55 protein-coding genes are annotated in these 57671 nt (G+C 47.3%); 29 read left to right on the top strand and 26 right to left on the bottom strand.

The features are described from left to right. Positions 1–24: 24 nt before the first annotated feature. The 3 genes from K2Q26_03110 (at position 25) to K2Q26_03100 (ending at position 3198) form a co-directional block, all read left to right on the top strand. Complete coding sequence (locus K2Q26_03110; GenBank protein ID MBY0314481.1) at positions 25–585, top strand: peptidylprolyl isomerase; 561 nt, start codon at positions 25–27, stop codon at positions 583–585. Positions 586–603: 18 nt separating this feature from the next. Next, complete coding sequence (locus K2Q26_03105; protein ID MBY0314480.1) at positions 604–1347, top strand: DedA family protein; 744 nt, start codon at positions 604–606, stop codon at positions 1345–1347. A gap of 96 nt (positions 1348–1443) precedes the next feature. Then, a complete protein-coding gene (locus tag K2Q26_03100; GenBank protein MBY0314479.1) occupies positions 1444–3198 on the top strand; it encodes a hypothetical protein in 1755 nt (584 codons plus the stop codon). A gap of 66 nt (positions 3199–3264) precedes the next feature. On the opposite strand, the gene K2Q26_03095 is transcribed toward K2Q26_03100, so the two are convergent. The 3 genes from K2Q26_03095 to K2Q26_03085 are packed head-to-tail and all read right to left on the bottom strand — an operon-like array spanning position 3265 to position 10557. After that, positions 3265–4392, bottom strand: a complete 1128-nt coding sequence (locus tag K2Q26_03095) for an N-6 DNA methylase (protein MBY0314478.1) — start codon at positions 4390–4392, stop codon at positions 3265–3267. 17 nt (positions 4393–4409) lie between these two features. Further along, positions 4410–9383: a hypothetical protein gene (locus K2Q26_03090; GenBank protein ID MBY0314477.1), complete on the bottom strand. Its 4974-nt coding sequence runs from the start codon at positions 9381–9383 to the stop codon at positions 4410–4412. Continuing rightward, on the bottom strand, positions 9370–10557 hold the full coding sequence (locus K2Q26_03085; GenBank protein ID MBY0314476.1) for a hypothetical protein: 1188 nt from the start codon (positions 10555–10557) through the stop codon (positions 9370–9372). The genes K2Q26_03090 and K2Q26_03085 overlap by 14 nt, the downstream gene beginning before the upstream one ends. Positions 10558–10945: 388 nt before the next feature. On the opposite strand from K2Q26_03085, the gene K2Q26_03080 reads away from it, so the two are divergent. Continuing rightward, positions 10946–11521 carry a NifU family protein gene (locus K2Q26_03080; GenBank protein ID MBY0314475.1) on the top strand — a complete coding sequence of 192 codons (576 nt, stop codon included), beginning with the start codon at positions 10946–10948 and terminating at the stop codon, positions 11519–11521. 22 nt (positions 11522–11543) lie between these two features. Here K2Q26_03080 and K2Q26_03075 read toward each other — a convergent pair whose 3' ends face one another. After that, on the bottom strand, positions 11544–12215 hold the full coding sequence (locus K2Q26_03075; protein ID MBY0314474.1) for an outer membrane beta-barrel protein: 672 nt from the start codon (positions 12213–12215) through the stop codon (positions 11544–11546). A gap of 25 nt (positions 12216–12240) precedes the next feature. Then, positions 12241–12669 (bottom strand): YdbL family protein, encoded by a 429-nt coding sequence (locus K2Q26_03070; protein ID MBY0314473.1) that lies wholly within the window; start codon positions 12667–12669, stop codon positions 12241–12243. A 246-nt stretch (positions 12670–12915) separates the two neighbouring features. Between K2Q26_03070 and K2Q26_03065 the strand changes: the two genes are divergently transcribed. Beyond that, positions 12916–14544 (top strand): hypothetical protein, encoded by a 1629-nt coding sequence (locus K2Q26_03065; protein ID MBY0314472.1) that lies wholly within the window; start codon positions 12916–12918, stop codon positions 14542–14544. Positions 14545–14546: 2 nt separating this feature from the next. On the opposite strand, the gene K2Q26_03060 is transcribed toward K2Q26_03065, so the two are convergent. Next, positions 14547–15191 carry a L,D-transpeptidase gene (locus K2Q26_03060; GenBank protein ID MBY0314471.1) on the bottom strand — a complete coding sequence of 215 codons (645 nt, stop codon included), beginning with the start codon at positions 15189–15191 and terminating at the stop codon, positions 14547–14549. Between the two features lie 177 nt (positions 15192–15368). Here K2Q26_03060 and K2Q26_03055 point away from each other — a divergent pair, with 177 nt between their 5' ends. Then, positions 15369–15839, top strand: a complete 471-nt coding sequence (locus K2Q26_03055; GenBank protein MBY0314470.1) for a hypothetical protein — start codon at positions 15369–15371, stop codon at positions 15837–15839. Here K2Q26_03055 and K2Q26_03050 read toward each other — a convergent pair. Further along, positions 15836–16537 carry a HEAT repeat domain-containing protein gene (locus tag K2Q26_03050; GenBank protein ID MBY0314469.1) on the bottom strand — a complete coding sequence of 234 codons (702 nt, stop codon included), beginning with the start codon at positions 16535–16537 and terminating at the stop codon, positions 15836–15838. The two genes, K2Q26_03055 and K2Q26_03050, sit on opposite strands and share 4 nt — an antisense overlap. Positions 16538–16558: 21 nt before the next feature. Continuing rightward, entirely contained in the window at positions 16559–17278 is a 720-nt protein-coding gene (locus K2Q26_03045) for a hypothetical protein (GenBank protein MBY0314468.1), read from the bottom strand. A 49-nt stretch (positions 17279–17327) separates the two neighbouring features. Here K2Q26_03045 and K2Q26_03040 point away from each other — a divergent pair, with 49 nt between their 5' ends. After that, positions 17328–18680, top strand: a complete 1353-nt coding sequence (locus tag K2Q26_03040) for a dihydroorotase (GenBank protein MBY0314467.1) — start codon at positions 17328–17330, stop codon at positions 18678–18680. A gap of 55 nt (positions 18681–18735) precedes the next feature. On the opposite strand, the gene K2Q26_03035 is transcribed toward K2Q26_03040, so the two are convergent. After that, positions 18736–19638, bottom strand: coding sequence for a serine protease (locus tag K2Q26_03035; GenBank protein ID MBY0314466.1), 903 nt, complete (start codon positions 19636–19638; stop codon positions 18736–18738). Positions 19639–19966: 328 nt separating this feature from the next. Here K2Q26_03035 and K2Q26_03030 point away from each other — a divergent pair, with 328 nt between their 5' ends. Further along, the gene (locus K2Q26_03030) at positions 19967–20410 is read left to right on the top strand and encodes a hypothetical protein (protein MBY0314465.1); all 444 of its coding nucleotides are present in this window, start codon (positions 19967–19969) and stop codon (positions 20408–20410) included. Positions 20411–20485: 75 nt separating this feature from the next. Here the strand turns inward: K2Q26_03030 and K2Q26_03025 are convergent, their stop codons facing one another. Then, positions 20486–20788 carry a (2Fe-2S) ferredoxin domain-containing protein gene (locus K2Q26_03025; protein ID MBY0314464.1) on the bottom strand — a complete coding sequence of 101 codons (303 nt, stop codon included), beginning with the start codon at positions 20786–20788 and terminating at the stop codon, positions 20486–20488. A gap of 93 nt (positions 20789–20881) precedes the next feature. After that, entirely contained in the window at positions 20882–21961 is a 1080-nt protein-coding gene (locus tag K2Q26_03020) for an agmatine deiminase family protein (protein ID MBY0314463.1), read from the bottom strand. Positions 21962–22187: 226 nt separating this feature from the next. On the opposite strand from K2Q26_03020, the gene K2Q26_03015 reads away from it, so the two are divergent. The 4 genes from K2Q26_03015 to K2Q26_03000 all read left to right on the top strand — a co-directional run bounded on the left by K2Q26_03015 (position 22188) and on the right by K2Q26_03000 (position 26772). Then, the gene (locus K2Q26_03015; GenBank protein ID MBY0314462.1) at positions 22188–23435 is read left to right on the top strand and encodes an argininosuccinate synthase; all 1248 of its coding nucleotides are present in this window, start codon (positions 22188–22190) and stop codon (positions 23433–23435) included. Beyond that, positions 23432–24766: an argininosuccinate lyase gene (gene argH, locus K2Q26_03010; protein ID MBY0314461.1), complete on the top strand. Its 1335-nt coding sequence runs from the start codon at positions 23432–23434 to the stop codon at positions 24764–24766. Before K2Q26_03015 ends, argH begins: the two co-directional genes overlap by 4 nt. 26 nt (positions 24767–24792) lie before the next feature. Beyond that, positions 24793–25722, top strand: coding sequence for a hypothetical protein (locus tag K2Q26_03005; protein ID MBY0314460.1), 930 nt, complete (start codon positions 24793–24795; stop codon positions 25720–25722). Positions 25723–25806: 84 nt separating this feature from the next. Continuing rightward, positions 25807–26772 (top strand): deoxyhypusine synthase family protein, encoded by a 966-nt coding sequence (locus tag K2Q26_03000; protein MBY0314459.1) that lies wholly within the window; start codon positions 25807–25809, stop codon positions 26770–26772. 55 nt (positions 26773–26827) lie between these two features. Here K2Q26_03000 and K2Q26_02995 read toward each other — a convergent pair whose 3' ends face one another. From K2Q26_02995 to K2Q26_02975, 5 genes are all read right to left on the bottom strand, one after another. Further along, positions 26828–27193, bottom strand: a complete 366-nt coding sequence (locus tag K2Q26_02995) for a hypothetical protein (GenBank protein ID MBY0314458.1) — start codon at positions 27191–27193, stop codon at positions 26828–26830. Between the two features lie 130 nt (positions 27194–27323). After that, positions 27324–28475, bottom strand: a complete 1152-nt coding sequence (locus K2Q26_02990) for a hypothetical protein (protein MBY0314457.1) — start codon at positions 28473–28475, stop codon at positions 27324–27326. 43 nt (positions 28476–28518) lie between these two features. Next, positions 28519–30627: a polyphosphate kinase 1 gene (gene ppk1, locus K2Q26_02985; protein MBY0314456.1), complete on the bottom strand. Its 2109-nt coding sequence runs from the start codon at positions 30625–30627 to the stop codon at positions 28519–28521. A gap of 10 nt (positions 30628–30637) precedes the next feature. Then, on the bottom strand, positions 30638–30868 hold the full coding sequence (locus K2Q26_02980; protein MBY0314455.1) for a ferredoxin: 231 nt from the start codon (positions 30866–30868) through the stop codon (positions 30638–30640). After that, positions 30849–31379: a hypothetical protein gene (locus tag K2Q26_02975; GenBank protein ID MBY0314454.1), complete on the bottom strand. Its 531-nt coding sequence runs from the start codon at positions 31377–31379 to the stop codon at positions 30849–30851. Before K2Q26_02975 ends, K2Q26_02980 begins: the two co-directional genes overlap by 20 nt. Before the next feature lie 72 nt (positions 31380–31451). Here K2Q26_02975 and K2Q26_02970 point away from each other — a divergent pair, with 72 nt between their 5' ends. Beyond that, a complete protein-coding gene (locus K2Q26_02970; GenBank protein MBY0314453.1) occupies positions 31452–32609 on the top strand; it encodes a glycosyltransferase family 4 protein in 1158 nt (385 codons plus the stop codon). Then, on the top strand, positions 32606–33355 hold the full coding sequence (locus K2Q26_02965; protein MBY0314452.1) for an SDR family oxidoreductase: 750 nt from the start codon (positions 32606–32608) through the stop codon (positions 33353–33355). The genes K2Q26_02970 and K2Q26_02965 overlap by 4 nt, the downstream gene beginning before the upstream one ends. 17 nt (positions 33356–33372) lie before the next feature. Here the strand turns inward: K2Q26_02965 and K2Q26_02960 are convergent, their stop codons facing one another. Beyond that, positions 33373–34179, bottom strand: coding sequence for an rRNA pseudouridine synthase (locus K2Q26_02960; protein ID MBY0314451.1), 807 nt, complete (start codon positions 34177–34179; stop codon positions 33373–33375). Positions 34180–34276: 97 nt separating this feature from the next. On the opposite strand from K2Q26_02960, the gene K2Q26_02955 reads away from it, so the two are divergent. From K2Q26_02955 to K2Q26_02930, 6 genes are all read left to right on the top strand, one after another. Further along, on the top strand, positions 34277–35038 hold the full coding sequence (locus K2Q26_02955) for a hypothetical protein (GenBank protein MBY0314450.1): 762 nt from the start codon (positions 34277–34279) through the stop codon (positions 35036–35038). A gap of 133 nt (positions 35039–35171) precedes the next feature. Further along, positions 35172–35879: a YebC/PmpR family DNA-binding transcriptional regulator gene (locus tag K2Q26_02950; GenBank protein MBY0314449.1), complete on the top strand. Its 708-nt coding sequence runs from the start codon at positions 35172–35174 to the stop codon at positions 35877–35879. Positions 35880–35881: 2 nt separating this feature from the next. Next, positions 35882–37138, top strand: a complete 1257-nt coding sequence (gene hisS, locus K2Q26_02945; protein MBY0314448.1) for a histidine--tRNA ligase — start codon at positions 35882–35884, stop codon at positions 37136–37138. Next, entirely contained in the window at positions 37135–37713 is a 579-nt protein-coding gene (locus K2Q26_02940; protein ID MBY0314447.1) for a Maf family nucleotide pyrophosphatase, read from the top strand. Before hisS ends, K2Q26_02940 begins: the two co-directional genes overlap by 4 nt. A gap of 69 nt (positions 37714–37782) precedes the next feature. After that, complete coding sequence (locus K2Q26_02935; protein MBY0314446.1) at positions 37783–39207, top strand: aldo/keto reductase; 1425 nt, start codon at positions 37783–37785, stop codon at positions 39205–39207. Between the two features lies 1 nt (position 39208). After that, on the top strand, positions 39209–39421 hold the full coding sequence (locus K2Q26_02930) for a DUF4926 domain-containing protein (GenBank protein ID MBY0314445.1): 213 nt from the start codon (positions 39209–39211) through the stop codon (positions 39419–39421). 12 nt (positions 39422–39433) lie between these two features. Here K2Q26_02930 and K2Q26_02925 read toward each other — a convergent pair whose 3' ends face one another. Beyond that, the gene (locus K2Q26_02925) at positions 39434–40039 is read right to left on the bottom strand and encodes an HD domain-containing protein (protein MBY0314444.1); all 606 of its coding nucleotides are present in this window, start codon (positions 40037–40039) and stop codon (positions 39434–39436) included. Positions 40040–40167: 128 nt separating this feature from the next. After that, entirely contained in the window at positions 40168–41355 is a 1188-nt protein-coding gene (locus K2Q26_02920) for a glycosyltransferase (GenBank protein ID MBY0314443.1), read from the bottom strand. A gap of 138 nt (positions 41356–41493) precedes the next feature. On the opposite strand from K2Q26_02920, the gene K2Q26_02915 reads away from it, so the two are divergent. Next, the gene (locus tag K2Q26_02915; protein ID MBY0314442.1) at positions 41494–42894 is read left to right on the top strand and encodes a hypothetical protein; all 1401 of its coding nucleotides are present in this window, start codon (positions 41494–41496) and stop codon (positions 42892–42894) included. Here the strand turns inward: K2Q26_02915 and K2Q26_02910 are convergent. After that, positions 42888–43652: a 1-acyl-sn-glycerol-3-phosphate acyltransferase gene (locus K2Q26_02910; GenBank protein ID MBY0314441.1), complete on the bottom strand. Its 765-nt coding sequence runs from the start codon at positions 43650–43652 to the stop codon at positions 42888–42890. The genes K2Q26_02915 and K2Q26_02910 overlap by 7 nt on opposite strands. A gap of 132 nt (positions 43653–43784) precedes the next feature. On the opposite strand from K2Q26_02910, the gene K2Q26_02905 reads away from it, so the two are divergent. From K2Q26_02905 to K2Q26_02895, 3 genes are read left to right on the top strand one after another with little or no spacing between them, the layout of a single operon-like run. Further along, positions 43785–44663, top strand: coding sequence for a mechanosensitive ion channel (locus K2Q26_02905; protein ID MBY0314440.1), 879 nt, complete (start codon positions 43785–43787; stop codon positions 44661–44663). Beyond that, positions 44660–44980, top strand: coding sequence for a hypothetical protein (locus K2Q26_02900; GenBank protein ID MBY0314439.1), 321 nt, complete (start codon positions 44660–44662; stop codon positions 44978–44980). Before K2Q26_02905 ends, K2Q26_02900 begins: the two co-directional genes overlap by 4 nt. Further along, positions 44973–45800, top strand: a complete 828-nt coding sequence (locus K2Q26_02895) for a MipA/OmpV family protein (protein MBY0314438.1) — start codon at positions 44973–44975, stop codon at positions 45798–45800. Before K2Q26_02900 ends, K2Q26_02895 begins: the two co-directional genes overlap by 8 nt. Positions 45801–45809: 9 nt before the next feature. Here K2Q26_02895 and K2Q26_02890 read toward each other — a convergent pair whose 3' ends face one another. Beyond that, positions 45810–46877, bottom strand: coding sequence for a hypothetical protein (locus K2Q26_02890; protein ID MBY0314437.1), 1068 nt, complete (start codon positions 46875–46877; stop codon positions 45810–45812). Between the two features lie 200 nt (positions 46878–47077). Between K2Q26_02890 and K2Q26_02885 the strand changes: the two genes are divergently transcribed. The 5 genes from K2Q26_02885 to K2Q26_02865 all read left to right on the top strand — a co-directional run bounded on the left by K2Q26_02885 (position 47078) and on the right by K2Q26_02865 (position 52028). Next, a complete protein-coding gene (locus tag K2Q26_02885; GenBank protein ID MBY0314436.1) occupies positions 47078–47995 on the top strand; it encodes a LysR family transcriptional regulator in 918 nt (305 codons plus the stop codon). Between the two features lie 13 nt (positions 47996–48008). Further along, positions 48009–49367 (top strand): alkaline phosphatase family protein, encoded by a 1359-nt coding sequence (locus tag K2Q26_02880; protein ID MBY0314435.1) that lies wholly within the window; start codon positions 48009–48011, stop codon positions 49365–49367. Further along, a complete protein-coding gene (locus K2Q26_02875; GenBank protein ID MBY0314434.1) occupies positions 49367–50563 on the top strand; it encodes an aldehyde dehydrogenase family protein in 1197 nt (398 codons plus the stop codon). The genes K2Q26_02880 and K2Q26_02875 overlap by 1 nt, the downstream gene beginning before the upstream one ends. Before the next feature lie 231 nt (positions 50564–50794). Beyond that, positions 50795–51181 carry a PA2779 family protein gene (locus K2Q26_02870; GenBank protein ID MBY0314433.1) on the top strand — a complete coding sequence of 129 codons (387 nt, stop codon included), beginning with the start codon at positions 50795–50797 and terminating at the stop codon, positions 51179–51181. A 7-nt stretch (positions 51182–51188) separates the two neighbouring features. Beyond that, positions 51189–52028, top strand: a complete 840-nt coding sequence (locus tag K2Q26_02865; GenBank protein MBY0314432.1) for a PA2778 family cysteine peptidase — start codon at positions 51189–51191, stop codon at positions 52026–52028. A gap of 1 nt (position 52029) precedes the next feature. On the opposite strand, the gene K2Q26_02860 is transcribed toward K2Q26_02865, so the two are convergent. The 5 genes from K2Q26_02860 to K2Q26_02840 form a co-directional block, all read right to left on the bottom strand. Then, positions 52030–53823, bottom strand: coding sequence for a DUF4105 domain-containing protein (locus K2Q26_02860; protein ID MBY0314431.1), 1794 nt, complete (start codon positions 53821–53823; stop codon positions 52030–52032). Positions 53824–53855: 32 nt separating this feature from the next. After that, positions 53856–54347, bottom strand: a complete 492-nt coding sequence (locus K2Q26_02855; protein MBY0314430.1) for a DUF3015 domain-containing protein — start codon at positions 54345–54347, stop codon at positions 53856–53858. A 111-nt stretch (positions 54348–54458) separates the two neighbouring features. Next, the gene (locus K2Q26_02850) at positions 54459–56741 is read right to left on the bottom strand and encodes an aconitate hydratase (protein MBY0314429.1); all 2283 of its coding nucleotides are present in this window, start codon (positions 56739–56741) and stop codon (positions 54459–54461) included. An 89-nt stretch (positions 56742–56830) separates the two neighbouring features. After that, positions 56831–57403 (bottom strand): FG-GAP repeat protein, encoded by a 573-nt coding sequence (locus K2Q26_02845; GenBank protein ID MBY0314428.1) that lies wholly within the window; start codon positions 57401–57403, stop codon positions 56831–56833. Further along, the coding region (locus tag K2Q26_02840) for a hypothetical protein (GenBank protein MBY0314427.1) at positions 57400–57671 on the bottom strand (272 nt) is incomplete at its 5' end. The genes K2Q26_02845 and K2Q26_02840, both read right to left, overlap by 4 nt.

The raw sequence follows: 57671 nt of genomic DNA, 5'->3' as shown, positions 1-57671 counted from the left end.
AAAGCTGTAGCTCAAAAAGTAAGCGTGTCAAAACTTCAAAATTCTAAAGAACAACCAGCTGTCGGCAAAGGAGCGAGTGTGAGCAACCCTACTGTTGTTATCGAGACAAATAAAGGAACATTGGAAGCAGAACTTTGGTTAGATAAAGCCCCGATGACCGTTCAAAACTTTCTTAAATATACCGCGGAAAAGTATTACGACAATACGGTGTTTCACCGCGTGATTCCTAATTTTATGATTCAAGGCGGAGGCTTTACGCCTGATATGAAAGAAAAAGATTCAAAACATGCGCCCATTAAGAACGAGGCTAAGCCCGACCTTAAGAATGTGAAGGGCACTTTAGCCATGGCCAGAACCATGGAAGTAAACAGTGCCACCAGCCAGTTTTTTATTAACCATGTCGATAACGATTTCCTTGATCAACGAGGAACTTCACCGCAGAATTTTGGATATGCCGTTTTTGGTAAAGTGACCAAAGGAATGGAAGTGGTCGATGCGATCGCGAAAGTTCCTACAGGAAATCATGGTTTCCATCAAGACGTGCCCAAAGAACCAGTGATTATTAAATCGATCACTCAAAAATAGGAATGACCTATTGTGAATATGCGGAAAACTTCCAATAAGTTCATCGCCATTGGACTGCTCCTATTTGTTTTAGGATTGGTTTACGTTGGAAGAAAAGTGGTGGGAATGGATCTCGAAGACATTCGAGATTGGTTTGCAGGTTATACCTATCAGCCCCTCATCGTGTACGCGGCGATCTTTGGTTTTATGTTTATCTGTAGCTTAGGTGTACCCATTCCCGAAGAAGTGATCATCATCAGCGCGGGTCTTGCGGGTCACATCTCATTAAATCCCGAAGAATACCCGCCGCCTTATCCTGGCGCCCCGATGGTCAACCCGCACACTCTGGCGGCCGTGTGTTTTCTTGCGGTGATTATCACCGATTATTTTATCTTTTCGATGGGTAAAGTTTTTGGAAAACAGATCATGCGCAGCGATCGCTTTCAAACTCATTTTACAGACGAAAAAATGGACCGTATTCGCGGTTGGGTTAAAAAGTATGGGTTTTGGGCCCCCTCGGTGTTTCGATTTATTCCCGGAGTGCGCTTCCCAGGTCACTTAATGTGTGGAGCCCTAGGGGTTTCCCAGTGGACCTTTCTTCTCACCGATGGTTTGGCCGCACTGTTTTCGGTTCCCACTCAAGTCTATCTTGTCTCTTACTATGGCGAGGATATCCTCACCTACGTGAAGAAGTTCAAAATTTTTGTTTTCGCCGCTTTAGCTTTACTCCTGGTCTTTTATCTCGTTCGACGTTTTGTGCTCTCTCGTCGCGCGACTATATAATAGCCAGAGTTTCGATCTCCTCGTCCAAGGGTCAGTTCTCCAGCTATGGCTCAACTTAAGAATTAAATTTGCCGAAATAGTTTACGAGGTAAATTTATGAAAAATGTAAATTCTCTGATGAAATTGGTCGTGTCTCTTGCAGTGATGGTTTCTGTCGCTGGTGCCTGCTCTCTTTATCGAAAAAAAGAGATGCCGACACAACAAGCTCAAAACAATGGCGCGGATCAAAATTCAGTGATCGCTGAGGACGAATTTGATCGCTCACCGGCATCTCTTCAGATGACGGAAATTCCATTTTTGACCTATGAACAGATCCAAAAATTGGATGCAAAAACAGTTTATAATTTTTATCGCAAAGTGCATGAGTTTATGGCCAATGTGGAAGAGTTCCAAAGCCAAAACGCCAATGGTGAATTTGAATCTAAGAAAAAGAAGTCCGCAGGATTTTTTCAGTTGATCGAAGAGAGCTTCGCCCAAGGAACTGAGACCCCTCCCCCTTACCGCGTTGGAGCGAACTGTCTTATCGGTGGATACTGGGGAACTTGGCAACGTCGACCGACGGGTAACGGGTCATTCCGAGTGACTTGTGATTCCCCCAACCGTTGCGCCCTCCCGACCGATACCGGTGGTCAACGCTCGGGTCACCAATGTAATCCGCGCTACTTCACTTATGCCAACGCAGCAACAGCCGAACCTTATTGCGCCAATTTGAGAAAAGATCTTACTCAATCAAATTGTATTACTGTCGTCGAAAGATTCTATCGTGAGATGGGCCAACAGTCTTTTGCAGATCATTTCCGCAGAAGTCTTTTAAAGGCCATCCAAGCCGACGCTCGATACGCCGGAACCTCCGAAGCGGAAGCCCTCCAAAAATATAAAGCAGAGGTCTTTACCGAATACCGTCGTATTCAAAACTACTGCGGAACAACTCAAGCGGAATGGAACCGCCACACTGCAGGTCAAAACCATTCCTGCTTTAAACTCATGCGCCATTACAATGAAATCGAAAGATCCGTGGCCCAGATTGAACGCGAAAATCCTCGTTTAGCTCGTCGCCCATCTCACCCTCCTCGCAGAGGACATGGACCCGCGTCGCCCGCTCGAGGACTGGGACCTTACGCATGTATCAAACAAGGTATGGCGCGCGCCGGATACCCCAATGCCTCTAACAAATATATCGCCGCGATCGCAATGGCTGCTCGCTACGATAATGACGGCTTCGGGGCCACTCTCCCTGCAGAACGCCGGCGTCTCGCGCTGCAAACCACGATTATGTCGATTGCTTCTCTCGGACCTTGCGATGCTTCTCAATATGAGTTTACACCCGAAGAAGAAGCCGCCTCCGAACGTTATTTATCAATGGATCGAGTCACTGATCGCAGTCAATTCGAACAGATCTTTCAAACTCGGCACGGATACGTTTCCTTTAACCAGTGGAGCTATCCAGCAACGAAACGCCGAAACTTTAACTATTGGAATCGTGGCCGGCCCATTCAAAAATGCGTCACCGCACCCACTCGCGAAAATGATATTCGCCATCTTTGCGTAGAAATGGCGAAAGCTTGCAATACAGAAACAACAGGCTGTGATCTCGCATTGAACGGAACTCCTGAGGAGGAAGCCCGTTTCCTTCGCGATGGAAATGGCAGCGATGGACCGGGCGGAACCGACGGCGGTGGTAACGGACCCGGCGGTAGCGATGGACCCGGTGGCAGCAATGGACCTGGAGGCGATGGTCCCGGTGGAAACAGCGGTGGCTCCTCTGGCGGAGAAACCGGTGCCGGATCTAACGGCGACGCGGGCTCCGGCGCCAGTGGCGGCGGCGGCCAAGGTGGCGGACCCGGCGGCTAACACCGACAAGGTTCCAGGTTCCTAAAAAACAAAAAAGCACGGTCTTCACACCGTGCTTTTTGTTTTTTAGGAACCTGGAACCTTGTCGGCAACCTTTTCGCGTTTGAGGAAGAGGTAGAAGAAAATTTCGATTCCGCTATTAAGCATATCGAGACTTCTCACCATCTCGTAGTCGGGATGACTTAACATCACTCCCCGCGGGACGATGATTCCAAGGCGATCCGCTTGCGTCCAGGAGATGACGGACTCGAGCAATTCCGGGAAGTAATTCCGTTCTTTGATTTTAATACGCTTCCCGTAAGGTGGATTCATGATCACCAGTTTTTTATGATCTTCCTTGAGAATACCCTTCTTATCGAAGGCGTCTCGTTGAGCAATGGTGGCCTTTTGGAGGTGTGCCGAACGCATATTTTTTTCGGCCATCCTCACCACTTTCTCATCCAGATCAAACCCGTAGAGATGATGAAAATCCATCATTGAACTCTGAACAATCTCGGGCACTACCACCTCTTTCACCAAAGGAATCTTCCAAGTCTGAAATCCGTAGGTCCGCGGGGAGGCGAGATGCATATTATTCGCTTCTAAAAGAAAAGTTCCCGAGCCAACGACGGGATCCACCAAGACCCAATCTTGAAAGTTAGAAATTCCTTGGACGGAAAACTGCAAAATGCCGGCGGCGATGTTGTCTCGCAAAGGAGCTTCCCCCACCCACTTGTCGCCGCCGCGCACGTAAAGATCTTCGCCCGACGTATCAATACTAAAAGTGCACTCATCTCTAAAGAAGCGAATGTAGATGTCACTGCCCGCCTTGTCCTGCTTCAGATTCGCTTTTCTCTTAAAAATATTCTCGAGGTTTTCCTTAAATCGGAGCTCTGAGGTTCGGCTACTCACATAAATTTTACGGTAAGTTCCGAAGAGTCCCCACTCCTGCTCTTTAATGAAAGCAATAAAATCGTCCTCGCTACTGATCTCCCGGGACGCTAAACGTAACAGGACACGAACGGGAATTTTAAGAAAATTGAGTTGAAGCCCCTGAACCAGCGGGAGCGCGACTTCGATTCCGCCGGGGAATTGCTCAAATTCAGAAAGCGTCGTTTGGAAAACATCACTGTAGAAGCGATGAAGCTCATAAAGAGCCGCTCGCTCTAACCCGGGCGGCACCACAATAAAGAATCGACTCTTTTCTGTATCCACGGAAATCAAAGCCGCTCTTAACGAGCGACTTCTAACCAATCTGTGACAAGATCATCCGGACTGTCGGAGAACTGATAGAGTCCTGGGAATGTTGGTAATGACTGAACGTAAGCCTCTTTCATCATCTGAAGAGCTTTCGCTTCATCTTCGTAATTCACAATCTCCATGGATGAGCGATCGTTATGTCGCTGATCGGCTCCTAACTGAGCCATAGAGACCAAGTCATTACGGGCATAACCATACATTGACCACCAATTTAACTCTCGCTCTGGCTTTTTCAGAGCCGCCTGGAAGATTGCAAAATCTCGAACTCCACGAATCTGGAGCATCCAAGGATGGTTCGCCAGAGACTGAGGATCCTGCATATCCCCCTCATTAAAGATCTGAGTGAGATAGTAATATCTTTCACGAACGCGAAGTTGTTTTCCTTCGTTAAGATCGTCCATCTTGTCGTGGTCTCCAGAGCACATCATATAGCCAATTCCAGAGATAAACTTCGTGTCGTACCCGACGGCCGCACCATCGTTTCTCACGAGGCTTTCGATCGCTTCTCTATAATATTTTGCATCGAAACGGACGGTGACGCACTTTTCCCACTCCGACAATTCAATATCGAGAGTCGAAATCTGCGCCGATAACGTCGTACCGTCCGAAACCGATGTTCCGTTGGAACGAGAAACGTTTTCGTTCTGAGCCCAGGCGAAATTCACCATACCGCCTGCGACACCAATAAATTTGTTGGCGGCATCTCCAGCTCGTCCACCCACCGCACCTGAGAGCTTTTCTAAAGACTCGAGCGGATCGAACTTCATACCACGATTCACGCCAAAGCTATTTGATAAGCTAAAGCTTGTACCTACGGAATAGTTGAGCGTCTTACCATCGCGGTAGATGTATCTGTTAGACGTATCAAGAACGCGAGCGTTACGAACGACCTGCATCGGTAGTAATCGAGCTAAAGTGGCGATCTTGAAATTCTGATCCTTAACATTATTCATGCCCTGAATCGCTCGTTTCGCATCGCTATAAAACGTACGGACCAGAGACTGACAGTTCTCTTCAATCGCACGCACTTTACCTAAGATAAACTGACGATTGTGAGGGACTGCCGTCGCACGAAGCGCAAAACGATGGAGGCCCTTTTCGATATGACGATCGAGCTCTTCGGTATTTCGCGGCACCATTTGCGCGGTCAATTCTGTGCAAAGCCCCATCAGAACATCTCGCTTCTTTTCCAAGCTGAGCTTTTCTGACATCAGTCCGTTCTTAGAGAATTCTTTTAAATCTTGCATCGCAAGAGAGACCGACTTCTTCTCATTTATGCTGTTCACGAATTCTTGCTTCGTCACTTGGCGTTCGGAATCTCTCAAACAACTCTCAGGCAGATTTGGAATCACGTACTCACGATCCTCTTCTGTGGCGGCATTCTGCCAGCGACGATAAGTCGCATCAACCTGTGACTTCCATTGCTTGTAACAATCTTGATCCAAATAGCGCACCTTCTCTTGGGAATCACCAAAAGAGACGTATTGCATGTTCATCTTTTCGACGAGGTTCCCAACTTCGGAGAGCTTTTCCATCTCTTGAATATATTGAGAACGAACCCCGCGAAACAACGGAATCAAATCTTCCACCTGCTTGTTGTAGAAGTGGCCCACGTAACCAAAATAAGGGCTACGCTCGTAGGCATCGTTGACCGCATTTCCAAAGGCTCTCACCATTTTTTCACGGAGATCCTTCATGAAGTTTGAATTGTTCGTAATGCTCTTCTCGGACTCATCAAGCACCGCACAAGTTCCCTGACATCGGCTCTCATCAAGAACATCGGTCGGACGCATCGCCGAACCGTTCCCGTTCAATACGAAAGTGACTGGACCAATAAAAGTACGGCGAGGAAGTCCGGAAACTCGCTCTCCCCACTCTTGTCCATTTTCGTCTTTTTCCTTCTCGTCTCCCTGGTTAGAGAGCAAATCAAAGTCATAGTTCGGCATGTACGGTTTTGTGAAGTCATCCCGTAACGAGCTACTCTGGAACTGAGCATACTCTTCCGCAGTAAGGATGGAACGCAACCAACGATCAGAACCAATATCTAAAGTTGATGTTAAATAGTAGAAACGGTTTTCTTTATCCAAGTCGATACGACAAAGAGCTCCGTCCGCCCTGTTTGACGATGTGATATCGTACAACTGAGCTTCTTCATGACGACCCGCTGCCTTTAGATCTTTGACGATCTGAGCACACTCTTGCTCGCGCTTCTGCACGTAATCTTCGGCGGATCGAGCGGTTTCCGCCTCAATCTTGTTTTTAATTTTATTTTGAATGGCCTGAATCGTGGTTCTCAATGCCGAATTCACAGCTTGGTACTGACGATTACGATCATTGGATACACCCGTCTCTCCTAGGCTACGTATCCGCGCCATTTCGGAAAGAACTCTGGACATAGTCGTGCGATCAATTCCTTTTAAAAGGTTTTTCACTTTTTCTTCACTCAGGCGTAAACGCTCTGCCAATGCAGCTATCTGAGTTTGATCGGCCGCTTGACGAGCCACTTCCAATTCTTTTTGAATTTTTTCTTGGTCGGCCAGCTCATTAAGAACCTGAGGAGTGAGCTCCGTCCCGTTCTGACCCATCATCGAAGTCAATCGCTCATCAAGAAGAACTGCGAGACGAAGTAATTTTTCGTCAATGGTCTCCACTTGTATAAATAACTGAGCGCGAATTCGAAGAGTTCTAAGATCAGTGACGTCAAATTCGATCGGTGTTACGATTTTTCCACCAAGAACCCGCACGAGAGCCTCTTTAACGGTGAGGAATTGTTTCGTCTCACTATCATTGGCGTTTTCGGTGCGTAGACGACGCTGTCCCGTCCTTTTATTTACGGAGATCGCGCGTCCGGGAGCCGTAGGATCTAAGTAATCCTTCTGCATCGCCACTTTTAAAAGATAAATACCATCGCGAAGTTCGGAGAGACCACTTCGTCCCCAAATAATACTGTTGTACTTTAGAATCTTCGCTTCGACCGCCATCAAAACAGATTTCTTAACAGTTAAATTCATAAACTTATCGATCACATATCTAAAACCGATGGCATCATAATTAAAGTTAGTGATCAAAATGCGAGTCGGGGGTGCAATTTTTTGAGCCGCATCAATCTGCATCAGATATTCTTCAGGGAGAGCGCGAGCATCTCGACCAAAGGTAAACTTTTCGTCCCAAGGGTTGATGTAGTAATCGAGATCAAATTCCTGGCGCCCGAGGTCCGTCCCTAAATATTTAAGGTGGGAAACCTTTCGCACCAAGTTTTCACGATGATAGGGTTTATGAGAGATCATTCCAAACCAGCGCAAGCAGCCTTGATGGTCCGTTTCGCGAACAAGCTTAAAAGGAATTCCACGGTCTTCTGTAGTGATTTCGAATTTAAGCCCTCGACCAGGACTCTGTTGAGTGACGTTGTTCACGAGGCATGTATCAACGGTATATTGAATTGTACGATCTGTCGCCGTGTCTCCAGGCATAATCCGACTGAAGAGAACGTTGAGGAGATTAAATCGGAATCGCGGGAATCCTCTCTCGAGAGTTCCATACATTGGGACACAGTTTTTTTCGGAACCGTTCTTTTGTACGCACTGACGTCGAAGCTCTTCCTCTGTCGGGATAAGACCCTCCGTCAGACCTTTTTGCCACTGTTCATAGTTTGTCGCCGAAGCTAGATATTTCGCATAATCGAAATCTAGATTTTGCGGGGAATTGGAGCGTGTGTAAGAGCTCAAATCAAAAGATAGAGATTGAGACCGACCGATATCACTAAACTGCCCCAAAGTGTAAAGAGCTTGAAAGGGTTCAGCCTCAGGAACGTCGAAAGACTCGACTCTTAAAGCGAGTTGTAAATTCCCCCAGTTGGGACGAATCATCACGGAGAGAGGAATGAGCGCACTCACACCCATTGTGTTTGTTGACCAAATCTTATCGGCGGCATTGAATTTACGATCCGTAATGATGTGATAACCTCGAGTATCCAGATCGGTGGCGATGATTTGCGCCTGGATGCGATAGCGACCCATTCTTTGACTATCGTCATAGGGGGTGCCTGAAGAATTCTTGAGCCGAATTTTTAAACCCGAAAGCTGTAAGTTTAAAAAGAGATCCAGCGGCTGCAGACGATTCATGCTGCGGCGGATTTCAATATCAGCCTCATTGATTAAATCTTGGTTTGCTTCGGCGCCTAAATTGTTTTTAGAAACGTAGTTTTCACGGTTTTTCTGTAACGGCGTCACCGCTACGGAGCTGATCTCTAAACGCTTCGGCGTTGAAACGAGATCCCCTTTAAGGGCTTTATAAATATCATCTTCACCACGAGCCCAAGGCTGACGACGAAGAGAATCGCTCACTACTGTGCGCGTGATGTCTAAAAATTCGGGGTTGTCGCCACCACGAGATCTGTTCCAAGGATTAAAGAGAACCTTCTTATGGATGTAAGATTTTGGCGCGGCCATCGAGAGAATAACGAAGTTCACTTCGAGATTGACCGAATCGGCATAGTGGTTAAACGGAACAACTACAGCCCAATAGATACAGTCGTTGTTTTCCACATGCACGATCGTAGGATCTACGGCGGCATTTGCATTTTTTCGAGGCACTAACGCAAGGTCACTGTGGATTTTGAGTTTAGCGCCTAATATGCTGTTGTTCCTTGCGCGCACATCGGAGATTCCGCAAAGTCTTAAATTGTACTGACGATTGGTGACGGTTCCTGTGTTCACATCGCTCGTTGTATCAATACCTTCGATCGTGACATCTCCGGACGTTAATAAGTTCTCGGCGTAGCCCGTCACGTCGACTTGTCCACCACTAGATCGGCTAAAGCGAAATCGCTTCTGAGGATCTGGATTCCCCGTATCGATATCCTGACGCTTCTCTGCTTTAACGCAGGCATTTAACACCGTTGCAGTTAATGCAACTACGACCCACTTGAACATATTAGATTTTGTCATAGGCTGTCTCCACCCCAAAATAGAAGTAATCTTGATTCTGTTGTAAGCCATCAGGATTAAGAACATCAGCTTTGTAATACTGAGCTCTCAATCTAAAATTGTATTTTTTAAATTCTAAAGAAGTATCTACGCCGTTCCCTTTTTTGTTGGTGTTTCCATAACCCCAACTGTTGTAGAACGCCGGAACCACGTCCGACTCGGCGAAGAAATTTTCGTAGGTCACAAACCAGTTGTAGTTCTGGAACATGATGACCGTACCGACAGCGACCACTTGACCATCATTATAGGTCGCGGGCGCTTCTTCGTTTTTTATCACCTGATAAGAGATATAGGGCTGAACTCGATGATTGATTCTATAATCCGCAAAGGCTTTGGCAAACCAGCCTCTAAATGGGAAGGCGAAGGACGAGTTGTTGGGACCATTCACCTGAGAATAGAAATTTCCGCGCTTTTGACTTTCGAAAGCGACAAAGCTCGGAAGGTTTTTAAACTCATAAAGAGATCCAGAAATTCCCAAACCAAATAAATGAACTCCAGTTTGCGTCTTTTGATCATAGTCTAAGGATAAGGTGTGAGTATTAAATTGCGGAGTCGCTTCTTTTTCCACCGTACGAGTTGATAACGTTGAGGAGGTAGGAATTAAGGCTTGGGACATGACGGAGGTCGAAAACTCTTCGGTCCACTGCCCGCGAACTTTTGCAGAGACTCCCGGGAATGCGCGGCGATACATAAGAAGAGGCATCCCTAAAACATCTTGATCGATGATTCCAGCCTTGCCCGAAAGGACGTCGCTATAAAATGGTTTGTAGTTAATTGTAGCTTCTCTCACAAGAATTCCCGAGAGAGGCTCGAGATCTCCAAAGAAAGATTGAGTACGGCCGTTTTCAAATTTTCCACGAACGTCGGCACGGGCTTCTAGATTTTCTAAGAGTTTGTATTTACTTTCGAAGCTGACTTCGAAGCCACCGATTTGTGCGGTCTGAGATTCGAGGTCGGCCCCTTCTCCATAGATGCGAGCTTTCCACATCGCACCCAGTTGGCCCGGCTGAACTTCAGTAAGTACGCTATTTTCGTAATCGGAAATAAATTTAGAGTCGACGGCATAAGCGTCTAAAGTGAGTACACTCCCACAACTTATGAACACCAACAATCGCAGCAAAGCATTTAAACGCATTCTAGCCCCTAAATTAAGATTCCTACCTGAGTAATGTTCAAGAACTGTACCCAGATATGGAAAAGCTAAATACTCGGAATACCTATAAATTTTATTGTATTGACCCCCTAGCTTTACTGTTCCCGTCTACAATTTGTGAACAAAAATTGTCGTTTTTATAGGATTTACATGATTTTTTACAAGTGATTGATATTACTCAGGTTTAACCTACCAATTGTGTTATAACCCCTGTAAAACTTATCGGGTAAATGTTTGGAGTTTACGCCGCAGCCGCGTTAGAGGTCCATTTCGTAAGATCAGGCCGAAGGCTTCCCCCTCTATTTCCGTAAACCTCTAAAAACACGGATGAACCTTGCGCCAACACCCAATACCATTTAAGTTGGCGGCCATGAATGTAAAACCCATCAACGAACAGACCTATCGTTTCGAATTTCCGCAGGACATCGCCGACCACACGGCTGAGTACTCTGCCGAACAAAAAACGTTCACCTCTCCACTCGCAAAAAAACTTTTTGGCTTTCCTTGGACCCAAGCGCTAAAGATTGGACCCAATTATGTGGAACTCACCAAACAAGATTGGGTCGATTGGGATGTATTGTTGGAGCCGCTTCAAGGTTTACTCGAAGAGCATGTCGCTACTGCACCTTTAGAAATTACGGTGGAACAAAAAGTTCCGAACACATTGCCCGACACGCCTGAAGTGAAACAAATTCTCCAGTTTATGCAGGAAACGATCAACCCGTCTCTGGCGATGCACGGAGGCTGGGCCGAATTGAAAAATTTTAAAGACAACACCGCCTACATTTTTATGGGCGGCGGCTGCCAAGGCTGCGGAATGTCGGCAATGACTCTCAAGCAGGGAATCTCCGAGCATCTTAAGGCCAATTTTCCCTTCGTCAAAAACGTCGAAGACGTGACTGACCACTCTTCCGGAACAAACCCCTACTTCTCGGCACAACCCTAAGAGAAAAGGCTCGGCGTACCTTTTAGAATTTTTTGAGGAAGGCGATTTGGAAGATCGTCGATTCGAATTTTAACTTTTGATTGGCTAAAGTTTCGAAAGGCCGAGTGGTGGTCTCTTGATACCGAAGTCCCACTTTTATTCCCGCCGTCTCTGCAAAGTCGACTTCGATTCCGCCCTCTCCGTAATACCCTAGACCAGTGAGACCATCTTTTCTTTTATAACCGCTCCCGCCAGTGATCGTCTCCAGATTTTTAGTATAGGTGAGCTCATGATATCCGAAGAGTCCTCCTCCTTCGAGGTAGGGGCGGGCCCAGCTGTCGGCGAAGAGCTTCATCTTAAGACCCATACCGATCTGATAATTGGAGGCACTGTAGCCAATGTCCTGTCCCGTGTACTGGGTCCCTCCGAGAGTCGTATAATCGTAGAAAGACTCTCCGTTTGTTTTGAGATAATTAAATGCAGCGGTGATAAAAAACGGACTTGTTCCAAACCGTCGCTCGACTCCCGCGTAGACGAAGATTCCTTGATCCATACGAAAACGATCACTGGGAGTCGTCACTTCGTAGCTCGCGAAACCAAAGCCGGCGTAGCCGGTGATCCCACGTAAACCTATGGCGGAGAAGGCACTTTCAAAATTCTGGGCCTGAGCCAGAGTCGGTAAAAGGGCGACACAGAACAAAATCCTTTTTAACATTTCTCAATCCTTGAGTGTTTTTAGATTAGTATTTCTTCTGCCAAGTGGCTTTTTCAAAATAGTAAGTCCCTTTCGGGTCGACGTTCTTCCATGTTGAATAGTACACATTGACGAACTGTTGTTTTTTCTTTTCATCAAACTTGTTGACCTTACTGATTTCATCGATGATTACAGCACGGTCGCGATTTTCCTCGTCGACAAGCTTTTGAATCACAGCGAGTTCCTCTTTTTTAATCGTTTTTGGCTCGCGAATGGCCAGCATTCCGTTGTCCGCCTCACCGATTTGGCCCTTGGCTTTGTAAAGTTTAATGGTACGCATGCGACCAACTTGCTGCTGCTTTTGTTTGGCGATCGATGGAGGATCCATATTGAAGTTTAAATTCTCGTCCGCGGCATCTTGTGCAAAAGTAAACACCGAAATAAAAATCATGGAAAAGAACAAAGTTAGACGCATAATCACCCCACCTTAAGACTAGTAACACTCTACCATTTTTCCAAACTTTTTCCTCTTTCGCAATTCAAGACCCGCCCAAAGTCGCTATTTTGCTTAAAAAGTCCATTTTGCCTCATAATGGATCTGGCCATTACCGATAGTAATTTTGACATGTTACACGTAAAACGATTCTTGCAACTACTGAGACTCATCACAAGTGTTTTTATAATAAACACGTATTGTGTATATTCGTATGCCGAAGGTGGCGTGCATTTCGGGTCCATTTTTGTTGAAGATTCTCATCTGAGCAAAGAGGAATCTAAGAAATCGTTAAATTTTCTTACGGATCAAGACCAAAAGCAAAAATCTTTAGAAGAGATTCATCCCGAACTTCAAAAACAAAATCACGAAATGCGCCAGCTGTCCTCAGAGCCCACACGCCAAGCACCGCCAGCACCCGCGTCCACGTCGGCTCCACCTGCGGCTTACGCCACACCAGAGGCGAAGCTTGGAGTTATTCGCAATGATGAAATCAAACAGCGTGTGATTTACTTTATCGAACTTCGCCCGATCCCAGGAAATCAGCCCAAAGACGCTTATGCAAATCCAAACACGATGGGACGCCCTCACGTTAAAATTCAACCGGGCGAACTCGTTAAAGTGATCGACTCGCCCGACGAATATATCCAAAAAATGCGCATGGATCGCGACAGCCAAGGCGTTTGGAAACGCATCGCTCGCCGCTCGGATTACGATCCGATGGATCTTTACACCTATTATGACTGGCGAAATTACGAGTCAATCTCTCCCATGGAAACTGCGGTAGAAATGGACATTTTAGTTCCACGCGACATGAGCTCTATCCCCGTCTTTTCTCAACCTGGATATTGGACTCATAAAGATTGTTACTTGAGCCAAGGACTTTGCCTCGATCGCATCGATCAACATACAAAAGCATTCCTCTTCGATACGGCATTTGCTGTCGTCAACGAAATCCGCACCTCTCAAAGCAATCTCCAACTCTACTATAAGATTGGCTATAAAGTTGTGGACAAAGAAGGTCGAGTCCAACACAAGATCGGTTGGATTCCGTCGGTGTATGCGCGACGAAAGATTACTCTCCTTCCTAAAAACATGATCACCAATAACGAATTTGGTTTGGGTTTTGAGTCCGATGAAGAGCGCCTACTTCGACTGCAAAAACATTATGTATTTAAAGAAAACATGTATTCAGAGAATAAAGTCAATAACCGTTGGCTCAAAGAACAGCCCGGGCAAAAAGGCGAAGTCTTCGATCAAACGTTTGCGTTTGATGCGGTTTTCGGAATGAGTCAGTTCACGCTCGATCAAACTTTCCTCAACGATACATTCAGTCAAATGAGCGCCATGGTGGGCTTCGGAATTTACGTTCCCGTTTACGTTGATCTCGAAGTTCAGGGAACTTTTTCGCTGTCGATTCCTTTAGCGAGCAAACCGCAATTGGCCCCGTTTGAATCGACGCCGCTCTTCCGCGGTGATCAGTGGTTGGTCTACACGACTCCATTGGGCATCGATAAGCTTCCCCTGAAGTTTGCCGTGGGCGGATATTACTTATCCATGTTCCAAGATGGTCTCAATTTTGGCTTTAAATCATTTATTGGATTTCAGGGTAAATTTATTCTTGAGAACGATCACTTCTGGGTGGATGCCCGTTTTGGTCCGACAGGACAGGATTTTAATTTTAACTTAGAAAATCGTGAGCTCGGTGCGAGCTTTGGAATTCGCCTGGATCCATCTGCCGCTTTCGACAGTTGGACCATCTTTGGGGATTACGGTCGGACGACCTACAAGAGCCCCGTTTCGGGTCAGACGACCGAGTTCGATATTCTCCAACTCGGTCTTCGAAAAACGTTCTAGTATTAATTGATGGTGTAAGTTGCAGGTCCATGACGTCGAATGAGCTCGACGATCATTTTCGCTTTAGCATAAGGAGTTCGAATACATCCACCTGATGCTCTTGTGCCCAACAAGCCTTCAGTTCCTGCCGGAGCTGCATGAATATAGAACCCGCCCCAAAGGTGAGTCGCCCAAGGGAGTGGAACGCGGAAAAGATTAGAGAATTTAGAGTTACCGGTGTACGTTTGACCCGTGATTCCGCTGCGAGCAGGGGTTCCTGCATTGTAACAGGCTCTTCCGTTTTTAGGGCACTTACGTCCTCCACCCGTCGACACAGGAAACGTGTCCTGTCCACCAGGCCATGATACAGTCATTCTTTGCGAAGCTCTGTTCACGACAATAGATACACCGGCTGTCGGAAGAATTTGCGCGTCGAGAATAATCTCATCGCTCGCGATTTGTGCCGCTTCACTGGAAAGCATTTCTTCAACGAGTTTCTCAACTTCGTCGTCGCTCAAGTTGCGACCTAAACGCTGTTCCATCATCTCCACTGCACCGTCAACAAGTTGAGAATCTAGCATTTCTGATTCTACATAATTGTTGGCCGAAGCTTGGACGCCGATGGCCCCTACAAACAAAGCGCATACTATTTTTGAAAACATCTTCACGTGTAACTCCTTTTATTAAAATTCATTGGGAATGCGGCGATAATGATGGAACGCGTGGGAAAACACAAATTTTGTCACTGGGTTTGAAAATAAGTTAAAGACTGTCACCATTCTAAGCATTGTGGACACCGAGGATGACCGTTGGACATTGGCTTTTTTTTATGTAGAATCAAAAGTATGAGAGCTTTTTTATTTTCGCTTTTAATTCTGGCACTTACGGCGTGTTCGTCGGCGCCGGATCACGACGAAAATGTCGATAAAATCCCCGAGCGGGAATACAAAGCGAGTTTTGAGGAAACCTGGCGCGCCGTACAGCAGGCGATCATTAGCTACCCTCTCCGCATCAATAATATGGATTTAGGACAGATCCAAACCACCCCTATCCGGGGCTCCGCGGCCTTTAAGCCCCCCCACGAGACCAAAACCATGACCGGCGGAAATCGCTATGTTCTTAATATCAACGTGATTAAAGTGGGCCCTGGCCGCACTAAAGTTTCGATCGCTAAGGATAAGGAAGTGGTGCGAGATTTTATTTCCAGCCCCGAAAAGAAAGCCAGTGATGGCCTCGAGGAACAGGTGATCTTCTACCGAATCACCCGTGAAATTTCGATTGAACGTACGCTGTTACGAAATACCAAAAAACGTTAGAAGTTCGCCTTTTCGTACCAACCTTGCCAGTAAGACACCACCGAGTCTGGGAGAGGGCTTGCTGGAGACTTCCTTTTAGATAAAGACTCCAGGGTATGGATCGCAATCGTGCGCACCTCAGGATCCTTGTCGCGAATCAAAGCGATGAATTTAGGAGCTTCCTTTTTACTTGGAGCCTTGGACAAAACTTTAATAATACTTTTTCGAATGGATAAACTATAACCGTTGTCAAAATTTAAGGGATTGTAGAGCTCCGTCCAAAGATACTTACTCTCCACTGTCGACTGCTGAGCCACCACTTGGAGAGCCGAGGCGCGCACTAACAAAGCAGGATCGTTTTTAAGTAATTGCTTCGCACGCGCCAAACCACGGTCTTTTTCCACCAAACTGAGAGCGTTCAATGCCCCGCTGCGCATATACCACAAAGAATGAGTCAGGTTCTTTTCCAGATCCGGAATACTGTGAACGCCACCAATGCGGGCCATCGCCATCATGGCATTCCAGCGAACCTCGATGGATTCTTGAGGAGAGTTTGCGATAGATAACAGCTGAAGGTAACCGTCAGGGCCGTACTGCTTAATGTTTTCGAGCTGTTTATTCTCGGTGAGAATTTGACGCACGTCTTTGATCATTTCGTCTGGAGATTTTTTAATAGGCGCGGCGTGGACCAGTTGAAAAACTAAAAGAAGTAAGATCATGATGCGTCCTTTAAAGAGGATTTATTCTTTATTATCTGAGTTAAGCACTATTGTCGGTATGTCCTGAGGGGTTGTATCCACAGGAATTGGCGGAGTCTCAGCATCCGCAGCCTGGATTGTTGTATCGATATTATCTTTGTCTTTCACCGACTTCACTTTTTTGTCTTTCACCGCTTTTTCGAATTCATCCCAAGGCATAACGACGGCATCGTTAGCGGGAACCCCGGAGACATGGCTAATTTTTTGTCTTAAATCCTCGTTCTCTTGGCGATATTTTGAGAGGTCGGCGATATCTTCTTCAATGACCGCGTACTCGCTGAGTTTTTCCTCAAGATCCTTCACCTTCTGTTTTAAAGTCAAGAGTTCCGAATTGTCGCCCACCGTGGCTCCACCCTTTTCCAGAGTTTCGATGATGGATTGCTTCTCCTGAATTTCTTTTTCGAGGGCCTCTACCTGAATTCGGTAAAGAGCCGCCTGATCATCATTCATCGCCGTTCCAGCGGCCACGCCAACGCCCTCCGGAGTCATGCTGCCCCCGGCCGGTACAAACTGTTGCTCAGAAAGTATACGGCGCAACACGCCTTCGATGCGATCCACTGCTCCCAGCTCCCCCATCACCAACTCTTTGGGGCTGTGAAAGCCAATAAGAAGGAGTCCAAAAACGCAAAGAATGATCGACCCGAGAAGCATAGTGATCACCGTTGTCCCATGGGCCATGACAAAAAGAACAATTGATTCCATAATCATATTCTCGAGCTTTTTGTAACCTATTGCAAGTTGAGGGGTTCGTATGTCTAGTTATGATTTAGTCATTACCGACGGTCGTTGTGCTGTCACCGATAAATCTCAATCCCTTCGTTGGGAAATCACCGATATCGCCGTTAAAAACGGAATCATTCAAGACATCGGTCCAGGCCTGGCTAAAAAGGCCAAAACTGTGATCGATGCGAAGAATCTCACGGTCCTTCCAGGGGCGATCGATAGCCAAGTGCACTTTCGCGAGCCCGGACTGACTCACAAAGAAGATCTATACACCGGCTCGATGAGCGCCATTGCGGGTGGGATCACCAGTTTTTTCGAAATGCCGAACACCAAACCCAACACCTCAACGGCTGAAAAACTTCAGGAGAAACTCAATCTCGCCGCCAGCAAAGCCAAATGTGATTTCGCGTTTTTCATGGGAGCCACGGCAGAAAACACTCCGCACATCGCCGAGTTAGAAAAACTGCCTGGCTGCTCAGGGATTAAGATCTTCATGGGAAGTTCCACGGGAGATCTTCTCGTCTCTGACGACGAAACTTTAGAAAAGATTTTTAAAAATGGAAGTCGTCGCATCGCCGTTCATTGTGAAGATGAATTTATCCTTCGCGATCGTAAATCCATTGCAGATCAAAGTGGTCGAGTTCAAGATCATCCGGTTTGGAGAAACGAAGACTCGGCCCTTTCGGCCACTCGACGCATCCTCAATATTGCCGAAAAAACTCAGCGTCCGGTGCATGTTCTCCACGTGAGCACCGCCGAAGAGATGGCCTTTCTCAAACACAAAAAACAGTGGGCCACCGTCGAATGTCTCCCTCAGTTTTTAACTTTGCACGCGCCCGATTGCTACGATCGTTTGGGAACATTAGCTCAGATGAATCCGCCGGTTCGAGAGAAGCATCATCAAGAGGCGTTGTGGAAAGCCATTGCCGACGGAACCGTAGATGTGATCGGCTCCGACCACGCTCCGCACACGCGCGAAGAAAAAGCACTTCCTTACCCACAATCCCCTTCGGGAATGACGGGAGTCCAAACTCTCCTCCCTCTCATGCTCAACCACGTCAACAACAACAAACTCAGTTTAGAGCGCTTGATCGAGCTCATTTGCATCAATCCTGCTCGCATCTATGGAGCTCATCAAAAAGGTCAGATAGCTGTAGGTAAAGACGCGGATTTGACTATCGTTGATATGAAGGCCTCTCGCATGATCTCAAACAGTTGGATTCAGAGTAAAGTGGGATGGACCCCATTTGATGGAATGACCGTTAAGGGCTGGCCTAAAAAAACCATTGTGCGAGGTCAGCTCGCCATGGAAGATGACGTGATCTTTACAAATGTCGTTGGAAAAGCGGTTGAGTTCGGTCCATCGACCTTTAGAAAATAAAAAAGCCGACGGAATCATCGGCTTTTTAACATCAGAGAATTAGGGATCTCAGAGCTTAAGGTGCAGATGCGGAAACATCAGGAACTAATTCTGCCGCATCCACGTAATTAAGAACTTCCGAGACGCGGGTGACGTCCTCACCACGACATCCTGAATTTGTGCAGACATTAGAAACATAACAGCCATTCTTATAAACGAAGTCTCGCTCGCCACGAACAAGAATTCCTTCCACCAGGCCGGCTTCGTTAAACACCGCACTCCCTGAATTACCACCATAGGTGTCGAGATTTGCGATGAAGTAAGCGTCCAATGAGTTGTCGCGGACCGAAGCGCCACCAGCGACCTTTGTCGGAAGCCCTGAGGGGTGACCAATGACCACGAGATTTTCGTTATCCGCAACCCCCCCGCTCTGACGAATCGCGATGGGATCGTGACCCACAACTTTACGATCTAATCGAATCAATGCAAAGTCTGACATGTTGCTGCTGTTGAGTTCGCTATGAATCAACTGTTTGCAGGAATAAACATCGTCTCCACCAACGTTGTTGGGCGTGGCGCCTTTGGCGCTGTAAGCGAAATTAAATACAAACTTAGTGGACTCGCACGAGCTTTGCGAACGAATACAGTGCCCTGCAGTCATGATGATGTCCGGCGCGATCAGAGAGCCCGAGCAAAACGCCGCTGTCACTTGCTCATAGAATGGTTCATTCTTACAAAGGCTCTGGGAAGTTCCGTAGTTTGTTGTAGAGATTCGGAATCCGCCGAGACCATTACTCGAAACTTTAGAGCTCGACATCAATGCCACGGTAGAGTTGGCTTTTGTCTTCCAAAGATCTTGCTCAACTTGATATAAATCTAAGCGATCGTCCGTTCCATAGATGACACGTTGACCGACATTTTGATCTTGTGCTGGTGCAAGTGACGCGGCATCCGCTCTGTTGTTTTGCGAACAGCCCATAACAAAGAGACCTGCTGCACATAATGCTGCAAATGAATACTTCATGTATAACCCCCGAACAGAAGTCCGTTTCTGTTGTTTTCTTTTTTTCGATATTGCGGTTTCCCCCGAGAAACCAACCCCAAGAGAAGAGGATGACAGCGCACCGCAAGTGTTTCAAATTGAGTCACGCGAGATATAAACAAATTTTGACGTAGGTCTTGGCTAAACCAAGAATTACTTATGGTTCGTATTTGTCTCAAGCTGATGCAATAGACTAAAATTGAGGAGGAAATGTTAGAAAACTAGACGCAAGTACGCTACACTGATTGTAGTCCTTGGGGGGATTATGAAGCGACGTCAATACAAAGTCTTAGGCATATTTGCCATACTCTCGGTACTTATTTTGAACTACCAGAACTGCGGCGCAAAGGGCGCTGGTGGTGCTTCGACCGAGGCGAGCTCTGATGGCGGAACTATGGGCGTGATTAATCCCGTCAACACTGGTGGAATCCAATTTACCGAATCCAAAGCCACTGTGTCTTCGCTCGATGAAGAGTTAAATATCGTGGGCCTGTGCTCGGTCGAGCAAAGCGGAGCCTTTATCAAATGGTCCCTCCAAGATAATGATGGGAACGAACTTTTCGAGGGCCGCTCTCTTTGCGATCGAGGATCATTCGAAGTGGCCTTCGAGAACGTCAAGCAATTGGCCTGCAATTCCAAGTTGCAGCTCAAGGCGGTTTTCGGCGCCAAAGCCAAAACCCAAATCGAAATCCAAAAGAATTGCAATTAAACAGGAACAATAGGTAACAGTTCCCTTTTAGTATTGCGTGGCAATACTAAAAGGGAACTGTTACCTAAAGGTTACCTAAAGAGCGGCGGCGAGCTCGATAATCTGCTGTTGGATTTGCTCCACGTCTTTCTGGGCGTCGATTTTAAGAAACCAACGATTCTCAGGCTGCACACACATCGTGATCCCGTTTTCACAATGCCCTAAACATAACGAGGCAATCACTTTCACTTTAGGGCTCAACCCCGCGGTCTTCACCCAACCTTTAAGATGATCGCGAAGCTCTGCTGAACCTTTCGGGCCACAGCTCTCGCCTTTATCTTTAGAGCGCGTACAAATAAATACAGTGATGGGTGGATTTCCCGAGAGTTTTTCTTCCATAAAATCCAGTGTATTCCAGAAAAATCGCTCTTGGAAATAAAAAAGGAGCTCTCGCTCCTTAATTATTTTCCTCCTTAACAAATCTCGTTCCCCTTAGAGGACTTCTACGGCGTTCAGCATTTCCGCCACTTCTTTCAGCGGAACTGGTGGATAGGTCATGGTGATGCAGTGAACAGACCCTAATCCCTGATTCGATAAGGTCGAAGAGTCCAAGGCTACAGTTTTAAGACCAAAGCTTTGATAAATCTGAAGCGCCTTTTGATCACCGGCCTGACCAAACACGGGCACATAAACTGTTCCGTTGATGATGAGTGAGTTGACGTAAGTCTCGTACTCTCTGGCCGGACGTGGAATCATGACCACGGTATAATGATCATCTAAAATATCACGGTACTGTTCGCTATCCGTAATGACAGTGGTGTCATTCATGAATTTGACGCTTTCGTCAATATGGCCAATGCCTTTGATATGGGGCAAACGAATCAGCGAAGCGCAACCGTATTTTGTGGTAAACACACTGTCGGGCATGATCGAAGTTTGATCTTTGTTGACGATAATGCACTCGCCTCGAGAATTGGCAAGAAAGTTACCACCCTCATAATAATAGTTGTGTTTGGTCAGCGTCGCTCCGAAGAGATTCGCAAAGTAACTATCACCTTCGAAATTGTGATAGTAGCGAGCATCCACAACCGAGAGGCCCTCGGCCTGGAAAACCGGAACCGGAACCGCATCCCGAGCCCAGAACCCACCCTCCCCACCCGGGGCAAATAGAATTTTGATTCGCGAACTCTCAACAAATTGAGAGAATTTACTCTTCAACTGCTGGTGGTGGGATTTTGCGGAATTCCCGGTGAACACGACAAGAGTCACGCCCTCGGGAAGATTCTTCGCCATCCCCGATTTGGCCTCCCAGGAATTATAGTCGGTTCTATCGTTAAAGATGAGATATCCAGCTTGATTGTATTCAGCGTAAGGAACACGAAGGGCTCCTGCCTGCATTTTAAGCGATTCAATATCTGTCAGTTGGTTGAGTATGTCATTGGCCGCAATCTTTTGATTGTGCTTTACCATTTCCTCCACTTGAGCCTTTGAGTATCCCTGGCGAGGCACCTCGGCGTGGACAGAAGCAGATGTAAATGCAGCAACAGCAATAAGAATGATATGTTTTATCATGGATTTCCCCCCTATGGTGCTCAACGGATTAGTGGGTTCAACGGAAAGTCGCAAAAGGATTATTCTTCCCACCGTACTTTGTAAGTATTTCGCAAAGATTGTGACCGCGAGTTATACCTTTTTGCCTGCAAGAAAACTGACCAGGGAAGTCCTTGAAACTATTGTTGCATTTTAGAATTTCCTCAAATACTTTCATCCCCTACTAAATTGGGAGGGTGAGAACGCAATGAAAAGAATCGTTTTATCATTTTCAGGTGGCTTGGATACAACCGCCATCGTTTTATGGCTCAAGAAAACTTACAATGCTGATGTCATCGCTTATTGCTGCGACGTGGGCAACCTTCCGTCGGAAAAAACTCTGCGCGATCGTGCCATGAGTTTAGGAGCCTCGGACTTCATCTTTGAGGATCTTAAAGATGAATTCGCAAAAGATTTTGTGTTTCCACTCTTGCGCTCTGGCGCTCTTTATCAAGGTGAGTATCTTCTCGGAACAGCGATCGCCCGTCCCCTTATTGCTGAACGAGTGGCTCACTTTGCCAAAAAATCGGGAGCCTCGGCCGTCGCTCACGGAGCCACCGGTAAAGGAAACGATCAAATCCGCTTCGAGCGCGCGTGGGCTTACCTCGCTCCCGAATTAGAAGTGATCGCCCCTTGGAAAGAATGGGAATATAAAGGTCGTCAAGATCTGATCAATTATCTCAAAGAGCATAAAATTGACTACGCCGGCGAAGTGAACCCTCGCTATAGCGTTGATGCTAATCTTTTTCACAACTCTTCCGAGGGTGGAATTCTTGAGGACATCTCTAAGCCCTATGACGATCAAGAGATCTTCCAGTTTTTAAAACCAAACGGTAAAACATCGACCGACACCCTGTCGATTTCAATCGATTTCGATAAGGGATACCCGGTGGGACTCAACGGTAAAAAAATGGCGCCAGCGGAACTCCTTCAAAAGCTGAACGAAATTGGTGGCGCTTACGGCATCGGACTTGTTGACCTCGTCGAAGAGCGTGTCACGGGAGTCAAAAGTCGCGGGATTTACGAAACTCCGGGCGGCACTCTGATCCAAAAGGGTTTGAATTCAATGAAACAAATCTGCTGGACTCGCGATGTCCACAATACGTCTCTCACGTTAGCTCACACCTACGCGAATCTCGTCTATGATGGCCTTTGGCATTCGGATGCGCGCACGAACCTCGAAGGCTACTTTACCGAAGCTGCGAAAAAACTCACAGGAACTGTGGGGATGCGATTAGCTCCCGGACAAGTCTTGATCACTCACCGCTCGAGCCCTTTCTCGCTTTATAGCGAAAAGATCGTCAGCTTCGAGGAAGATACTTATGGACTGAATCGCGCCGCTAAAGATTGGTCTCGAGTTCTCACCTTTGCCCAATGGCAATCGGGTCTTGTGAATAAAGAAAATCGCGGCTCTGCCGGCGAGACTCACCGCGAATTGGGTGGTCGTCCGCAATGAAAGTCTTAAGTACAGACATTTCGACATCGTCCAACATGGAGCTCTTTGAGTTCACTCAAGGGATCGATGTCGATCGCTATCTGTACGACCAAGAGATTCGTGTCCAAAAAGCCTGGGCGAAGGCTCTGGCCCATTCGAAATACCTCACTCTCACAGAGGCCAACCAGCTGGTAGACACTTTGGAAAAAGCGCGCATGAAAATGGAAGAAGAGTCTTTCCCGTGGCGCTTTGAAGATGAAGACATTCATATGAATCTCGAGCGCTATATGACCAGCGAACTGGGAGAGCTCGGAAAAAAAATCCACCTGGGTCGCTCACGCAATGACCTGATCGCCTCGACACTTCGGCTGTTTGTTCACGACGAAGTGGCGAAAATAAAAAACGTCACCCAGGAATTGATCCTTTCCATCTACCAACGCTGCAAAGGCTGGGAAAAAGTCATTACTCCGGGAATGACCCACATGCAGTTCGGCCAACCCATTCGATTTAGTCACCTGTTTTCGGCACATGGACATGCGCTCAAGCGCGACCTCCAGCGATTCCAATCCAGCATGACCGAAGCTATGGAGTACTTGCCTTTGGGATCGGCCGCCTTCGCCGGAACACATATCCGTTTGGATCTTGCCGCTTTGGCTCAGGAGCTCGGCTTTAAAGGCCCAGTCATCAATTCTTATGATGCCGTGAGCGACCGCGACTATATGCTCAGCGCACTGAATGCCTTCGCGATCCAAGCCATGCACTTAAGCCGTCTCTGCGAAGACGTCATGTTCTGGTCGTCGTCTGGAATTAAACTATTAAAGCTTCCTTACGACTGGTCCACAGGCAGTTCGATCATGCCCAACAAACGAAATCCCGACGTGCCGGAACTTGTCCGCGCAAAGATGGCGCGGGTCATGAACAAGGCGCAAGAAGGACTGACTCTCATGCGTTCGGTCACTCCCAGCTACGGCAGCGATATTCACGAGCTGAAACGGACCTTTATATCGGCTCATACCGAGCTCTGGCACTGTCTCGAAATTTTAAAACCATTTATTGCGGGCCTTGAAATTCAAGAGCCTCGCGCTCAAGAGCTTTTGAATAGTGGACATGTTCTGGCCACAGATCTCGCCAATCGCATGGCAGAGACCACCACTTTCCGAGATGCTTATAAAACGATTGCCGATTCGATTCGAAAAGCTGACGAAGTCGGCTGCCAGATCCATCACTTCCTGCAAGAAACAGAAAATTTTCCTGGTCTCAGCTTCGAGGACTCCGTGGAAAGCCGCAATCAGACGGGCGGAACGGCTCTCGCTTCGGCTCAAAAATCATTGGAAAATCTGAAAAATTTCTAAGATTTGATTTGTCAAAGACTTGAGAATTGGCTCTAATATTTTTCGTGTCCAAAATCACCGTTATCGACGCAGGATCAAACGCTATTCGCTTAGCCATCGCCCGACGTTCTCGCCGCGGGTCGCGTTTTGAATTGATCTACAAGTTGCGCGAGCCGATTCGCCTCGGAGGTGACGTTTTCGGTTTAGGAAAAGTGTCCCCGACCCTCCTTAAAGAAACCATTACTGCATTTAAAAAATTCAAACGCATTGCCAAAGATTTTGGCTGCCAAAATATCAAAGCCATCGGGACCAGCGCCCTTCGCGAGGCCAAAAATCAGAAGACGGTGATCAAACGCATTTACGAAGAAACTGGGATTGAGCTCGAGGTGATTTCGGGAAACAAAGAATCCCAGCTGGTCTTTAAGGCCATTTGCGCGGAAATGGATCTTAAAAAATCCCGCGCCCTTCTTATTGATATCGGAGGCGGAAGCGTAGAACTGGTCGGTGTGGATCGAGGCAAGATCGTGAAAGGAAAAAGTTTTCCAATTGGTACGGTTCGTCTCTTAAGTGATTTACGCCGCAGTAAAAAAGACTACTACGATCAAATCAAAGCCATTGAGCCTCGCCTCAAAGAGGCTATGCGCTACATTCGCAGCCTCAATATGAAATTTGACTACTGCGTAGGTATCGGTGGGAATATGGAGCGGATGGGGAAAGTGAATTGCATCATCGCCAATAAGCACAACCCTAAAAATGTGACCTATAATGATATCCTTCGCATGTACGACATCGTCAGCCCCTACTCGCTGGGCAAACGAATGAAAATCTTCGACCTGAAGTCAGATCAAGCGGATGTTCTCATCCCAGCCATTGTTCTCTCCACTTACTTTATGCAGGCCACAGGCTGCGATCAAATGAAGGTCCCGGGCGTAGGGATTAAAGACGGCCTTATTCTTCAAGAGCTCGATCTCTGCTAATAAATTAGGCTTGCAGATTCCTTGATTATCCCGAGAGGAGAGAGTACATCTCTCCTACTGAGACCATTTTTTTGAGGAGAGCCTATGGGGACTATTTCTGAATTTATCGATAAATACTATTTGCACTTCAACTCTGCAGCTTTAAAAGAAGCCGCCGTCGCTTACAAAGAGCACCTCAATAAGGGCAACAAAATGTTCATGACTCTCGCCGGAGCGATGAGCACTGCGGAGCTTGGAAAAATTCTCGCCGAAATGATTCGCCAAGATAAGGTTCACGCCATCTGCTGCACGGGTGCGAATTTGGAAGAAGACGTATTTAACCTCGTCGCCCACGAACACTATGTTCGCCTACCTCAATGGCGCTACCTCACGCAAGAGGACGACCGCAAACTTTTAGATAAACACTTAAACCGCGTCACTGACACATGCATCCCCGAAGGCGAGGCTATTCGTCGGATCGAAAAGAGTATTATTAAATTGTGGGACGAAGCTTCGAAGCAAGACAAAGGCTACCTCCCGCACGAATACTTTTACAAAATGCTTCTCAATGGAGATCTTAAAGAATTTTATCAAATTGATCCTAAGAACTCTTGGCTTTTAGCTGCTGCCGAAAAAAATCTTCCCATTTTTGTTCCTGGTTGGGAAGACTCCACCCTTGGAAATATTTTTGCCGGTCGCTGTATCGAAGGTAAAATCAAAGTGAGCGCCATGAAAACTGGGATTCACTACATGATGAGTTTGGCCGAATGGTACCGCAAAGGTGCTGGGAATAACGGCGTCGGCTTTTTCCAAATTGGTGGCGGTATTGCCGGTGACTTCCCGATTTGCGTGGTGCCGATGTTAGAGCAGGATTTGGAGCAAGATATCCCTAAGTGGAATTATTTTTGCCAAATTTCAGACTCAACGACAAGCTACGGTTCTTACTCTGGAGCAGAGCCGACGGAGAAAATCTCTTGGGGTAAATTAGATATCGAGTCACCAAAGTTTGTGATCGAGTCGGATGCCACCATTGTCGCACCCCTTGTCTTTGCTTACGTCCTCGGAATGTAGACTTCAGCCCATGAATGAAAGGGATCGCTCTTAAAGAGAGCGCTCCCCTTCCTGTTTACTCCACGTAAGTTGTAAACTCTGCGGCCACACCGCAGCTGTCTTTTTCAACAACCAGGAGATTTTGGTAACCACCAGAGTAATCGCCCGTGCCGGTCATCAGATAAAACTCGAGAGAGTCCGACTTTTGACTGAACTGCTGAATCTGTACGATCTGATTCTCATCGAGCTCGTTGGACCAGCTGGGAATATCAAGAAGCATCGCCTTGAGAGCCTCCGCCGAAATCAGTTCTATGCCGTGATAACTCCAACCTTGGGCCACAGTTTCTTGCTCCATCTGTTTGTCGACCTTGTCAAAACAAACACCTTGGGCGAAGCTTGAAAGGGAAAAACTTAAACTTATAAGGAAAACTAGAATTTTCATAAAACCTCCGTTGAGGTCTTAAATAACAAATTCTAGAGAGAATTCTACAGCGGACACCTTTTCCATCGTTGACTGCAAAAAAGACAAGGGCTTTGAGATCCCCATTATAATTTCGTCCAAAAGCAGTGCACTAAAACTGAAAACCACCGCGGAGTTCCGGCTCGAAATCATAATCAGGATGAAATTTGGCAGCGATCGCAAAAACCAAGGATCTATATTTGATATCGAGACGGGGCCCAAAATAAATCTCAACCGCCTCGTAACCCACACCCTTCGTCCGCAAGTTTGTTTTGTTGGGAGCTGTTCCAAAATCAATACTTTGAGCGTTGATCAACACATCGGCGACGACCTGAACTCCCGGCTGCCAACGCAAGCCTAGGGTATCCCAGCCTCTAAACTTGGGGTTCCACGTGACGTATCCAAAATGAAAGTCCATATCCACAGCTTCCCGTTGCAGTTGATCGAAAGTCACCGAGCCGCCCGACGGAGGATTGGGGCGAGAGATGTACTCGATCACGCGATACTTATAACCCACAGAGATTTGATGACGTAAAATCCAAAACAACGGTGTCTCTAAATTTCCGCCAATAAAAAATCCAAAACGATCATTCACTTCCTGAATAAATGGGCTATCAAATGTATCGTTATTGACCGGCGTTCCACCGGCAGGAATGGGAGTCAGAGCATCGATCATGGCATCGGACCGATTCATGGGATAGTACCCCGCTTCGACTCCAAACTTCCAACCTTCGTGACGTGCGGAGGGAATTTTTTTGACTTCGACTTCTAAAAGATCTTCAATCTCATCGGCCTCACCCGTGCACGAAACTTTAAGTCTCTTCAGTTGAGTGCTCTTAATCCAGCCAAATCCGTAGTCGGATTTAAAGCGATACCAGTTTTTATAGCGAGAGACGATTTTAAAGATTCCACTCATTCCTGACATGGCTTGGCTCGAATTCGGCGCTATGTTGTAAGTGTTCGCTGCGCTCAGCATAATACAGAGATCCGGCTCGCAGGCCGGGCGCTCCACCAATTTCACGTCTCGGGAGCGAACCATGAATTCGCCTTCACCCACTTGAATTTTAACTCGACGACGAGCTCGATCATCATCGAGCACCGTAAACGCTTCACCTGGGTAAACATCATATTTATTTTTGACAGCTTCTGTGGAAACAATTTGTGCTTTTTTTTGTGGAACAGCACAAAATTCAGCAAAAACAAATTGAGGAAGACAGCAAAAGAAAAAGATCGCGACGACAAGTGTGTGTTTCAGGGATTTCATACCTAAATGGTTTCAAGAAATTCAAAGGGGGTCAAGCCTGGACTTAGTCGTCAGACACGAGTTCGGTGCGCATGCTGGTGAGGTGCATAAAGCGCTCTTGGGAGCTGGAATCCGCCGACCCGTCTTCATCCATTCTCTGTACATACTTTCCGTTGGCGTCCATGTCCCAGGCCTGCCGATAATCCGATAGGGCCAAAGTAAGAACTTCCCAACATCGGCGCTTGTGCTTCCGATCAAAAATCGGGCATGCCACTTCCAACCGATTATTCAAATTGCGATACATCAGATCGGCAGAACTGATAAAGAAATCTCCATCGATGGGCTTCTCTGCACCATTTTGAAAAAAGTAGATACGAGAGTGCTCCAGAAAACGACCAATCACCGAAATCACGCGAATGTGTTCGCTAATGGTCTCCGTCATCGGTCGGAGTGTGCAAAATCCTCGAACGATAAGATCGATAAAGACGCCCTTTTGAGAGGCTTCGTAAAAAAGTTCAATCAACTCTTTATCTTCGAGACTGTTACACTTGATAATGATTCTTGCGGGTCGACCATTCTCTGCATGCTCAATCTCCCGGCGTGTGAGCTCGATTAACCGCTCCTTCATGTTGATCGGTGCGACCAGTAAATTATTAAACTGACGCTTGAAGGATCGACCCGTGAGCAAATGAAACAACTGGACTAATTCATCGGTAATCAATCGATTCGACGTGAACAAACTGAGATCCGTATAAACTTTTGCGGTGACACTGTTGTAGTTTCCTGTGCCAATGTTGGCATAGGCTGCAATTCCGCTCCCCTCTTTGCGCAAGATCAATGTTGTCTTGCAATGGGTCTTAAAGCCGACCACTCCGTAAACGACGTGAATGCCCGCCTTTTCCATTTTCTGCGCCCAATAGATATTTCTCTGTTCATCAAAGCGCGCTTTCAGTTCCACGATACAGACCACTTGTTTTCCCTGGTCGGCCGCACGGATAAGGGCACTGATGATATTACTGCTGTCACCCATCCGGTAGAGCGTCATCTTGATGGCCAATGTATTGGGATCGCTGGCCGCTTCGTTGATGAATTTTTCAACCGATGCGGTAAAGCTCTCGTACGGAAAGTGAACCAAAATATCTTGGCGCCGAATGGTATCGAATATAGTTCCTGACGTCTCTTGGATGATCTGTGGAACTTGAGGTTCCCAAAACTTAAATTTCAAATGCGGAAGATTCAACGCCACGATCGGCTTAAGGCTGGTGTAATCCAACAGCCCACTCACCTGATAAATATCACTGTCGGCCAGTTCAAGTTCATCTTTAAGAAACTGAACCATCCAAGGATTGGAATTCTTACCGTGCTCGAGGCGCACCGCCTCCGCAAAACGACGCTGTTTGATCTCTTCGGAAATCAGCTCCAAAAGATCTTCGGCATCCTCTTCATCGCGCTCGAGATCGGCGTTGCGAGTGATTCGAAACGGCATCACGTCGAGGACTTGAGTGTCTGGGAATAAATCATGCAAATTATACTGGATGATTTGCACCAAACTGATAAACACATATTTATTCTTGTTCTCCGGCACCGCAATCTGAATCCACTGTGGAAAAACTTCCGGGACTTTCACTCGCGCAAAGAGCGTGTCCTCCGAGTCTGGAGTTTTTAGACTCACAGCTAAAGACAAAGTGAGATTCGATATAAACGGAAACGGCAGCGCCGGATCGACCACCAGAGGCGTTAAGACCGGAAAGACATTGTTGGTGTAGTAATCACGTACGAATGCTTTTTCCGTGGCGTTGAGATCTCGCCATTTTTTAAGCTGAATTCCGTGCTTCACCATCTCCGGCAGAAGTGACTTATAAATTTTCGACTGCTCTTCCACTTGCGACTGAATTTCTTTTTGCAGTCGCTTCAGCTGCTCTTCGGGACTGAGTCCATCAATGGAAGTCCCCGGTAGTCCGAAATCCATTTGGCGCTTGAGGCCTCCCACGCGCTTCATCACAAATTCGTCGAGATTCGAAGTGAAGATACTGAGGAAGTTGAGACGCTCTAAGAGAGGCGTCCTGGGATCACGAGCTTCGTTCAGCACTCTTTGATTGAATTGAAGCCATTGAATTTCGCGGTTCAAAAATAAGGGATCGGTGGATTTAATTTTTTTGATCTTATCGGACATCGGTAGCACCTTAGCCATTATTGCCGATAGCCTCTACAGGACACCCTTCCATAGCTTCTTTACAGATCTCTTCCTCTTCCGGCGTCACCGGCTGCTTGGACACAAAGGCGTGCCCGTCATCGGGATCAATCCCAAAATGATTTTCGGCCGTGATACGACAAGCATCACAAGCGATACAGGTGCGATCGACAAAGTATCGACCTTCGATATTGTCTGGGTATTTATCGTTTTTGTCGGCCATAGGCTGGTGCTGGTTTCCCTTGAACTTGAGTTACTAAATAATGAATACCAAAAAATAAGGCCGAAAAAATCCACGCGCTGATGAGCGTGTTTTTGAAAAACGGAAGACCCATCATGTAACAATCGATAAGCCCCGCTGCTGTTTTCGGATAGAGCGCCACGGGGTAAAGATCAGAGGTCCACCAAACACCAAAGTTCGAAATCACAAAAAATCCGAGAGCCGCAAGTGTGGATCTGACACCGAGCCGAACCACCGAAGGACGAAGGCCAGGCTGTAAAATCACGGCCAAAGCGATGGCGCTGTAAGTCCACTCGATCCCAGGGTAGAAACCAAAATAAGCATCGGCAATAAGCATTCCTGCGAGGGGAACTAAAAATCGAACCGACCCTCGCAAGAAATAACTTCCGGAGAACAAGGCGATAGCGAGTATGGGAGTAAAGTTGATCGTGGTCTCCAGGAAACGAGACATTACCGTAAGGACGATCAGTGCTACAGCCATCACAATATTCATTACAAACTCCTTAAGCTCTTTTGGACTTTATAGACTTGAAGGGTTATAACATAGGAATTCATGCGTGTCCCTATGAGTCAGCCGTCTGACACAGTTCATAAACCTTCCTTTTCAGGCCAATCTCCTGGGGTCCTCAACCTATGTTTTTCCAGAGGCTGGGGCGGCCTGGAGATGGCGAATCTGCAGTGGGCCAAACGCTTCCACAGCCAGGGCTACCGCAGCTATTCCATTTGCTATGAAAATAGCCCCCTTCATCAAAAAACCTTGAGCGAAGGTCTTCCTGTGGAAACCCGCACGCCCCATGAGTACTTTTCCCCGCGGACGGTTCGATATGTCCGTCAATTTGTGATCGAAAATAAAATCGACATGATTTTGCTCCAACGACTGAGAGATCTCTGGATCGTGTCACCGGCCTTGGTAGGACTGAACACCACACTGGTGGGTTTTGCGCAGATGTGGCTCGATTCGGTGAATAAAAAAGATTTTCTCCATCGATGGCTGTATGGACGGATGGATCTGTTAATTACGCTGACACCCTCGCAAGGGACTGCGTTTTTAAAATGTGTTCCCTATCCTGCAGAAAAAACCATCAACATCCCCAATTCCGTCGATAGCCAAAAATTTAATCCGAGTTTGCGCAATTCCCAGTTTCGTAAAGAATTTGGAATTGGCGAGGACGAAGTGATTATCGGATGCGTGGGCAGACTAGATCCCTTTAAGGGTCAAAAAGAATTGATCGAGGCGTTTGCGAATGTGCACACGGAAAGTAAAAGACTTATCCTCGTTGGCGACTCTACGGTTCATAACGGCGATGAGTACTTGAATGAACTTCATAAAACCGTCAAAGACTTAAAGTTAAAAGGTCGGGTGATCTTCACGGGCTTTAGAGAGGACATTCCCAATATTCTCGCCAACTTTGATATTTTTGTTCTTAATTCGTACAAGGAAGCTTTCGGCTTCGTCGTCATCGAAGCTATGGCGAGCGGAACTTCTGTCGTCGCCACCCAATCCGGCGGGGTGCCCGATATTTTAGAAAATGGAACCTATGGTTGGCTCGTCCCTCCCCAAGGGACTTTCGAGCTGGCCAATACACTGAATTACTTAATCACCCACCCCGAAGAGCGACGGCATAAAGCAAAATTAGCTCGGGAGCACGTTATTAAAAATTATGAAGAGTCCGCGATATTTCATCGCCTCATCAGTGAAACGCAAACGCGAGGTCTATTGTGAAAGAAGTATTCATTACCGGTGCGGGCTCAGGCATCGGTGCGGCGACCGCCGAAATTTTTTATAGAAAAGGTTGGAAAGTCTATCTTGCCGGCCGCAATCGCGACAAATTAGAAGCGGTTCGGAAACGCTTAGGACCTCACGCGGTCGTAGTGGTTTTTGATCAAAGCCAAAGCGCCCACATCCCGGCACTCAAACTCAAGCTTGAAGAGCTCAAGGTCAACATCAGCGCTCTGGTCAACAACGCGGGATTTTTTTCTCCGGCCCTTTTTGCCGAAGAGAACGACGGAAACTGGGCCACTCATTTCGAAACCAATTTGATGGGACCGGTACGGCTCACTCGCCTGTTATGGCCCCAACTTCAATCGAATAAAGGTTGCGTGACCAACGTCTCTTCGACTCTTGGCCTGCGCCCCATTCCCAACACCGGAGCCTACTCTGCATTGAAGGCCGCGCTGAACAATTGGACTCAGACTTTGGCCCTCGAGGGCGCCGTTGACGGAGTTCGTGTCAACGCCATTTGCCCAGGCCTGGTCGATACTCCCATTCATTCTTATCACCAAAGTTCGAAGCCCGAGCATGTCGCACTTTTTCAACAGCTTCAAAAGTTACAGCCCCTTGGACGAATTGGGCAACCCGACGATATCGCGCAGGCCATTTATTTCACCTGCAGCGAGGAGGCTTCGTGGATGACCGGCGCCCTGGTTCCCGTGGACGGCGGAGTGATCCTCACCACCCGCGACCCGTAAAAGGTACGCCGATCCTTTTAGCGGCGATAGAATTTTTTGACAGATTTCGGGCGCGGTTTTTTTTCTTCGAAAGCTCGGGCCTCGTATTTTTGCAGACTGAGAGCTTCGTGGGATGACAAATGTCTCCACTCGCCCGGCTTCAGCGTACCCAGCTTTAACGGACCCACGCGAGTTCTTAAAAGAGTCACCACATGTAGATCTACCATTTCGCACATTTTGCGGATCTGGCGTTTTTTTCCTTCTTGGAGAATAAACCGAAGTTCCTGCTGTTTCGTTTTCTCGATGATCGCCGGCTTTAATTTTTGTCCATCGATCGACAGTCCGTAACGGAGGCGTTCCAGCTTCTCCTCGGTGATCTCGCCTTCCACACCCACGATGTATTCCTTGTCCACTGTGGATTCGGCAGAAATGATCGCTCGAGCTAACTTTCCATCCTGAGTAAGAATTAACAATCCCCGCGAATCAATATCGAGTCGGCCTGCGGGCGCTAATGTGAGAAGTTGACGACGAGTGAGTTCTGGAGGATCCCCAGGGTTGTGGATGAAGCGATCCGGAGTTAATAAAACTGTGGCCGGCTGGTAGCCGTCTTCCGCTTGTCCTGACACGTACCCGACCGGTTTATAAATCATCACGGTGATTTTTTCTTGCAACCACTCTTGGCCTTGCCGAGTGAGGGTAATGTTCTCATCCCCGTTGATCTTATAACCCAGCTCATCAATGACGTTTCCGTCCACCATCACCCAGCCTCGGGAGATGCACTCATCCGCCTCTCGACGGGAACAAATGCCTCGGTCTGCCATAATTTTAGAAAGTCTCACGGACATATGAAGCTATGTATATATGCAGAAACGCTGTGTCTCAAGAAACTTAATGCCAAATTCGGCAAACCTTTGTAGCTTTTACTCATAACGGAGGTGTTTTATGACTCAACGATTTACGACTTGCCTATTGATCGCTCTCTTGCCGCTCACTTCAGCCTTCGCCGCCGAAGTTTTTTCTGCAGAGCTCTTCACCCTGGATGGCAAAGAAAAGAAAATGTCTTACGAAGGAAAACGCGAACTCACCGTCAATTCGATGAATTTCGAGGCCACTTATAAAAATCTCGACGGCTCCATCGCGGTGGAAGAAAAAGCCACAGCCACGGAAGGAACGTTAGTTCGTTACGACATCGATCGCAAGCAGACGAACGAAAAAGGCACCATCGAAATCGCCGACAAGAAAGTCGTCTTTAAGTATTTTGACGGAAACAAACAAAAGGCCGACAAAAAAGAGCCTTTATCTCCAGACACATTGGTCGGCCCCACGCTCTTCCCATTTCTTCTCGCGAATTACGACAAACTTGCAAAAAAAGAAGACGTTAAATTCAAATACGCCGTGTGGTACCGCCAGGAAACTGTCGGTTTTAAATTCTCTTTCGAAAAAGAAGACGGAAAGCTTTTGGTTGTACGTATGGCTCCCACCAATATGCTTTATCGCTCGTTGGTCGATCCTATTTTTATCTCCATCGACAAGACGTCTCGCAAAGTCATGGTGTGGGAAGGCCGAACAACTCCTAAAATAAATGTCGACGGAAAATTCAAAGACTTTGATACTGTGGCTAAGTACACCTACCACGAACCCGCAGCCCCTGCGGCTGCCCCCGAAGAAAAAACAAAAGCGGCAAAGCCTGCAAAAAAGAAATAGCATTCAAAGACTTTCTAAAATCGCGGAGCCGGCTCCGCGATTCCCGTCTCTGGTCGCAAGTTGTCAACTGTAGGACTGACTTGCTGCCATAGACAAATAGAGATAGCTTTAGAGGACTGACAAGAGGTTTATCATGGGTAAAAGTTGGAAAAATCCACACAAGGTCGAATCAGCGAACAAAAAAGGTGCAATCATTTCTAAACTGGCGAAGGAGATTTCCGTCGCCACAAAGCTTGGCGGTCCTGACCCTGGAACCAATCCACGACTGCGTTTAGCGATTGACGCGGCCAAAGAGCAGTCGTGCCCTAAAGACACTATTGAACGAGCCATCAAAAAAGGTTCGGGCCAACTCGATGACAAAAGCGTCATCGAAGAAGTCACCTACGAAGGCTTTGGACCCCATCAAGTGGGTATCATTGTTGAATGTCAAACCGACAACCGCGTGCGCACCGCCCCCGACATTCGTTTTATCTTTAAAAAAAATGGCGGCATGATGGGCGAACAAGGCAGCGTGGCTTGGATGTTTGATCGTGTGGGGCTGGTCGAAGGCACGTATAGCAAAGGCGAATTTGATGCGGACGAAGAGGCCATCGAAGTGGGCGCCAACGATGTCGTTAAAAACGCCGATGGCTCCTGCTCATTTTATGGAGCACCCGAGGATCTCGATCAGTTGCAAAAAGCTTTAATGGCTCGCGGTTGGGAAATCAAAACGGCGGAATTGTCCTACGTGGCCAAAAACAAAACTTCCCTGACCGAAGAGCAAAAGAAAGAAGTTTACGAACTTCTCGATGTTCTCGACGACAACGAAGACACCTCAAAAATTCATACGACTCTGGAGTAAAAATGTCTGGTCAGTTACAGCCCGTTCGCGGAACTCGTGATCTTTACGGGCCAGAATTAAAAAGTATGCTCCATATCGTTGAGCAATCCCGCCAAGTGGCGGAACATTACGGCTTTGAAAATTTCGAAACGCCTATCTTTGAATCCACAGATGTTTTCAAGCGCACCTTAGGAGACACGAGCGATATCGTGACGAAAGAGATGTACACTTTCGAGGATAAAGGCGGCGACTTTTTAACCTTACGCCCCGAAGGAACGGCGGGAATCGCGCGGGCCGCGATCTCCAACGGAATGTTGCGAGAAACACCGCTCAAGTTTTTTTACCAGGGCCCCATGTTTCGCCATGAGAGACCGCAAAAAGGCCGCTATCGTCAGTTCTATCAAATGGGAGTGGAATTGCTCGGCGTAGCCTCTCCGGTGGCCGATGCGGAAGTGATCGCCCTGGGATGGGCCATACTTAAAAAACTGGGCTTAAGCGAAAATGTCACATTGGAACTCAACACGCTCGGTGATACTGAAAGTCGTAAGGGCTATCGCGATACGCTCACTCAGTATTTTAAATCTTGCCAAACTCTACTTTCGCCCGACAGCATTCAACGCATTGATAAAAATCCCCTACGAATTCTCGATTCGAAAGCCGAGCAAGATCAAGATCTGATTGCAAAGGCCCCGAAGTTCTCTGAACATCTCAATGCGGAATCGAAAGAGTTTTTTGGCAAGGTGCGGGAATCCCTGGACGCACTCCAGATTCCCTACAAGATCAACGAGAAATTGGTTCGCGGACTTGATTATTACTGCCACACTGTCTTTGAGTTCACGACCACCGATCTCGGAGCACAAAACGCAGTGCTATCGGGGGGGCGCTACGACGGCCTGATCAAAATGATGGGGGGCGCTCATACACCCGGCGTAGGCTGGGCCGCAGGCTTAGATCGCCTGGCTCTGATGATGAAACCGGTGGACGAGAAAAATGCGGTGATCGGAGTCGTTCCTTTTGATGAGACCGCCGAAACTCCGGCGTTGGTCGTTGCGCAAAAACTTCGCGATCTTCGCATTCCTACACTCATGCCCTACTCTGGCAATTTGTCGAAGCGTTTTAAAAAATTAGATCGTGAGAACTGCCTGGGAGCCGTCGTGGTTTTTAACGAAAATCCTCTCCGCTATGAATTTAAAGATTTTTCCAGCGGGACCCAAACCACCATGGAATTTTCGGCAATGATGTCGCACTTACAGAATCTTTTTCCTCAGAGCCGCCCATGAAAATCTTATTGGCCAGCGAATCCAAATATCGCCGCCAGCTTTTAGATCGTTTGCGCCTAAAATATTCTCATGCGGCTCCACTGGTGGACGAGGAACTCCTTAAGCAAACCGCCTTGGTTTCGCCATTGGATCTCCCTCTGTATCTCGCTCGAAAAAAAGCGGAAAGCTTATTAAAAACGAATCTCGGCGGCATCACAATCGGTTGCGACCAAATGGCTTTTTTGGAGAACGAGCCGCTCAATAAACCTGGAACTAAAGATAAAGCCATTCGCCAACTGACAGCGATGCAAGGCAAAACTCACACTTTAGTGACCGCGATGGCGGTTCATAAAGATGAGCAATGGTTCACTCACGTTGACACAACCTCGCTTTCCATGCGCCCACTGAGTGCCGAAGAGGTCTCCAGTTATGTCGATCTCGAAAATCCGGTGGATTGTGCCGGTAGTTATAAGGTCGAAGGTCTAGGTATAGCTCTCTTTGATTCCATAACAACTCAGGATTTTACGGCCATAACAGGACTTCCGCTGCTCGCCCTTCGTCGAATTCTTACACAATTAGGCTTAAGGATTTTTTAAGCCCGCGAATTTCTTTTTCCTGGCCCACTTTTCGTGAACTTTTTTATTCTGATGACCGATAGATAAGTCATGGGAATAGCTAAACTCAAAAAGAATCCTCTCGAGAAACTTTCAAACTTTCCGTACCGCCGCTTAGGACGCACGGAATATCAAGTTTCACCAATCTGCTTCGGAAGCTTGCGATTAACGCCAGAAAACGAAATGTACAAGGAGTCTCTTCGAGTGGCCCTATCCCATGGAATTAATTTTATCGATTCCAGCGGAAGCTACGGCGACGGCGCCTCGGAACTTCTCATTGGGGAAGTGATTCAAGAGAAGATTTCCACCAACGAAATCGAAAGAGATCAAATTGTGATCTCCACAAAAATTGGTTCTCTGCAAGGGCGCGCTCTCAACGACGCTCTCAAACGAGATAAACTGGGCCACCCCTTCCCGAATCTTTTAAAAGTGAACGAGTATCTCGGGCACTGTATTTCTCCCGACTACATTGAATTCCAGATCACCTCTTCTCTCCGCCGACTCAACTTGGAATATATCGATATCGTCTACATTCAAAGCCCGGAATTAATTCTTACCCAGACAAAGTCCAAAGAAGACATGATGAGAGCCCTTAAAAAAGCCTTCGAGCATTTGGAAGTGGAAGTGGTCAAAGGACGCATTAAGTATTACGGAATCGCCTCAAGTGCATTACTCAAGAAAGACATTGCTACGGACCACATCAATCTGCAGGACGTCTATAATATCGCGCAGGCGATTCGCAGCAATCACCACTTCGCGGGCGTACAAATTCCATTTAACCTGTTTGAAACCTTTGCTCACTCGGAAAAGAACCAAAAAGGACAAAGCGTTTTCGAAATCGCCGAAAAGTTAGATTTAGGAACGGTCACGTGCCGACCTCTAACGAGCCATCATCGCGATAAACTTCATCACTTCATCACTTTCCCTGAGCGCGACGAAGCGACAATCAAGGGTAAACTCCACCAGAATCTTTTAGAGCTTGTGGAGATGGAAAAAGAAATGATGAGTAAACTCTCGGTTTATCCTAATTTAAACTGGGGTCACTTTTTAAGAGATCATTTGGAGAGCATTTGTGATTTGTGGAAGTGGACCAATTATGTCCAAAAGCAATTGCGTCCAAAAACAATCGAACAGCTCTCCTACCTCCCCTTTGATCCTCACTGGGATATCTGGAGAAATCGCTATTTACAAAAAATCAATTTAGTCACACGCCTAGTGACAGAGAGCCTTGAGAGCATCTCTAATCTTCGCACCAACCAGATTTCATTTTATCTTGATGGTAAGAGCCCTGAGTTTGTGGAAAGTAAAAAGCTTTCAAATAAAGTCACGCAGATCTATTTAAGTTTTCAGCAGATCGACTCTATAATTATGGGACTGGGTTCTCCGGACTACGTGAAGGATCTATTATCGATTCACAAAGTGCCAGAGACTAAAGATATACTCCCCCTCATCTCTGAAATAAAAATGCGGTTTTAAGATGCCAAAATCTCAAGATCGCGTCGAACTGACGAAAAACCTTCCCGAAGAAAACCTAAAAGCCGGCGACCGCGGCGTAGTGGTGCACTGCTATCAAGGCAACAATGCCTTCGAAATCGAATTCCTCGATCAAAAAGGAAACACCCTCTCGAAATCCATCACTGTGACCCTTGAAAAGTCCCACCTTAAACTAGTGACACCGAGCAAATTGTAAAGTTTCGCCGTTTTAGGCGGCTTTGGGGAGAGCGTCGGGAATGACGGCTTCCAAGAAGACGTCGACCATGTGGGCGTCGAATTGAGTGCCTGAACAGCGAATGAGTTCGTCGCAAGCGACGGACAGCGGAAGACCTTTTCGATAGGCGCGGTCCTGAGTCATTGCATCGACAGTGTCGCAAATCAGAATCAGTTTTGAAGCCACAGGAATTTGCTGTTCGGTTAAATTGTAATACCCTTTCCCATCGATCCGCTCATGATGATAAAGGACCGCTTCTCTCACCTTTTTAAAAAATGGAAGATGCTGAAGTGGTTCTAATAAATCAACTCCATACTGCGCATGTTTTTTTACGACGTCATACTCTTCATTGGTGAGTTTTCCAGGCTTATTAATGATTTCTTCGGGAATTAAAAGTTTCCCAATATCATGAAGCGCCCCCGCATAATACGCGATCGACTGATCTTCTTTGGAAAGTGACAAGGCCTGAGCGAGTTTGAAAGTCATCTCACCCACACGATGGCAGTGCTCGTAGGTTTCTACGTCATGTTTTTTAAGACGAGTAAAAACGTCTTCAAGAAATTGTTCGATTGCCTGTTGAAATTCCATCACTGGGCGCATAGTTTCCTCTCAGGACTTATCGACAGAAGTGCTGAATTTCTTAAAAAAAACGTCCCCCATTCTCAAATTGAGACAAAGAAAAAGTCACAGTTTTTATCTTGCATTAAAATGGAACGTTTACAGACGACTTAAGCGACATTTTGTTTGGAGCCGAGGTCCTGATAAAGCCGCATGTAGGAGTTCACAAACTGATCTAAGGTGAAATGCGCTTCAAAATGCTTTCGAGCATTCTCTCCCATTTTTAGTCGGAGGTCGTTGTTTGAGTGCATCGTGTTCATCGCCTGCGCCAGGGCGCGAGCATCACTCGGAGGTACGGAAAGACCGGTAACCCCACTTTGATTCACAAAACGCACTCCTGATTTTAAATCGGTAGTGATGACCGGTTTTCCACACGACATGGCCTCTAATAAAACTAAACCAAAAGCTTCGGCTTCGTTGATCGATGGGAGTACGAGCGCATCGGCCCCGTAAATATAAGCCGCAAAATCGAGATCCGCTTCGACCTGATCCAAAAAGGTCACCCGATTCTCTAACTTAAAATCTTCTTTTAATTTTTTCCATTGCTTAAGCCTTGGACCCTTACCAATCAAAAGTAACTGAGCATCGACGCTCTTCATCGCCTCGAGAAGGATATTGACGCCTTTATAGGTGACCATCCGCCCGATGAATAAAAAATAACGGGGGTACTTTGATTTAATGTCTTTAAGTCGATCATTCATCTCTAACGAACGCTGACTCCACCGCTCCTGAATTCCAAATGGAATTGTCACGCATTTTTCGGAAACAGCATTTAAAAATTTCGAATATTTCACGTGTTCCTGAGTCGCAACAACCACAGTTTCGGCTCGCTTTAAGACGTCTTGTGCGACTTTTTCGTAAAAGCCATTGAGAGGAGTTTTTCGTAAAACTTCACAGTGGTACGTGACGATTAAAGGCTTTTTGAGTTCGAGCTTTAAAAGCGCAAATTCCATTAACGGATTTGGCGTATGCAGCTGAATCACGTCATACTTGTCGACAAAGTTTTTGAGTTCGGTAAAAATGGTGGGTGTCACCGGCTGTGAAAATAGACTAAATAAACGCGGCCAACGAATGACATGCACTCCGTTGATCGTTTCCTCATGCCGTGAGTAATCCTGACTGGAGCAAATCACCGTCACCTCGTGACCTAGAGCAATTGAGGCTTCCGAAAGTTCTTTGATGACTTTTTCGATCCCGCCGCGGAAGGGATGGTAGTACTTACTGAGATGGAGAATTCGCATTAGAATAAGGTTAACAAAACTGAATGGGGCTGTCCCCTTTTCAACATCATTCCACAATGAATCCCAGAGGAAGAGCTAGCGCATTTTTTTCCTCGAAAAACGTCGGGGACGTGGCGAGATTTTCCCATAGTTCCGGAGCCATTTACGGTCTTTCGTCTCATATAAAAAAAGTCTGGAAATCCCGATGTAAAGAGTATGAAAAACCTAATCTGGACCCTATTTTTATTTGTTGTTTCCCCCGCGACCGCAGAAGTGAGCTTTTTGCCTGTGGGCGAACTCGGTCAGCCCTCGCACATCGACGCTGTGAATTTCAATTCGACGGTGATCAGCTATCGAACAAACAGTCCTGAGGACAACATTGATTGGACCTACGGATGCCCATCACCTGGGCCCAACGGCACACCTCCGAACCACTTTCAGATTACGCGAAACGTGACCGAAAATGGACAAGTTCGAACACGCGTCGAATCTCGCCATATCGCTGCGGGATCGACCTGCGAACAGATTCGTCAACAAGATCCAACCATTTCCGATTGCAGTGGTACTACAGTTCTCACTCTCAATTTTAGAGAAAAAAACCCGGCTCTGGCCCAGGGGCCGATGCGTACGGTCACTCGAACAATTGATCTCAGCAGTCCCGACATTCAAGACAAACTCAAAAGATGCACTGGCGGAACAAATATGATTGCGTTAGTGGATCCCAATGGGCGGGGAATTCTCGCCGATTTTAACAAAAAAATTCAATGCGACCCCCCCAAACAACGACTGTCTCTCCCCGGCGCCTCGTGGGATGACAATAGCTTTCCCAACTCTCATATCCGTACGAGCAATGGCGGGATCATGATTGGGAATCACACTCATGCTTATTTCGATGAGCGACGCAAATTGTTTTGTATTCACTTCCGTCCCGACATTGGGAACGCCAATACGGTCTGCAAGAGAGAGTTTACAGGGATGACCTTCCCCATCGAATTTGTGAACCCGAGTCAACGCGTCGTGCGCGGAGCCTTTCGCTTAGCGATGGATTCCACGGGAAAAAAACCCGTTATCGAAGTGGGTGCTTCGAACAATCCAAATCCTCCGTTAGGACAACGAGCCACTCATCGAATCAACTACGCAAGACCTTTTATCCGCGCGACCATTGATCTCGACCACAAGGCGGGAAAGTCCATCACTTACACGTCTCACACCGGCGGTACCGTCGCAGCGCCCGCGGTCCGCACGCTCCACATGAGCCCGCAATACCGCCTTGGAACTCAACTTGAAAACCAATGCGACCCGGCCATGTGCGTGAATCGTCCCGGAGACAACACGGCGGCCTCCTGCTCAAAACGCGATCCTGTTTTTAACTTAGCGGCCAATCCCACGTCACTGTGCTATTCGTGCAATGGGGTCTCCCCTGGCGTTTGCGGCGAGGAAAAGCGAATGTTAACTTCACCACCTGCCAGCGGACAGAATGGGCAACCTCTCTCGGCGGCGCAAATGGCGCAGTATCATCTTCCGAGAGTCAATTCGCGAATGTTAGCATGCACAGGAACCAGCTCCGAAGCCACACCCGTGCCGCCTCAGAGCTCGTCACCGACCGTCGATCAATAATTGAATGTTGGAGATTGCAGCGCTTGCATCATTTTTTCTCGAACGCGCTGCTTGAGTTCGTTGACGTGATCTTCCGTCATGCCCGTCGTTTCGATGGGCTCCAAGAATTGCAATTTTACAGTTAATATGAAATGTTTCGGATTAATCCAAAGTGATTTTTTGGGCATGATCTCTTCACAGCCCCGCATGATCACCGGCACTATTGGCATTTTCGCATTGATCGCAAAATAAAATGGGCCTGTTTTAAATTCGCCCAGAGTTCCATGTCCCGGTTGCCGCGTGCCTTCCGGTGCGAGGGCAAATGAATCGCCTTTGGCCACCCGTGCTTCGGCCTCTCGGTAGATCGCCATCACCTTCTCGCGATTTTTTCTTTCGATGGGTAAAATACCAACGCTCTTCATCGCGGCTCCAAAGAGCGGAATTGAGAAGAGCTCACTTTTCGCGCCAAAGAAAAAGTAGCGCGGAGAATGAGCAAATAAAACCAGAATGTCGTAGTGGCTGGTGTGATTAAAAACGAACAAGAAACCGCGTTTGTCGGGAATATGCTCCTCTCCCGAAATTTCCACGCGCACAAAGCTCATCCAGAGAGCCATTCTCGCCCACAAAGCACTGATCCAGGTCATGTAGATGCGTTGAGGAAGCCCCACGGAAACCATGGCCACGCAGATCACTGAGCAGAAGAGAGTCCATAGCCCGACCGCGGGACCGATGATCATGGCTCGTAGAAGTAATGGAATCCTAAGAATCTTCTTTAACATTCGCCCCTTTGCTCTCACGCCTAAGACAGTGCGTCAAGCAAAAGAAAATTTACCAAGAATTTAATCCGCTTTATCATTAGAGGGTACCGAGCTCCTTCAAAAGTTTTGGCCCTCCACTAAGGATGATATTCAATGGATGAATTTTTTCCCCGGCTTTTTGTCTCTCTGAATAATTTAAACTCCACTGTATTATTCAATCTGGGGCAGACACCGATCACCTTAGGCAAAATTGTCTTGGTGAGTTTTGCGATTTGGTTTTTTTACTTCCTCTCCATCGCCATCGAGGGCGCCATCCACCGCACATTGGCAAGAAAAGACATCGATCCGGGGATGAAGGAGGCCATCGAGCGCTTCACCCGCTACGGGGTCTTCACGATGGGTGTGCTCATCACCATGGCTTACATGGGAATTAATCTTCGAAGTCTCGAAACTTTTGGAGCGGTTCTTGGGGTGGGTATCGGTTTCGGTCTTCAGAACATCACGCAGAACTTTATTTCGGGAATTATCTTGCTGACGGAAAGACCCATCAAACGCGGGGACATCGTCGATGTGGGCGGCAACCTCGGTCGAGTTCTCGATATTCGCGCCCGCTCCACCCTGGTTCTCACTCAAAACGATGTGGTCATCGTTGTTCCAAACTCGGAATTCATCACTAAGCCCGTCATCAATCAGTCTTTTACCGGAAATAAAACACGCTACATAATTAGCATTAATGTCTCTTCGTCCAATGACCTTCAATTTGTAAAGCAAACCCTCATCGAAATTGCCGCACGCAACACACAGGTTCTAAAAACTCCCCCTCCGAGCGTCATCTTTAAAAATTTCGCCGACACCAAACTAGAGTTTGGTCTTGCGGTATGGCTCGATGAATTATGGTTTAGTGACATGATTCTTTCGGACTTACGGTTTGAAATCGACCGAGTTTTTAAAGAAAAACAGATTAATCTTCCCTCTGGAAATTTGGATATTAATATTAAATCTCTGCCGAAGGATAAAAAGGTAAATTTATGAGACTCCTGAGATTTCTAGCTTCGATCGCGGTGATCTTTTTGAGCGGCTGTACCTCTCAGGGATTAAATACGGATGGCGCAGAAGTCCTGGCCTCACCCCTTCCCGTACCGACCGGTCCCTCCACCAGCTGCGCGCTGGCTAAAGACCACAGACTCTTAGAGATCAAAAATCCCACGGCGAACACGTGCTCGTTGCTCTACACTAAATACGGTTCGCAACAGATTGTCGCCGAGTCCTCCTCCGGAACCACCTATTGCGAAAAAGTTAAAACCAACATTACCGACCGACTGATGCGCTCTGGTTTTAAATGTGAATGATTTAAAAATATTAACTTTAATCATTAGTCTATGCCTCTTTCCCCTCTCTGCTTTTGCAGATGCCGACTCTGCCCCGGTGGACATCACAGACATTCAAGAGCACCAATCGCAATGGGGGCTTGCTGCAGGCACCGGTTGGATCACCGACTACCCCGGAGCCGCTCAAGGACGCATGCGCTATTTGGTGATGCCTGCATTTCATAGTAAGTATATCACTGTCGATCGCCAGGATGGAGCCCGTGCGCATTTGGTTAACGAGAGACGAATCAAATTTTCGGTGAGCTTTTCATTTCTACTTCCCACCTCGGCCCAAGATATCCCCGTGCGGAATGGAATGCCTAACCTCGATCTGATCTTACAGCTCGGACCCGAACTGCAGCTTTACTTTTTGCGTTCGAGCACCTTTAATATTTACCTCAGATTACCTATCCGTTTTATTGTGGCGACCGACTTTAAAAGTGATTTTGATTATCTTCAATGGACTTTTGCTCCCAGTCTGCGCACGGAATATAATTTTGGCGCAAAATACGGAAAGCTGGGAACTCGTTTAGAGTTCGACTTTGCGTCGGCAAGGTATCAATCCTATTTCTATCAGGTCGATGCGAAGTACGCGACACCTGATCGGCCGGCCTACAACGCCAAAATGGGGATCATGGAGTATATCGTGGGTTTACAGTACAGCTACGATTACCTAATGCCTGTCACATTCTCCGCTTCAGCAAACATTTATCTTATGAGAGACGCCGTCAATAGAAATAGCCCTCTTCATCTTAAAAGTGAGGGCTATTCATTCCTTGGATTAGCGGTCTATTATTTTTAACTCGCGCGATTAGTCCTTCACACCTAGTGGCAAGAAGCGAACATTGATGCTCGAAGATGCCGGTGGAATATGCTCGGCGACGAAGTAAATCGAATTCTCAGTCGCGTTATACACCCAGTGGCTCGAAGGCACGAGGACTCCGTTCACTAAGATCTCAATGGTGCTCGGATTCGGCTCACGACTTAACGTGAATTTACTCGAGAGCTCAAGGATCGTATCTGTTAAACTCGACATGATCCCGCTAAAGTCGTCGCAAAGACTTGCTTTAACACCGCCAGTGGCATCGGTCAGTTGTCCGTGACGTGCAGCTACACGACGACCGGTGAAAGTTGTGGCCAATTGATTACGGCAAGCATCATCAAAGATCGCGATGGTGTTCACGACATAGTTCTTTTGCGTTTCTGTGCTATTGGTTAAACCATCTAAAAAGCTCAAGTACGAGGAGATAGGGGTTAAACGTGGATCAGTGATCACGTTATTTGATCCATCGGGCAATTGCTGAATGTTCGCGGTTCCGGAATGTGAGAAGTCCTCTTCGTCCGTGAGGAAAATCACAGCAAGGAAAGCTCCGGGACGAGGGAAACTGGCCAAATTGGTGGGGTTAGAAAGTGCGGCCACCATACTATCAAACGTACGCTCATCCCCACTGCCCGCGATCCCCTGTCTGACATTGATTTGAAACACAGTTTCGAGATTGGGAGTCTGAGGATTAATCAGGAAGACACCTGTGTGGCTTGTCGCATCTGTACCGTCTCTAAAAAGGGACCAAGACGCCGCTTGATTAAAAGGAGCGATGGATCGATACGCTTCGGAGGTGGTCACAGCGATTTGATAATCAAAGTTGGTGGTGCGAAACTTATTAATAAAGGAGGCGATATTGTTGGCCACCATGTTCTGCGAAGTTTCCATGGAGCCCGAATTGTCGACCACCCATAAAATATCTATAGGAACGCTTGAAGATTTGCTCGTCTGAGTGAATCCATTCGCATCTAATGCGAGGTCGAAATTCTTTCCGCTACATGCACCGAGAGCCAAAGAAAGCCCTGCAACCACCACCGCTGAATTCAAAATCTTCATACTAAAACCTCCGACCCCTAATCTTTCGTCGAGTTTGACCAAAGAGTTAAAAAAAGCGAAGAAATCGAGGACAATTTACCTGCCCGATTTTGAAACAGTTTCCATAAGTTATTGTATTTGTTAAAACTTTTGTTTGACAGCGAACTGGATTAAGGTCTAACTGACGTAAACTTATGCACTTTCGCAAGGATTAGAATCGTATGCTGTTGGATCAAATCAATATGAACTACTTGCGCATCTTCGAGGCCGTCTATCGCACCCGAAGTATGACCCAAGCGGCCAGCGAGCTTCATCTCACCCAGTCCGGTATTAGCCAGCACATTAAATCTCTCGAAGACACTCTTAAGGTCAAACTCTTCGACCGGATCAAACAAAAGCTCATTCCCACAGAGGAGGGCAAACGTTTCTACCAACAGTTATCTCCGCATTTACAAAAACTTGAGGAGATATTGGTCGCTCTCACAAACAAAGAGAACGCGCTCATGGGAGAGGTTCAAATCGGTATCCCCGTCGTGTTTGGTCTTAACGTTATTATTCCGCACATCTCGCGATTGGGCGCTCTGCACCCCCAGCTTCGCTTTCGAATCTTTTTTGATTTTGCGACCAATTTTAATCAACGCCTGCTCAAGGGCGAAGTCGATTTTGCTTTTGTCGACGAGTATACAATGGATCGCCAGATCGAAACCGAATACGTCTATGACGAAACACTGATGATGTGCTGTTCGAAGGACTACATTAAGAGCAAAGGCGAAGGCACTTCACGGAAATACTTCGAAAGCTTAGACTACCTCGATTATGATCATGATTCTCCGCTGGCTTCGCGCTGGCTCGGTCACCATTACAAAGTGAACAATCCCGATTTAAAAATTCGCGCCGAGGTGGCAGATGCTTTGGGGATTGCAAAACTGATCACCTCCAACATGGGCGTCGGCGTTCTCCCTGGTCACCAAGTGGAAAAATTAAAACTCGAAGGAAAAGAAATTTACATTTTCCCGTCGAAGAATCCCAAAGATCTCAAAAACAAAATTAGCGTGGCTTTTGTTAAAGGCCGCAGTTGGTCTCCCGCCGTGCAAGAAAGCTTTCATTTCTTGATGAAGGAACTTAAAATCAAGAAATAAAAGAGGACCCACTATGATCCGCATCGGGCTTATATTATTCTCATTCGCGCTAATTTCCTGCACGACCGCTCCCCGCTCCATGCCTTACAAAGACGCCGTTGAGCTCTTGTCGAACAATCAATCGATCCCCATGGCCCAACCCCTGTCCATTCTCCAAGGCGCCACCGACGACACCAGCACTCAAATCAGTATCGTGCTTCCGGCCGACACGACCTACGAATTTAAAGTGAGCACACCTCAAAAAACACCGCCCTCCTACGAAATCACCCATCACGACTCTTTATCGGCAGCACATAAGGTGGTGGTTCTCAATGTGAAAGAGCTTGAGCTGGGCCCAATCTATCGTCTCGATGTGATCGATAAAAACCAAAACCTGGTGGATTACCGTTTCTTTAAGGCTCTAGAGAGCAAGGCCCAGCGACCTCGCATGGCGGTGATCTCATGTACGAGTGATCGAATGACAGATATCCAAAAAAGTCAGTGGAATCTTGTCGCCCAACAAAAACCGGATCTCCTGTTACTGATTGGAGATAATGTTTACGTCGACGCTCGCAAGGGAAAAGACCCCCTTCCTCCCATTACTGATCAATTGATCTTCCAACGTTACCTGGAAACGCGACAAGCTTTAGAGTTGTATCAATTTAAAGTTCTCATCCCTACGCTGGCGGCTTGGGACGATCACGATTACGGAGGTAACAATAGCAACCGGAATTTTGCCTATCGTGGACAGTCCTTAAAAATATTTAAAACTTTTTTTCCGCAGTCGAAAAACAAAGTGATTTTGGAGTCAGGCCCCGGCGCTTCCGCATTGGCCAAATACGGAGATCAGTTTTTTGTTTTCTTTGATGATCGCCTGTTCCGATCAGAGAAAGGCCATCCGGAGGAAACCCATTTCGGTCGAGATCAGGAAGAGTGGTTTTACAACATTCTCAAACGCGAAAAAGGCCCCTTTTGGCTCATTAGTGGGGATCAGTTTTTTGGCGGGTACCACGAGTTTGAGTCGTACGAGGGAGACCACCCCCGATCTTTTAAAACTTTCTTAGAAAAAATTAAATCCTCTAAAAAAACGGTGGCGTTTTTGTCGGGGGACCGTCACCTGGCCGAAGTCATGCGCATTCCAAAAGCGACTTTGGGATATGAGACTTACGAACTCACCTCCAGTGGCCTTCATGCCAAGGTCTTCCCCGGTTCACTCGCAAAGTCGGGACCGCATACCCGCTCCCTATTTGGGCGAGATGGCATCTATCACTTTATGATGCTCGAGCCAGTGGTCGACACAAAAGCTCCTCACAAGAAACTGAATTTCAAAGCTCAGTTTATCGGACCCGATGGAAAAAGTTTCTACGAAAATACATTTAAGGTGGAGCAATAATGGAGCTCGATTTCTCAGCGGTGATCGCAAGTCTACAAAAGATCGGAAAGTTTTCTCCCGAATCCAAAAAGATCCCCGCAGCTCAAAGAATCGCCACTCTCGAAAACTTCGAGCGCCTCTTAACGGACCATCACGATCCATTGAGTCTTCACTATGATCAATCCTTAGGCTCCGAAAATTTTGATTTAGAGTGGGACGAGGCGGAATACGCGATCTCGATTCTCAAAAAAGTTTTGAGCGAGGATAAGACTTTACCCGTCGGCCCTGTGGTTGTTTTTGGAAGCTTCTCCTCGCCGCTCTTACGATTTTGCGAAACCGTGCTCTCGGCGCTCGCTATAGGCAATACGGTCCTCCTCCACCATTATGGAGATCACCAGGCCTATGAGGCTTTGCGAGATTTGGCCTACCAAGCCGGCTTTGCCGAAGACTCTCTCAAAGTCCTTGCGGTCAAAGATGAGGATCTCTTAGAGGTGATCTACACTCACCCCTCGGTGCGCGCCGTCCATGTCGAAGGCCCACTGACGGAAACTTCGAGGCTTAAAAAATACTTACGCGAAGAGAACAAACTTTATAAAACAAATTTTGGAAGTCGAAATCCTCTGATCTTTCTTTATGATGCTCCAACGACCGACCTCAAAGATCTTTTAAAAGAATCATTGAACTACACCTATCGTGCGGAGATGCGCTGGAACCGCTGGTTTGTCCAAGAGAAAAATTATGCGACATTTCGAGAGCTCGTCCAAAGCCTGCTCCCGGAAGTGATTGCGGAAAATCCGTCTTTCACTACGGGTGAATTCAGCGCCAATTACGCCGAACAGTTTCAAACGCTCAAAAAAGAAAGTCCTCAGTGGTCTCAACTTTCGAGCCCTGGATTAGAGACCGCCTTCCACTTGGATTTCAACAACTGCTCTCCCTGGCAGCAAAAAGAAACGATCGGACCGGTTCTCACCCTCACACGATTTAAAAATTCGGCGGAAGCCATCAAGTTTGCCAATACCACCTACTACGCTGACAGCGCCTGCGTTTTCTCGTCCACCGACGAAAAATCCCAAGAGCTCGCGGATCAATTGATCATGCCCAACATCTCCATCAACTCGCTTTATCACCGAGACTTTACAAATCCGCACATCACGCTTTTTGAGACCGGCAACGGCAATCGCCAAACCGATTTTGAATTCTTCAACTTCAAAGCTTAACCCCCCCGGTCGTCACCCTGCCTGGTCGTCATCCTGAGCGAAGCGAAGGATCTCTAAAGTCAGCTATGGTGCTCGGTGACGGGCTTCAAGTGGCGGCGCCCCGCTTTTCCTCATTGAGGCAATTCTCCACACCTCTCTGTCCTTTGAATCCTCTATCATCGCTTAAACCTCTGCATGAACTTTGCAGATCTCTCGAGTAGCTATAAAAGCTAAAACACAGGGAGAATAAACATGCACATCCTTCAACGACTTAAAACAACAGTACTTATGGTCCTCATCGTGATGCTCACACGCGTGCCTCAGTTAGTGGCGGCTGACCGAGCGATCGAGGTGTCCTCGCCAATGATAAGTACCACCGAATGGGTCACGGAACAGACGCGCGAGCAAATGGCTCAAAAAGTGACACAATTTCTTCAAAAAGACGAGGTTCGCCATCAGCTGGCCGCCAGTGGAGTTTCTGTCGACGAAGCCTCCCAACGTGTGGCAAGCTTAAGTGAGAGTGAGCTGCGACAGTTGTCTTCTGAAATCGACCAGGCCCAGTATGGTGGCGATGTCGGCGGTATTTTAATAGTCGTATTGCTCGTGGTATTGATTATTTTCTTGGTAAAACGTATTTAAGGGTATCGTGAGATCTAAAGTTTTTATTATCCTCATCGCACTTATGGTTGGTGGTTGTTCAACCACCAGCAAAAACGTAGCCCAGATTCTCAAAAATCCTCCGGACGGAAAAACATCGAAAGTGATTGTCGATGTGCCTTTTGTCGAGCAAGAAGCCGCTCAGTGCGGACCCGCGACGTTAGCTATGGTTTTTCATTATTACGGAAAACCCATTTCCGTCGGAGAACTGCTCGGTCAGGTTTACTCGGAAGAAAACGAAGGCGCTCTCAAATCCAACATGATCGCCGCAGCTCGACGTCGGGGTCTTATGGCCGTAAAGATTCGCGGCTACGAGAGTTTGTTTCGCGAAATCAACTCCGACCATCCTGTGATCGTGTTTCAGAACGTCGGCCTGAGCTGGTACCCTCAGTGGCACTATGCGGTCGTTGTGGGCTATGATTTAAAAAATCGACGCGTTTATATTCACTCGGGATCAGATGCGAACTACAAAGAAGATCTCAATATGTTTGACGAAGCTTGGCGATTGGCTGATTACTGGGGCCTTGTCATCTTCCCGCCCCATCAAATCTCCGAAAGCGCCGACGAATTCGAGCATGTGTCGTCGGCGGCACAGCTCGAAAGCCTTGGAAATATCGCAGAAGCGAAGATCGCTTACACCACGATTCTTAAACGCTGGCCCGACAGTCTCGGCGCCCTCATCGGGCTGGGCAATATCTATTATGCGGCTGGAGATCTTAAAAAAGCCGAACAGTCGCTCAGTCTCGCGATCCAAAAACATCCCGACTCCAAAGCGGCTCAGCACAATCTTGCAGTCGTGCAACAGAAACTAAAAACACTCAATAAATAAACTAGAAGTACCTCACCACACTTCCCATGACCGTGTCTTTCTGATGCTTCAGGTAGAAGCTTAAATCTTTCTGGGGTGTATATCCGAATCGAATGTCGAATTCATCAGCGGTTCGTTTTTCCCACCAGTGATGGGTCCACTCGGCGTAAATGATCCATCGATTTAAATCCCATTTAAAGTAAGCCTTTAAACCCGGCGCAAGCACACCTCTAACACCCTGCTCACTCTCCCAGGCCACGGCCTTCACATCGGGGAGTAAAGAAAGAGCAAAGCGAGAATAGCGATGACTGAGCCCATAGGATCCCGACAGTTGAAACTGGGGCCGATCCGTCGCGCAGATCAAGCACTGATTGGTGATCCGAACATCAAATGACCACGACGCTTTATTTTCATAATCAAAAAAATCTTCAAAGTTTTGAACTTTGATGAATTGAAAGTTCCAACGATCGGACTCCGTCATTCTTTTTTGATAATCAAAGCCCAGATATTCCACCGCCGAAATTTCGTTGTAACCTCGATCATTCGACCAGTACGGATGAACTCCCGCTCGCGCACTGATACCGATCAGCGCATTTTCGTCGGAACTTCCCGCCTCGATCTCCATCCAATGAGATTTATGACCTCGAAAAGGGGGCGCGAGATTTTCGTCCTGGCGAATTTCACTGTTGGTTTTTTCAAATCGGGTCCGCCCCGGAAGCGTCGCCGCCCGGGCATGAAGCGCATCAACGATCACTTGCTTCTCCGGAGGCAAATGGGTCTGAACCGAATAGGTTTCGTAAAGCCAGTAATCTAGGAGCGCATCGGCCAGTGTGGGATCAGAAATACGTCTTGTCACTTCTAACGAGTTTGTGGAGCGATCGAACTCTTCTCTTTGTTTCCCGGAGAGCAACTTACGCTTTAAACGCAATCGTCGGAGAATGGAGGAGCGAAATTCGAGCCTCTCCTGCGTTTGCTTTTTATATTCCAATTCGCGAACAGTTTCCGCCGGAAGAACAATTCCTTGAAAGGACGCGCTCAGTGCGCCGTGAGGACGAACGATATCGAGGAGTTTCAGTAAACGAAAGGAACAATTCTTTCCGATAAAATAATAACGGATTTGCGAATTAAAAGTATATTCCCAAACCAGCTTTAACAAGAGCTCCGTTTCCTCACGGGAGTAGTTGAGTCGCACCTCCCACAAGTCTCGGCTCTCCGAATTGTTATAGATTCCGACCTTCATATAATAGGGCTCGATATCATAAAAGCCAGGATAGCCCCCGGTCAGTCCTTTAAGCATGTAGGTCAGGCGACCATCTTCGGGTCCGGCGTGCGCCGTAAAGCCCACGGCATAGGTAAGAAGATCAATTCCCTCCCGGCCGGATTTCTCACGCAGGGAATTTGAAAATCTTAAAAATGTATGACCAAGGATTGAGGCTGCATTGCCGGAATACGCTCCGACATACATGAGACTCACCTGATCGGCATTGACTCGGGAGATCCATTGATCGAGATCAGGACAAGGGACTTTAGGAAATTTTTTTTGAAGAAGGCTCTCGAGAATTTGTAAGCGCACCGGATACGTGCAAGCCGCAGGAAGTTTTAATGTGCCATAAGTTTTCGTGGAATCTTGATACGCAATAATGGCGGCTTGCATCTCTCGATGAGGGTTGACGCTTCCGTCGGGCGAAAAAAAGAAGCGATCCGACTCAACTTCACTTTTATAACCATTCCCGTATGGCACGTACTGATAAACCGCTAACCATTGTGGATCTCGACTCAGATTTTGAAGATCCGAGGCTCTCGCTGGGGTCGACAAGACGCCAACGAGAGCGCTGAAGCTTAGAATAATTAAGCGGTTTGAGAAAGAGAGCACTGCTGAGTTAACTCAGGATCAGAAAGAATCGTTTTATACACTTCGAGAAGAATTCCTTCCGGCTTGGCTCCGTTGGAAGGATAGATGTTCTGATAGCTCGAACGCAAACTCTGGTTTAATTTTCCTTGAGCCGTCATCGGGCAACCCATCGTCGAAGCAAATGCAGAAAGATATTCGCCGTGACCTTTTACGATCGCATTTTTAAGTTCGTAATGGTTCATCGCCACAAAGTGGAGACTCTCTTGCTCTTTAAGGACCAATTTATGCTGAGTGCAATTCGAAGTTCCTACCGTCATACCGATCGTCGTTACGGGGAACAAAAATGAGTTGGTGGTGGCACGGAGAGCCGAAGACACCAGTGAGTTTTCTTTAAAAAGAAACCAACCTGGCCCACAGCCAGAGCTTCCGTCGGCGGCCTGCGCGTGAGATCCTAAAATAATACCGAAAACGAGTAGAAATAACTTCATTAATTTCCTCCTTGAACGAAGTTTGAACCCTAAGCTCAAGTATCGTCGTTTCCGACGATACTGTCACTCCTCTATTGTGTTAAAAAATCTATGATGAGATGCGAGCGAAAACTAGGCCTTCGACTTTGCCTGCTCACGAAGCAAATTGAGAGCCGAGCCCGCCTTGAACCACTTGATCTGCTCTTCGTTGTAAGAGTGCTTCAGCTCGATATTCTCTTTTGTCCCGTCTTTGTGCTTCAACTCCAAAGTGAGGGAGACTCCAGGGGTGATGGTACTCACACCACGAATAGCGAGAACGTCCTCCTCTTGAATTTTATCGTAATCTGCGGGCTGAGCAAACGTCAGGGCGAGCACACCTTGCTTTTTAAGATTGGTCTCGTGAATGCGGGCAAAGCTTTTCACGATCACGGCACGAGCACCAAGATGTCGTGGAGACATCGCGGCGTGCTCACGACTGGAGCCCTCACCGTAGTTGTCGTCTCCCACGATAACCCATCCGCGTCCCGCCTGCTTGTAAGAGCGGCCGAGTTTTGCGAACTCTTGAGTTTCACCGGTGAGAATATTTTTTCCTTTGCCCGACTCGCCCGTAAAAGCGTTGGTGGCGGTCAAAAGCATATTGTCCGAGATGTTATCCAAGTGCCCACGGAAACGTAACCAAGGGCCGGCAGGACTGATGTGATCCGTCGTGCACTTACCTTTGGCCTTCGCGAGGACCAGCAGATTCTCGATATCTTTCCCATCCCACTTGGCAAAAGGCTCGAGCAGCTGAAGCCGCTGAGATCCGTCGGCCACTTGCACTTTGGCGTCTTTGCCTTGAGGCTTTTGATACCCTTCAGGATCCGCAACAAATCCCTTGCTGGGATATTCAGGAGCTTCTGGAGCTTTCAACTTAATTTCTTTTCCGTTGGCCTGAATGGTATCGGTGTCGGGGTTAAAATCCAAACGACCGGCAAGACCCAACGCCATCACCATCTCTGGACTTCCGATAAAGGAAAGCGTCTCTTGATTAGAATCGTTACGGCCTCTAAAATTGCGGTTAAAACTAGTGACGATGGTATTCACTTCGTTCTTTTTGATATCGTCCCGTTTCCACTGACCGATACAAGGGCCACACGAATTCGAAAGTAAAGTGGCTCCGGCTTCGTTTAAAGTCTCCATCTGACCATCGCGCTCGATGGTATTTTTAATTTGTTTTGACCCGGGAGAGACAAAGAAAGACTGTGGCATTTTAATTCCGGCCTCAATCGCTTGCCGTGCTACAAAGGCGGCTCGGCCGATGTCTTCATAGGAAGAATTTGTGCACGAGCCGATGAGGGCTGCCGAAAGTGTCGTTGGCCAATTGTTCTTCTTCGCCTGCTCCTTCATCTCGCTGATGCTATGAGCGAGATCCGGAGTGTGAGGGCCGACAAGGTGGGGCTCTAATTTGTCCAAATCAATTTCGATCACTTGATCAAAGTACTTTTGCGGATTTTGAATCACGTCATCATCGGCCGCAAGAATATCTTTGTTCGCATTCGCGAGAGCCGCCAATTCCTTGCGATTGGTCACGTTGAGATAGGTCTCCATGCGATCGTCGTAAGGGAAAACAGAACATGTGGCACCGAGCTCGGCTCCCATGTTGGTGATCGTCGCTTTTCCGGTACAGCTAATGGAGCGTGTGCCTTCTCCAAAGTATTCGACAATCTTATCCGTTCCACCTTTGACGGTGAGAATTCCTAAAAGTTTTAAAATCACATCTTTTGAAGACGTCCATCCGGAAAGTTTCCCTTTCAGGTGAACCCCGATGAGACGAGGGTTCTTCACTTCCCAAGCGAGACCCGCCATCACGTCGGAGGCATCGGAACCCCCTACGCCCACGGCCACCATTCCCAACCCACCGGCATTTGGCGTGTGAGAATCCGTACCAATCATTAAACCACCGGGATAAGCGTAATTTTCTAGAATCACTTGGTGAATAATTCCCGCATCCGGTTTCCAAAATCCAATATTGTAACGGCTCGAGCAGCTCGCCAAGAAATTATAAACTTCATTGTTTTCCAGTTGAGATTGCTTCACATCAGCGCTCGCACCGCGATGGGCGAGAATCAAGTGATCGCAATGGACCGTCGAAGGAACGGCGGCTTCGTCTTTTCCCGCCAACATAAATTGCAATAGAGCCATTTGCGCCGTCGCGTCCTGCATCGCCACGCGATCCGGTCGCAACATCAAAAAGCTACGGCCTCTTTCTAGCTCTTGCTTTTCGGGATTTTCTAAATGCCCGTAAACGATTTTTTCGGCCAATGTCATCGGGCGATTGAGTCGCTTTCGGACAACTTCGATATTTTTGCGCGTCGTCGCATAGGTTTTTTTAACCAGCTCGGCAGTTGTCTCGATAGGACTTTGAGGTGTGGACATTGGGCCTCCATTAATGAAAGTTTAATGATTCCCAATATGGCATTTTTCGCTCCCCGCCACAAACGCTAGTGCGGGGTATTAGTCAGATTCTATCGCTTTTCGACCAACTGATAGTCATTATTAATCACGTAGTTTTCCTTCGCGGTGAGCGCGGAAATTCTCTTGTTGTCGAAGCCCTGGAGGGCCGGCGCCATTTCGGTGGAAAATACAAATTTTTTACTCTTCGGATTATAAATCCAGTAGTAGTAAACCATTCCGCGGGAGGCACTGTCCCCGGAATGAAGAGCCAAGTCGTTGTAGCCGTCTTTATTGACGTCAACGACAAACAACGGAACGGCCTCATTCTTAAAAATCGCCTTCTCTGTAGGCAGTTTATAAGTCTCGTCGCCGCCTCCAGTCTCGGACTTGATCACAACTTCTTGAATGTAAACGGCGCCCTTGGCCTTTTCCTCTTTAAAAAGAATCCGATAGCGAGACGCATTTTTGCTCTGAGACACAAAGCACTCTGAGGACTCTGAGCAGCTCCGGCGCACCTGATCGGTGATTGGAAGATAATGCTTGGGATAAAGCAGCGCCGTCGAAGCGACCGCCGCCAAAGTTACGGCCACAAAAGCTAGGGCCGCGAAAACTGCGGACATGGAATTCCAGAGGATCTTCATCATATACTTACCCCATAATCTAAACCGAGCGCGGACTCGAGAAAGTCCACATGACTGACCAAGTCCCCACCATTCATACAGCTTCCAATGTTATTAAATGCGGTGATGGATTCGGCCTCCGCGTGCGCGGGTTGCCCACTGTTGGGATCCCCCCGGTTCACTCCCCGACGTATTTTTTTAACGGCCTCGGCACTGTCCTGAGTGAGAGCCTCAGCAAAGGATCGGTGATCCCTCGCCGCTCGCAGAAAAAACCAAATCGAACTCAGATCAT

This window comes from Bdellovibrionales bacterium (assembly GCA_019750295.1).
Classification (GTDB): Bacteria; Bdellovibrionota; Bdellovibrionia; order Bdellovibrionales; family JAGQZY01; genus JAIEOS01.
This window is presented reverse-complemented; position numbering and strand designations above follow the sequence as displayed.

Coding starts and splice junctions, on each gene's coding strand:
- K2Q26_03105 (MBY0314480.1), top strand. CDS start 604: ATGCGGAAAACTTCCAATAAGTTCATCGCCATTGGACTGCTCCTATTT.
- K2Q26_03100 (MBY0314479.1), top strand. CDS start 1,444: ATGAAAAATGTAAATTCTCTGATGAAATTGGTCGTGTCTCTTGCAGTG.
- K2Q26_03090 (MBY0314477.1), bottom strand. CDS start 9,383: ATGACAAAATCTAATATGTTCAAGTGGGTCGTAGTTGCATTAACTGCA.
- K2Q26_03085 (MBY0314476.1), bottom strand. CDS start 10,557: ATGCGTTTAAATGCTTTGCTGCGATTGTTGGTGTTCATAAGTTGTGGG.
- K2Q26_03080 (MBY0314475.1), top strand. CDS start 10,946: ATGAATGTAAAACCCATCAACGAACAGACCTATCGTTTCGAATTTCCG.
- K2Q26_03075 (MBY0314474.1), bottom strand. CDS start 12,215: ATGTTAAAAAGGATTTTGTTCTGTGTCGCCCTTTTACCGACTCTGGCT.
- K2Q26_03070 (MBY0314473.1), bottom strand. CDS start 12,669: ATGCGTCTAACTTTGTTCTTTTCCATGATTTTTATTTCGGTGTTTACT.
- K2Q26_03055 (MBY0314470.1), top strand. CDS start 15,369: ATGAGAGCTTTTTTATTTTCGCTTTTAATTCTGGCACTTACGGCGTGT.
- K2Q26_03050 (MBY0314469.1), bottom strand. CDS start 16,537: ATGATCTTACTTCTTTTAGTTTTTCAACTGGTCCACGCCGCGCCTATT.
- K2Q26_03045 (MBY0314468.1), bottom strand. CDS start 17,278: ATGGAATCAATTGTTCTTTTTGTCATGGCCCATGGGACAACGGTGATC.
- K2Q26_03040 (MBY0314467.1), top strand. CDS start 17,328: ATGTCTAGTTATGATTTAGTCATTACCGACGGTCGTTGTGCTGTCACC.
- K2Q26_03035 (MBY0314466.1), bottom strand. CDS start 19,638: ATGGGCTGTTCGCAAAACAACAGAGCGGATGCCGCGTCACTTGCACCA.
- K2Q26_03030 (MBY0314465.1), top strand. CDS start 19,967: ATGAAGCGACGTCAATACAAAGTCTTAGGCATATTTGCCATACTCTCG.
- K2Q26_03025 (MBY0314464.1), bottom strand. CDS start 20,788: ATGGAAGAAAAACTCTCGGGAAATCCACCCATCACTGTATTTATTTGT.
- K2Q26_03020 (MBY0314463.1), bottom strand. CDS start 21,961: ATGATAAAACATATCATTCTTATTGCTGTTGCTGCATTTACATCTGCT.
- K2Q26_03015 (MBY0314462.1), top strand. CDS start 22,188: ATGAAAAGAATCGTTTTATCATTTTCAGGTGGCTTGGATACAACCGCC.
- argH (MBY0314461.1), top strand. CDS start 23,432: ATGAAAGTCTTAAGTACAGACATTTCGACATCGTCCAACATGGAGCTC.
- K2Q26_03000 (MBY0314459.1), top strand. CDS start 25,807: ATGGGGACTATTTCTGAATTTATCGATAAATACTATTTGCACTTCAAC.
- K2Q26_02995 (MBY0314458.1), bottom strand. CDS start 27,193: ATGAAAATTCTAGTTTTCCTTATAAGTTTAAGTTTTTCCCTTTCAAGC.
- K2Q26_02990 (MBY0314457.1), bottom strand. CDS start 28,475: ATGAAATCCCTGAAACACACACTTGTCGTCGCGATCTTTTTCTTTTGC.
- ppk1 (MBY0314456.1), bottom strand. CDS start 30,627: ATGTCCGATAAGATCAAAAAAATTAAATCCACCGATCCCTTATTTTTG.
- K2Q26_02980 (MBY0314455.1), bottom strand. CDS start 30,868: ATGGCCGACAAAAACGATAAATACCCAGACAATATCGAAGGTCGATAC.
- K2Q26_02975 (MBY0314454.1), bottom strand. CDS start 31,379: ATGAATATTGTGATGGCTGTAGCACTGATCGTCCTTACGGTAATGTCT.
- K2Q26_02970 (MBY0314453.1), top strand. CDS start 31,452: ATGAGTCAGCCGTCTGACACAGTTCATAAACCTTCCTTTTCAGGCCAA.
- K2Q26_02960 (MBY0314451.1), bottom strand. CDS start 34,179: ATGTCCGTGAGACTTTCTAAAATTATGGCAGACCGAGGCATTTGTTCC.
- K2Q26_02955 (MBY0314450.1), top strand. CDS start 34,277: ATGACTCAACGATTTACGACTTGCCTATTGATCGCTCTCTTGCCGCTC.
- K2Q26_02950 (MBY0314449.1), top strand. CDS start 35,172: ATGGGTAAAAGTTGGAAAAATCCACACAAGGTCGAATCAGCGAACAAA.
- hisS (MBY0314448.1), top strand. CDS start 35,882: ATGTCTGGTCAGTTACAGCCCGTTCGCGGAACTCGTGATCTTTACGGG.
- K2Q26_02940 (MBY0314447.1), top strand. CDS start 37,135: ATGAAAATCTTATTGGCCAGCGAATCCAAATATCGCCGCCAGCTTTTA.
- K2Q26_02935 (MBY0314446.1), top strand. CDS start 37,783: ATGGGAATAGCTAAACTCAAAAAGAATCCTCTCGAGAAACTTTCAAAC.
- K2Q26_02930 (MBY0314445.1), top strand. CDS start 39,209: ATGCCAAAATCTCAAGATCGCGTCGAACTGACGAAAAACCTTCCCGAA.
- K2Q26_02925 (MBY0314444.1), bottom strand. CDS start 40,039: ATGCGCCCAGTGATGGAATTTCAACAGGCAATCGAACAATTTCTTGAA.
- K2Q26_02915 (MBY0314442.1), top strand. CDS start 41,494: ATGAAAAACCTAATCTGGACCCTATTTTTATTTGTTGTTTCCCCCGCG.
- K2Q26_02910 (MBY0314441.1), bottom strand. CDS start 43,652: ATGTTAAAGAAGATTCTTAGGATTCCATTACTTCTACGAGCCATGATC.
- K2Q26_02905 (MBY0314440.1), top strand. CDS start 43,785: ATGGATGAATTTTTTCCCCGGCTTTTTGTCTCTCTGAATAATTTAAAC.
- K2Q26_02900 (MBY0314439.1), top strand. CDS start 44,660: ATGAGACTCCTGAGATTTCTAGCTTCGATCGCGGTGATCTTTTTGAGC.
- K2Q26_02890 (MBY0314437.1), bottom strand. CDS start 46,877: ATGAAGATTTTGAATTCAGCGGTGGTGGTTGCAGGGCTTTCTTTGGCT.
- K2Q26_02885 (MBY0314436.1), top strand. CDS start 47,078: ATGCTGTTGGATCAAATCAATATGAACTACTTGCGCATCTTCGAGGCC.
- K2Q26_02880 (MBY0314435.1), top strand. CDS start 48,009: ATGATCCGCATCGGGCTTATATTATTCTCATTCGCGCTAATTTCCTGC.
- K2Q26_02875 (MBY0314434.1), top strand. CDS start 49,367: ATGGAGCTCGATTTCTCAGCGGTGATCGCAAGTCTACAAAAGATCGGA.
- K2Q26_02870 (MBY0314433.1), top strand. CDS start 50,795: ATGCACATCCTTCAACGACTTAAAACAACAGTACTTATGGTCCTCATC.
- K2Q26_02855 (MBY0314430.1), bottom strand. CDS start 54,347: ATGAAGTTATTTCTACTCGTTTTCGGTATTATTTTAGGATCTCACGCG.
- K2Q26_02850 (MBY0314429.1), bottom strand. CDS start 56,741: ATGTCCACACCTCAAAGTCCTATCGAGACAACTGCCGAGCTGGTTAAA.
- K2Q26_02845 (MBY0314428.1), bottom strand. CDS start 57,403: ATGATGAAGATCCTCTGGAATTCCATGTCCGCAGTTTTCGCGGCCCTA.